The following is a 57,671-nucleotide window of genomic DNA, read 5'->3' on the forward strand; positions in this document are numbered from 1 at the left end:
TTGGTATTCATTTTTCGTCTTTCGACGTTAAGAATCCGTATCTTCGAGTGCCCACACAGATTGTCTGATAAATTGTTAAAGAGCAGTGTCGCTTCGCTTTTTCTCAGCGGCGCGGGGTGTGCATAATACGCTTTCCCGCTACAGAGTCAAGCATTTTTTTGCTTTTCTCTGCCGGAATTCTCAGGAGAATCCCGCTGACCCGGCGGCGTGTTTGCCGTTGTTCCGTGTCAGTGGTGGCGCATTATAGGGAGTTATTCTGAGCTGACAAGAGGAAATTTAAAATAATTTTCCGAATGCGCGTTTTTTATTCTTTATGCTTATTTCGACGCCGATCTGTTGGTTAATTGAGCTATTTCTCGGGCAAAATTCGCGACCTGCTCCCAATCGGTATAAACAACCTCTTTGCGCGTATCAGTTTCTCCGCCTGACATCTTCATAATCAGCTTGATCATAAAGCGGTCGTACCAACGATAGCGTGGATAACGCAGCGCCCCGGCAATAACGGCACAGCGATCGGGGCGCCATTGTGAACTCATCAGAAACTTTCGTGCGTAGCTGTTGGTCTGCACAGTCCGCTTCTCCGGCTTGCGTGCCACCAGGTTGACGGAGTAAAAGGCGCTCGGCATTGAGTTCAGCCGGGTGGCGTGCTTTTTGACAAATGCCTGGAACGCAGAATGGTAATGACCGTAGCGAATAGAAGCGCCAATCACCACGCGATCGTAGTTTTCCCATTGTGGTTCTTCAATGCGGTGCACATTAGCGACATCCGCCTGGATCCCCAGTTCTTTCAGTTCCGAAGCCAGGTAGGAGGCAATCTCGCGCGTTTGTCCGTCCCTTGTTGAGAAAAGAATTAATGTTTTCACGTATTACTCCATCATTCACGCCAGAAAGTCGGGGTAAAGAGCACCAGCAATGTAAAGACCTCAAGACGACCAAACAGCATGTTGGCAATCAGGATCCATTTAGCCACCGGGTTCATGCTGGTAAAGTTATCAGCAACCACGCCAAGCCCAGGCCCCAGGTTATTCAATGTCGCAACAACCGAGGCAAAGGCAGAAAAGTCATCCACGCCCGTGGCGATTATCGCCAGCATACTGACAATAAACACTAATGCATAGGCGGAGAAAAATCCCCAAACGGCTTCGAGGATACGTTCCGGCAGTGCACGGTTCCCCAGCTTAATGCTGTAGACGGCGTTCGGATGCACCAGTCGTTTCAGCTCACGGTTCCCCTGCTTAAACAGCAGCAGGATGCGGATCACTTTCAGGCCACCGCCCGTTGACCCGGCGCAACCGCCGATAAAAGCTGAACATAAAAGCAACACCGGCAAAAAGAGCGGCCAGCGGGCAATGCTGTCAGTCGTAAACCCGGCGGTTGTCGCCATCGACACCACCTGGAAAAACGCCTGGTTAATTGTCATCAGCGCTGAACTGTAGACATTATGAAACCACAGCACGAGGGTACAAATAACCACCAGCGTAAACTGTACGCCGATAAACATGCGAAATTCCGGATCGCGCCAATAAACCTTCAGACTACGCCCACTTAACAGCGAAAAGTGCAGACCGTAGTTACAGCCGGAGATCAGCAGGAAGATAGCAATGATGGTGTTAATGGTCGGGCTATCGAAATAGCCAACGCTGGCATCATGAGTCGAGAAGCCGCCAATAGCGATTGTCGCAAAGCTATGACCGATGGCATCAAAGGCATCCATTCCAGCAAACCACAGCGCCAGTGCACAGGCGACGGTCAGCAAGACATAAATCAACCACAGGGTTTTCGCCGTTTCCGCAATTCGCGGACGCATTTTGTTATCTTTCAGTGGGCCGGGCATTTCCGCGCGATAGAGCTGCATCCCACCCACGCCGAGGATAGGCAGTATCGCAACCGCCAACACGATGATCCCCATCCCGCCAAACCATTGCAGCATCTGGCGATAAAAGAGGATGGCATGAGGGAGTGAATCCAGCCCCACCAGCGTAGTGGCCCCCGTGGTGGTCAGGCCGGAGAAAGATTCAAAAAACGCATCGGTAATCGTGAGGTTCGGGCTTTCCGAAAAGATAAAAGGGAGCGCACCGACGCTACCCAGCACGGTCCAGAACAGCACCACTATCAGAAACCCCTCACGGGATTTCAGTTCGCCCTTCTCTTTACGGTTCGGCCACCACAGCATAGAGCCAATGGCGAGGGCGACAAAAAAGGTCTGGGTAAAAGCGCGGCCCGCTCCATCCCGGTAGATAAGTGCTACCAGTCCAGGAATAATCATCGTCCCTGAAAATAAGATGACCAGTAGTCCAACGATTCGGGTAATGGCGCGAAAATGCATCTCTGCCGCTTCCTTAGTTCTGCAAAACGAAGTGGGGATTATTCTTCAATCGCTAACAATTGCAATGAACCACGGCTAAAATCCGCCAGCTTTGCGGAAAATTCAGCCACTTTCGCCGCCGGAAGCGCCACCCGCAGCAAAACGAATGCCTGATAATCACTGTTGATAATTTTGCCGTCACACTGCCCCAGCAACGCTTCAATGCCGGTTAACTGACTATATTCACATTGCAAAGTATATTCGGTTAATGGCGTCTTGCGTTGGGTCGTTAGCTGGCGCAGCGCCTGATTCACGCCGCCGCCATACGCTTTCACTAACCCACCAGTGCCAAGCAATATGCCGCCGTAGTAGCGCACCACCACAGCGGTAATTTCCCCGACGCCGCTGCCCATTAGCTGGGCGAGCATCGGTTTACCTGCCGTTCCCGCCGGCTCCCCGTCGTCAGAGAAACCCAGCTGTTGAGAATCGTCCGGCGCACCCGCCACCCACGCCACGCAATGGTGGCGGGCATCGGGGTGTTCTGCCCGCACCGATTCAACAAACGCTTTCGCCGCCTCAACGCCATCGGTATGCGCCAACATCGTTATGAAGCGGCTCTTTTTGATCTCTTCAACGACCGTGACCGGTGCCGCAGGAATTAACCAGCTTTCCATCACGCCAGTTTCAGATCCCGGGTCATGTTTTCCACGCTGTTTTCGTGGATCACCACGTTGTCTTCGATACGAATGCCGCCGAACGGTTTCAGTGCTTCAATTTTCTGCCAGTTGAAGTGTTTGCTGAATTGCCCTTCACGCCACGGTGCCAGCAGCGATTCGATGAAGTAGATACCCGGCTCAATGGTTAACACCATGCCCGGCTGGAGAATACGGGTGCAGCGCAGGTACGGATATTTTGCCGGTGCCGCGAGGTGCGTACCGCTATCATCCTGCATAAAACCGGCTACGTCATGCACCTGCAGGCCCAGCGGATGGCCGATACCGTGCGGCATAAACGGTCCGGTGAGATCGTTTTCGACCATCGCTTCTTCACTCATATCGGTGATGATTTGATGTTTACGCAGCAGTTTGGCGATGCGCTGATGGAACTGGATGTGGTAATCCACATAGCTGACGCCCGCTTTCATGGTGGCGATCAGCGCCAGTTGTTCATCATTTACGTCTTTCACCAGCTGTGCGTAGTCGTTGTCACTTTTTGCCGACCAGGTACGGGTCAGGTCAGCCGCATAGCCGTTATATTCGGCCCCGGCATCCAGCAGGAAGCTGCGCATCTCTTCCGGTGCCTGATGATCCAGTTTGGTGTAATGCAGCACCGAAGCGTGTTCGTTAAGCGCCACAATGTTGCTATAAGGTACGTCGGTATCACGATGACCGGTCGCGGTCAGATAGGCAATGTTGATATCGAACTCGCTCATGCCAGAACGGAACGCTTCTTCTGCCGCGCGATGACCGTTAACCGCCATTTTCTGCGCTTCACGCATACAGGCCAGTTCGTACTCGGTTTTGAAGGAGCGGTAGTAATGCAGGTAGTCGATAACCCCTTTCGGGTTGATGTTGCTGGCCTCAATACCCAGTTGCAGCGCACGTTCCGGCACCGGACCGATATAACCGATATTGCCGCGCGCAGCAGGCAGCAGGCTACCAATGCCATCGGCTTTCGGCAGCGCGATCACTTCCACATCTTCAGTCCAGAAGGAGGTCGGCAGCGGTTCGACGTTGTGCCAGTAATCAACCGGCAGATAGAACCACAGTTTCGGCTTGTTCACGCCATCCACAAGCAACCAGCAGTTTGGCACCTGAGTTACCGGCACCCACGCTTTGAATTGTGGGTTCACTTTAAACGGGTAGGGATGATCGTCGAGAAAAACATTGAACAGCTCGCCGGAGTGAATAAGTAACGCATCCAGCTTGAAGCGCGCCAGCGCATCGCGAGTCCGTTCTTGTAAGGTAGCTATATGATTTTTATAGAGCGAGGCCAGTGATTCCATTTTTTACCCTTCTGTTTTTTTGACCTTAAGTCTCCGCATCTTAGCACATCGTTCATCCAGAGCGTGATTTCTGCCGAGCGTGATCAGATCGGCATTTCTTTAATCTTTTGTTTGCATATTTTTAACACAAAATACACACTTCGATGCATCTGGTACGACCAGATCACCTTGCGGATTCAGGAGACTGACATGCTTTACAAAGGCGACACCCTGTACCTTGACTGGCTGGAAGATGGCATTGCCGAACTGGTATTTGATGCCCCAGGTTCAGTTAATAAACTCGACACTGCGACCGTCGCCAGCCTCGGCGAGGCCATCGGCGTGCTGGAACAGCAATCAGATCTAAAAGGGCTGCTGCTGCGTTCGAACAAAGCAGCCTTTATCGTCGGTGCTGATATCACTGAATTTTTGTCCCTGTTCCTCGTTCCTGAAGAACAGTTAAGCCAGTGGCTGCATTTTGCCAATAGCGTGTTTAATCGCCTGGAAGATCTGCCGGTGCCGACCATTGCTGCCGTCAACGGCTATGCGCTGGGCGGTGGCTGCGAATGCGTGCTGGCGACCGATTATCGTCTGGCGACGCCGGATCTGCGCATCGGTCTGCCGGAAACCAAACTGGGCATCATGCCGGGCTTTGGCGGTTCTGTACGTATGCCACGTATGCTGGGCGCTGACAGTGCGCTGGAAATCATTGCCGCCGGTAAAGATGTCGGCGCGGATCAGGCGCTGAAAATCGGTCTGGTGGATGGCGTAGTCAAAGCAGAAAAACTGATTGAAGGGGCGATGGCGATTTTACGCCAGGCCATTAACGGCGACCTCGACTGGAAAGCGAAACGTCAGCCGAAGCTGGAACCGCTAAAACTGAGCAAGATTGAAGCCACCATGAGCTTCACCATCGCTAAAGGGATGGTCGCACAAACAGCAGGGAAACATTATCCGGCCCCCATCACCGCAGTAAAAACCATTGAAGCTGCGGCCCGTTTTGGTCGTGAAGAAGCATTAAATCTGGAAAACAAAAGTTTTGTCCCGCTGGCGCATACCAACGAAGCCCGCGCACTGGTCGGCATTTTCCTTAACGATCAATATGTAAAAGGCAAAGCGAAGAAACTCACCAAAGACGTTGAAACCCCGAAACAGGCCGCTGTGCTGGGCGCAGGCATTATGGGCGGCGGCATCGCTTACCAGTCTGCGTGGAAAGGCGTGCCGGTTGTCATGAAAGATATTAACGACAAGTCGTTAGCCCTCGGCATGACTGAAGCCGCGAAACTGCTGAACAAGCAGCTTGAGCGCGGCAAGATCGATGGTCTGAAACTGGCTGGCGTGATCTCCACGATCCACCCAACGCTCGACTACGCCGGGTTTGACCGCGTGGATATTGTGGTAGAAGCGGTTGTCGAAAACCCGAAAGTGAAAAAAGCCGTACTGGCAGAAACCGAGCAGAAAGTACGCCCGGATACCGTGCTGGCGTCTAACACTTCAACCATTCCTATCAGCGAACTGGCCAACGCGCTGGAACGCCCGGAAAACTTCTGCGGGATGCACTTCTTTAACCCGGTCCACCGAATGCCGTTGGTGGAAATTATTCGCGGCGAGAAAAGCTCCGACGAAACCATCGCGAAAGTCGTCGCCTGGGCGAGCAAGATGGGCAAAACGCCGATTGTGGTTAACGACTGCCCCGGCTTCTTTGTTAACCGCGTGCTGTTCCCGTATTTCGCCGGTTTCAGCCAGTTGCTGCGCGACGGCGCGGATTTCCGCAAGATCGACAAAGTGATGGAAAAACAGTTTGGCTGGCCGATGGGTCCGGCATACCTGCTGGATGTCGTGGGGATTGATACCGCGCATCATGCCCAGGCTGTCATGGCAGCAGGCTTCCCGCAGCGGATGCAGAAAGATTATCGCGATGCCATCGACGCGCTGTTTGATGCCAACCGCTTTGGTCAGAAGAACGGCCTCGGTTTCTGGCGTTATAAAGAAGACAGCAAAGGTAAGCCGAAGAAAGAAGAAGACGCTGTCGTTGACGATCTGTTGGCAGAAGTCAGCCAGCCGAAGCGCGATTTCAGCGAGGAAGAGATTATCGCCCGCATGATGATCCCGATGGTCAACGAAGTGGTGCGCTGTCTGGAAGAGGGCATTATCGCCACTCCGGCTGAAGCGGATATGGCGCTGGTCTACGGCCTGGGCTTCCCTCCGTTCCACGGCGGCGCGTTCCGCTGGCTGGACACCCTCGGTAGCGCAAAATACCTCGATATGGCACAGCAATATCAGCACCTCGGCCCGCTGTATGAAGTGCCGGAAGGTCTGCGTAATAAAGCGCGTCATAACGAACCGTACTATCCCCCGGTTGAGCCAGCCCGTCCGGTTGGCGACCTGAAAACGGCTTAAGGAGTCACAATGGAACAGGTTGTCATTGTCGATGCAATTCGCACCCCGATGGGCCGTTCGAAGGGCGGTGCTTTTCGTAATGTGCGTGCGGAAGATCTCTCCGCTCATTTAATGCGTAGCCTGCTGGCGCGTAACCCGGCGCTGGAAGCGGCAGCCCTCGACGATATTTACTGGGGCTGTGTGCAGCAGACACTGGAGCAAGGTTTTAACATCGCCCGTAACGCGGCGCTGCTGGCAGAAGTGCCGCACTCTGTCCCGGCGGTTACCGTCAATCGCTTGTGTGGTTCATCCATGCAGGCACTGCATGACGCAGCACGAATGATCATGACTGGCGATGCACAGGCATGTCTGGTTGGCGGCGTGGAGCATATGGGCCATGTGCCGATGAGTCACGGCGTCGATTTTCACCCCGGCCTGAGCCGCAATGTCGCCAAAGCAGCGGGCATGATGGGCTTAACGGCAGAAATGCTGGCGCGTATGCACGGTATCAGCCGTGAAATGCAGGATGCCTTTGCCGCGCGGTCACACGCCCGCGCCTGGGCCGCCACGCAGTCGGGCGCATTTAAAAATGAAATCATCCCAACCGGTGGTCACGATGCCGACGGCGTCCTGAAGCAGTTTAATTACGACGAAGTGATTCGCCCGGAAACCACCGTGGAAGCCCTCGCCACGCTGCGTCCGGCGTTTGATCCAGTAAACGGTACGGTAACGGCGGGCACATCTTCTGCACTTTCCGATGGTGCCGCGGCCATGCTGGTGATGAGTGAAAGCCGCGCCCATGAATTAGGTCTTAAGCCGCGCGCCCGCGTACGTTCGATGGCGGTCGTTGGTTGTGATCCGTCGATTATGGGTTACGGCCCGGTTCCGGCCTCGAAGCTGGCGCTGAAAAAAGCGGGACTTTCTGCCAGCGATATCGGCGTGTTTGAAATGAACGAAGCCTTTGCCGCGCAGATCCTGCCGTGCATTAAAGATCTCGGGTTAATGGAGCAGATTGACGAGAAGATCAACCTCAACGGTGGCGCGATCGCGCTGGGTCATCCGCTGGGTTGTTCCGGTGCGCGTATCAGTACCACGCTGCTGAATCTGATGGAGCGCAAAGACGTCCAGTTTGGTCTGGCGACGATGTGTATCGGTCTGGGTCAGGGTATTGCAACGGTGTTTGAGCGGGTTTAAACACTTGCCGGATGCGGTGTAAACGCCTTATCCGGCCTACGGTCCAGGACTATTGTAGGCACGATAAGACACGCCAGCGTCGCATCGGGCATTGTTTGCCGGATGCGGCGTAAACGCCTTATCCGGCCTACGGTTCAGGACTATTTGTAGGCACGATAAGACGCGTCAGCGTCGCATCAGGCATTGTTTGCCGGATGCGGCGTAAACGCCTTATCCGGCCTACGGTTCAGGACTATTTGTAGGCACGATAAGACACGTCAGCGTCGCATCAGGCATTGTTTGCCGGATGCAACATAGATCCAAATGCCACTGTATAAAGTTTTAGTTGCCGTTCTTCCCGCCTGTCAGGGGCGGGTTTTTTATGGCTTAGATAAACGCAAACGCATCGCCAAACAGGCGATCTTCCCGCGCATTACGCTCATTGCAGAACAGGTCACGGGCGATTTTCGCCATCTCAAAGCGGCCAGCGATATAGATATCATGCTCCGCCAGCGTACCGTGATCCTGCAATACCGCCGTTAACACGGTGCCAGTACGTCCACGCCAGCCCGCTTCTGGTTGTTCAACCACCGGCACCACACGCAAACCAGGATGCTTCAGAGAAAGCGCCTCAAGCTCGGACAGATCATAAAGGTGTTGCTCTTCACGCCCGCCCCAGTAAATGGTGATATCGCGATTGGGATTACGTGCCAGCGCTGTCAGCAAAATCGAGCGCGCATAAGAGAATCCCGTGCCGCCCGCAATCAGAATCATCGGACGTTCTTCATCATCGCGCAGCCACGCTTCACCGTGGGGAATATCCACCACGATTTGATGATCTTTAAGGATGCGATCCATAACGGCTTTCGCGTAAAGGTTGATTTCAGAAGCGCCAATGTGCAACTCAATGAAACCTTGTTCATTCGGCGTCGAAGCCATTGAAAACGGGCGTTTGTCGCGCTCGTCCATCACCACCATCAAATACTGACCAGCACGAAAAGAAAAGGCCGCGTCTGGCACGATGCGGACACGATATACGGTATCCGTGATAGCTTCTACCGAGGTCACTTTACAGCTTAAGGTTGTCATGCGCTTTCTCTGTCGGATCGATAAATAGGGCAAAACAAACGCGCATCAGGCGCTTTTACCGTTGTTAAAAATAGCCAGTTCATCCCAGATAGCGTCAATATGCGCGACAACATCTGGATCTTTTTTGATGGGACGCCCCCATTCACGCTGGGTTTCCCCTGGCCATTTATTCGTGGCATCCAGCCCCATTTTTGAACCCAGCCCGGAGACGGGCGAGGCAAAATCCAGATAATCAATGGGCGTATTTTCTACCAGAACAGTATCCCGCGCCGGGTCCATACGGGTGGTAATCGCCCAAATCACATCGTTCCAGTCGCGTGCGTTGACATCATCATCGCAGACGATCACGAACTTAGTGTACATAAACTGGCGTAAGAATGACCAGACCCCCATCATGACGCGCTTCGCATGTCCGGCGTACTGTTTTTTGATTGTCACTACCGCCAGGCGATAAGAACAGCCTTCCGGCGGCAGGTAAAAATCGACAATTTCCGGGAACTGTTTTTGCAGAATCGGCACGAACACTTCGTTCAACGCCACGCCCAGTACCGCAGGTTCATCTGGCGGACGCCCGGTATAGGTGGAATGGTAAATCGCATCTTCACGCTGGGTAATATGCGTCACGGTAAATACCGGGAAACTATCGACTTCGTTATAGTAACCGGTGTGGTCGCCATACGGCCCTTCCGGCGCCGTTTCGCCTTGTTCGATATACCCTTCAAGCACAATCTCCGCACTGGCGGGCACTTCAAGGTCATTGGAGATACACTTCACCACTTCGGTCTTGGTGCCGCGCAGCAATCCGGCAAAGGCGTATTCCGACAATGTATCCGGGACTGGCGTCACTGCACCGAGAATCGTGGCGGGATCGGCCCCCAGCGCCACAGAAACCGGGAAACGTTCGCCCGGATGCGCCACACACCACTCCTGATAATCCAGCGCGCCGCCGCGATGCGACAGCCAGCGCATAATCAGTTTGTTTTTACCAATCAGCTGCTGGCGATAAATGCCCAGATTCTGCCGCTCTTTATGCGGGCCGCGCGTCACGGTCAGCCCCCAGGTAATTAGCGGCGCGGCGTCTTCCGGCCAGCAGGTCATAATGGGAATGCGGTTAAGATCGACGTCATCACCAGAGACGATTTTTTGTTGGCAAGGCGCACCACGCAATCGCTTTGTCGGCATGTTTAACACCTGCTTAAACTGCGGCAGTTTATCAAACAGGTCGCGGAAACCTTTTGGCGGCTCCGGCTCTTTCAGAAACGCCAATAATTTACCGACTTCACGCAGCGCCGAAACATCTTCCTGGCCCATGCCCATCGCCACGCGCTTTGGCGTACCAAACAGGTTGCACAGCACCGGCATCGAATAACCTTTGGGGTTTTCAAACAACAACGCAGGTCCACCGGCACGCAGAGTGCGGTCAGCAATTTCAGTGATTTCCAGATGCGGATCCACCGGGAGCGTGATACGTTTTAGCTCACCCTGCTGTTCAAGCAGCGTCAGGAAGTCGCGTAAATCGTTATATTTCATGGCGTCCATTGTAGCCTCTTAATCTTCGCCCATTATACGGCGTTCATCTTCGCGATGCTGTAAATTTGTTAAATTAGCGTGAACTCTGACGGCATAACGCAAACCGGGGAATATAATTAACTTAGCGTAAAGCTTTTGCTATCCTTGCGCCCCGATTAAACGGATAAGAGTCATTATGCAATCCTGGTATTTACTGTACTGCAAGCGCGGGCAACTTCAACGTGCCCAAGAACACCTCGAAAGACAGGCGGTGAATTGCCTGGCGCCGATGATCACCCTGGAAAAAATCGTGCGAGGCAAACGTACCGCAGTCAGTGAACCATTGTTCCCCAACTACCTGTTTGTGGAATTTGACCCGGAAGTGATTCATACCACAACCATCAGTGCTACCCGCGGCGTCAGTCACTTTGTGCGCTTTGGCGCATCGCCGGCGATAGTCCCATCTGCGGTTATTCATCAACTGTCGGTGTATAAACCGGAAGACATTGTTGATCCGGCGACGCCCTATCCTGGTGATAAGGTGATTATCACCGAAGGCGCTTTCGAAGGTTTTCAGGCTATTTTCACCGAACCCGACGGCGAGGCTCGCTCTATGCTATTGCTTAATCTTATCAATAAAGAGATTAAGCACAGTGTGAAGAACACCGAGTTCCGCAAACTCTAGAACGCAATCCCAAACAGTGTTTTGACATTGGCATCCGTGGTGGCAGCCAGCCATGCGGCATCTTCCCCACGCCAGTGTGCAATACGTTGCAAAATATGGGGCAGATAGGCTGGCTCATTACGCCGTGACGATGGCTTCGGCGTGAGATCGCGCGGAAGCAAATACGGTGCGTCTGTTTCAAGCAGCAATTGCTCCGCCGGAATAAATGGCAACAGTTCTCGCAGCTCCAGCCCGCGTCGTTCATCGCAAACCCAACCGGTAATGCCGATATAAATTCCACGCGCCACGCACGCCTGCATCTCTTCGCGTGTGCCGGTAAAACAGTGCAACACCGCGCCAGGCAGTTTATCCAGCCACGGCTCCAGCAACGTCATAAACCGCTCGTGGGCATCACGGCAGTGCATAAATACCGGCATGTTTAACTTTGCGGCAATACGTAACTGGGCAACAAAAGCGCGTTCCTGCTCTTCCGGCGTCGAAAAGTTGCGGTTAAAGTCGAGACCACATTCACCAATCGCCACCACTTCTGGCTGCGCGGCCAGCTCAATAATCGCTTCTTCAGTCGCAGCTTGCCACTGGCTGCTGTCGTGAGGATGTACGCCCGCCGTTGACCAACAGGACGAATACTGACGCGCCAGCTTTTGCGCCTGCTGGCTTTCACGCAGGTTAGTGCCGGTGATGAGTAACCCATTAACTCCCGCGTCAAAAGCGCGCGCTACAACATCATCACGGTCTTTCGCAAATTGCGAACTGGTCAAATTAACGCCGATATCAAACATCCTGCACTCCATATGACAACCGCCCTGACGGGCGGTTGAATTTATTCTTCAGTTTTTTCGCTTTCTGCTTCAGCGTCGTTTTCCTCTTCCCGATTTCGCCCTTTACCAACGTAAAAGCGTGAGAAGAAGACACCGATTTCAAACAGACAGTACATCGGGATCGCCAACAGCGTTTGCGAGAAGACATCCGGCGGCGTCAGAAGCATCCCGACGACGAATGCGCCAACCAGCACATACGGACGTTTTTTGCGTAAGTCTTCTGGCGAGGTAATCCCCATCCAGCACAGCAGCACAATCGCCACAGGCACTTCAAAGGAGATACCAAACGCCATAAACAGCGCCATCACGAAGCTCAAATAGCTGGCAATGTCGGTGGATACCTGCACCCCTTCAGGCGCGGTATTGGCAAGGAAACCAAACGCTAGCGGGAAGACCACGAAATAAGCGAACGCCATGCCGATATAAAACAGCAGAGAGCTGGAAACCAGCAGCGGCACCACCAGGCGACGTTCGTGCTTATAGAGTGCAGGAGCGATAAATGCCCACACCTGATAGAGAATCACCGGCGCTGACAGAATCAGCGACACCATAAAGGTCAGCTTGATTGGCGTAAAGAACGGCGAGGCCACATCGGTGGCGATCATCGTTGAACCTTGCGGCAACTGCTTGATCAATGGCGCGGATACCAGGTGATAGATGTCATTGGCGAAATAGACCAGACACAGGAATATCACGATCACCGCGATAATGCAGTTCAGCAGACGCTTACGCAGCTCAATCAGATGCGTGATAAGCGGTTGAGTATCTTCTACAGACATGTTTACGGTTTATCACTCGACGAAGGGGAATGTGCAGCGGTTTTCGGTTCAGCGTCCGCAGCAGGTTTTACCACCGGCTCTGGCGTGGTTTCTGGCTTCTGTTCCGGCGAACTGGCCTGCGTTTGTGCAGCGGCAGGCGTGACGCCTTCATGCGCAGCCTCATTGTCTTTCACCACCGGGTTATGAATGGTGTGCGCTTCATCGCTCGCCTTTTCAGGGTCATTCGCAACGTAGGAACGCTTCATCGACTCCGCGGCCTGGCGCAGTTCATCCATTGACGCTTTCAGTTCAGGCGTCAGGTTGGTGAGACTCGCCTTTTCAACCTTTTTCAGGCTGTCCTGAAACTCCTGGAGTTTTAACTCCTGGGTCAGTTCGTTTTGCACCGTTGTTGCCAGTGAACGCAACGCACGAATCCAGCCCGCTACCGTTTTTACCGCCACAGGCAGTCGTTGCGGCCCCAGAACGACGAGGCCGATGATGAACACCAATAGCAGTTCGCTAAAACCGATATCAAACACGGATTACACCTGCTCTTTATCGTGGCGCTTTGCGTCTTCTGTTTTAGCCTGTTCCTGATTCGCATCCGCCTGCTTATCGGCGATAGTTTTCGCAGTAAAATCAGCATCCTGACTGGTTTTATCCTGCTTTGGTTCATCATCGCTCATTGCTTTTTTAAAGCCTTTGATCGACGCACCAAGATCGGAACCGATGGAGCCGAGCTTTTTGGTGCCAAAAAGCAGTACAACGATGACGGCAATAATCAATAACTGCCAAATACTGATACCACCCATACATGTTCCTCTGTGGTAGATGATGATTAAACAAGGCCGCATTATACGTTACACGGCCCGCCTTGAGCGATGAAAAAATCAGCGTGTTTTGCACCAACCGACAAACCAGGCGATCAGACCGGTCGCCATTAACCAGCCGGGCATCAGCCCCCATTCCGGTCGGCTGACCAACAAGAATGTGCCGCTTAATACTAACGTCGCACCAATCCCCAATAAATAACGAGATTGTCCCTGACGCACATGATTCGACTGTAACTCGCGCGCAATCTTATCAACACTATGCTGTAAATACTTGCCCTGGCGCAAACTGTCATAAACCAATTCAGGCAGTTCTGGCATTTTTTCGATCCAGAACGGCGCTTTTTCCTTAAATGCTCTCACCAGCGCGGGAATACCGACCTGATCTTTAATCCACGATTCAAGGAAAGGTTTTGCAGTTTTCCATAAATCGAGCTGCGGATAAAGCTGCCGTCCTACCCCTTCGATATAGAGCAAGGTTTTCTGAAGTAACACCAGTTGCGGCTGCACTTCCATATTGAAGCGACGCGCCGTATTAAACAGATTTAACAGCACATGTCCAAACGAAATTTCGGCCAGCGGTTTCTCAAAGATAGGTTCGCAAACGGTACGAATGGCAAATTCGAACTCTTCAACGTTGGTATCTGGCGGTACCCAGCCTGAATCGACATGCAGCTCTGCCACTTTGCGATAGTCGCGGTTAAAGAAGGCGATAAAGTTTTCCGCCAGATAACGTTTATCTTCCTTGTTTAGCGAGCCGACTATCCCGCAATCAATGCCGATATATTTCGGGTTTTCCGGGTGTTCATAGCTTACGAAGATGTTGCCTGGATGCATATCGGCATGGAAAAAGCTGTCACGGAAAACCTGGGTGAAGAACACCTGCACACCGCGTTCCGCCAACAATTTCATGTTAGTGCCGTTTTTCTCCAGCGCCGCAACATCAGAAACGGGAATGCCGTAAATGCGCTCCATCACCATCATCCCTTCGCTGCAATAGTCAGGGTAAACTTCCGGGATGTAGAGCATCGGGCTGTCTTCAAAATTGCGTCGTAACTGAATGGCGTTGGCAGATTCCCGCAGCAAATTCAGTTCATCAATCAAGGTCTTTTCGTACTCACGCACCACTTCAGTTGGGCGCAGACGGCGGCCATCCGGCAGCAAACGCGGCACCCAACGAGCCAGACGGTAGATAAGTTTCAGGTCCGCTTTAATCACCGGCAAAATGTCCGGACGGATGACTTTAATTACCACATCTTTGCCATTCGATTTCAATCGCGCGGTATGAACCTGGGCGATAGAGGCCGACGCGAGCGGCTCGATTTCAAAATCGTCAAACCACGCCTCCACCGGCAAGCCGCCCATTGCAGCTTCAATCTGCTGCTTTGCCAGTCTGCCATCAAACGGTGCGACTTTGTCCTGCAATAACGCCAGCTGATCGGCAATATGCGGTGGGAAAAGGTCGCGACGGGTAGACAACATCTGCCCGAACTTGATCCATACTGGCCCCAGCTCTTGCAGCGCCAGTCGCAGTCGCTCACCTAACGGTTTTTCTTTATGTCGGTTCGGCATCCAGAAGAGCGTGTATCGCCATAGCCGCAGCGGCAGGGTGATACGCATGTTGGGGATCAGTTCATCAAGTCCGTAGCTTAGAAAGGTGCGAATGATGAAATATAGGCGCCGTACTTCACCTGGCGTCATTTAGCCTCCAGTTTTTCCAGCCGTTTGGTCAGGGCATCAACAGCACGCTCGACGGCAGCCGTCTCTTCCGCAAACCAGGCCACTTCAAGCGGACCTGGCGCCATACGCCACTCTTCGGTGATAGCTTCCGCCACGTAACGTTGCTGGCGTTTAATACCATGATGCAGGAATTTCGCACCGCCGCGCAGGGCTTTGCTGATTCCTTCAGCGGCGATATCACCGGTATAAGGGGCCAGCAGTTCCGCAGGGTCGAACTCTGCCAGATCTGCCAGCGCAACGAAATTCTGTACCACCTGAATATCGCCCTGCACTTCCAGCTCACCGCTACGAATTAGTGCGGCAAGCTGCTGGCGGTCACGAAGTTTCGGCAACACGCTGGCGTAGGCGATAACGGTGCAATCAGCATCGCCAGACCATTCGCCCAGCACATCGACCTGGCGTTCACTAAACACCAGAATTAGCGACGTCGAAAAGCCTTTTACCTCCACGCGCAATACTTTACCCAGCAGACGCGAGCGGGCTATTTTCAGCGCGGGTGAGCGATACAGGAAAGTGTTGAGCAGACTTTCAATTCCTGCCGTCACTAAAGGTTTAAAAGGCATAGTCGTACTCCTGTCAGAACTTATAACCACGATGCAGCGCCACAACGCCAGCCGTCAGGTTGTAATAATCGACACTTTCGAATCCGGCATCCTGCATCATGGCTTTCAGCGTATCCTGATCGGGATGCATACGGATGGATTCGGCCAGATAGCGGTAGCTGTCGGCATCGTTCGCCACCAGCGAACCAATACGTGGCAGCACATGGAAGGAGTAAGCGTCATAGGCTTTGCTTAACGGTTCGATAATCGGCTTCGAGAACTCAAGCACCAGCAGGCGGCCGCCCGGTTTCAGCACGCGATACATCGAACGCAGTGCTTTATCTTTGTCGGTAACGTTACGCAGACCAAACGAAATGGTGATGCAATCAAAGGTGTTATCCGGGAACGGCAGCGCCTCTGCGTTCGCCTGAACATACTCAACGTTGCCAATCACACCGATATTACGCAACTTCTCGCGGCCCATTTTGAGCATGGATTCATTGATATCGGCGAGGACCACTTTGCCAGTCTCACCGACCAGGCGGGAGAATTTTGCCGTCAGGTCGCCGGTGCCGCCAGCCAGATCCAGCACGGTCTGCCCACGGCGTACGCCGCTGCAATCGATCGTGAATCGCTTCCACAAACGATGAATACCAAATGACATCAAATCATTCATGACATCATATTTCGATGCCACGGAATGGAAAACGTGGGCGACCATATCCGCTTTTTGTTCTTTCGCGACGGTCTGAAAACCAAAGTGCGTCGTTTCTTGTGACTTATCCACCATCTCAATGCCTGCTCATCAAAAAATTGTTCCAGAAGTGTAACAGATTGGGCGTCGATGCCCTAGATTTCTACCCGGCTTAACTACCCCTAATGGGCTAGCGCGACTGCTGATTATATTCATCATCGCGTTGATAAGCTTCATCATTCGGCTGCCCCGGAACCGACCGCAGTCGATACTCTTCATCCTGGCTCACCGCCTGTTCAGCCAAGTCCGGATTAATCTCGCGTTTAATTTCTACCCCTAAACCGCGAAACGCTTCTGCCTGCGCCAGCACATTTCCGCGACCTGAAGAGAGTTTTTTCATCGCCTGGCGATAGTTATCCTGCGCTTTGTCCAGACTTTGACCAATCGCGGACATATCATCAATAAACAGACGCATCTTGTCGTACAGCTTGCTGGCACGATCGGCGATTTGCTGGGCGTTACGGCTTTGATGCTCATAACGCCACAGGTTGGCGATAGTACGCAACGCCACCAGCAGCGTGGTGGGGCTAACCAGCATGATGTTGTTCTTTAACGCTTCGGTGATCAGCTCCGGCTGGCGATCAAGCGCCAGTAAAAACGCTGGCTCAACGGGAATAAACATCAGCACGTAATCCAGCGTTCGTAGCCCCGGCAGCTGTTGATAGTCTTTGCGCCCAAGCAAGCGGATGTGATTACGTACCGAAGCAATATGCTCCTGCAATGCGCTTTCACGTGTGTAGTCGTCTTCCGCGTTGAAGTAGCGTTCATAGGCGACCAGCGTCATTTTTGCATCGATCACCACATCTTTCCCCTGCGGTAGCCGCACGATGACATCCGGCTGCATCCGCGAGCGAGCGTCATTTTCAATGCTTACCTGGGTTTCGTATTCATATCCTTCACGCAGTCCGGAAGCCTCCAGCACCCGCGTCAATACCACTTCACCCCAGTTCCCCTGGGTTTTGTTATCGCCTTTCAGCGCGCGCGTCAGGTTGATCGCTTCCTGGGCCATTTGCGCGTTGAGTTGCTGTAGATTACGAATTTCGTGGGTCAGGGTATGGCGTTCTTGTGCTTCTTTACCAAAGCTGTCCTGTACCTGTCGGCGAAAACCATCCAGTTGTTCACGCAGCGGCGATAGCAGGTTGTTCAGACTCTGGCGATTTTGTTCATCTACACGGCGATTACTGTGCTCAAAAATACGGTTGGCGAGGTTTTCAAACTGCTCGCTCAAACGCTGCTCGCTGTTAATCATCTGGCGAATTTTATCGTCAGCATGTTGCTGTGCAGCTTCCATCCGCGTGGTTACTTCACGCAGATCTGCCTCCAGCGAGGTGTTAATACTTTGCAGACTACGCACTTCGTTATTGAGCAATTCACACTCTGCACGCCAGTGCTCACTTTGGGTAATTTGTTGTTTTGCCGCACTTAACTCCGCGACCATCTCTTCACGTTCAGCTAATTGCTCGGCTTTTTGCTGCGCATGTTGATAACTGGCAAACAGCCAACCGATGGCCACACTGACCAGCGCAATAATGGCATAAACAATGATTGAGAAATCCACAAAGCCTCCTGACGCAACAACTTACCCGCACAAAATAGAATTGTGCTGTACAAACGTCCAGTTTGAAAGGTATTTCCTGCGAGGCGCTACGCAAAACGATCGTTTATTTTGCTTATTTTATCCCACAATATGAGACTAAGTTTATATTGTGGGATGCATCACCTTTTCCCCACTTTATTCTGTGAAACACTCGGCAATATCCTCAGGAGACACCTATGGCAGAAACCTCTTCAACCACCGCTGGCGCACAAACGTTATTACGCGGACTGGCTGTTATTAATGCTGTTTATAACGGTTGCCATGACCTGAAAAGTATCGGCGAGTTCACCGGCACGACGCGGAGTACAACCCATCGTTTAGTCTCTGTTTTGGTGGAGCAACGCTATCTGCGCCATGTCCCAACTCAGGGCTACCAACTGGGCGCCAAACTGATCGAACTCGGTGCCAGAGCGCTGGAAAGCACTTCATTGTATGAAGTTGCACAGCCCGTTTTGCAGCGTCTGGCCCGTTACACCCTGGACACCGTGCATCTGGGTATCGTTGAAAGCAACGAAGTGCTGTATCTGGAGAAAATCAACGGTCAGCGCGGGCTGGAGATGCGCTCACGTCCTGGGCATCGCATGCCTCTGGCGATTACGGGAATCGGTAAGGCGTTGATCCTCAACCGAACAGAAGAAGAGTGGCGCACACTATTTTTGACTTGTGGTGATGAAACAAAACTGGGCGCATTTATACAAAACATGCGCCGTTATGCCGCCAGTGGTTTTGCTTTTGATCTGGAAGAGAACGAGCCCACTATCCGTTGCATTGCAGCGCCGATTTACAACGCCCGGAATGAAATTGTGGCGGCCATTTCTGTCGCCAGTACCACCACGTATATGTCGCTGGCGCGCCTGGAAGAACTGGCACCTTACGTCAAATCCTGTGCAGAAGAGATCTCCGCTGAACTGGGCTGGGGTAAGCATGTCCGCAAAGATAATTAAACCATGATTAAAGGAAACGGCTAATGTCGGGAAATACCTCATTTATTGCCCTGGACTGGGGAACGTCATCGCTTCGGGCATGGCGTTTTGGTGACTCACCAGATCCACAAGAAAAACGTGAATTCCCCTGGGGGATCATGAAATTACCCTCCCAGGCAGCAACACGTGAGGACGCTTTCCACGATACATTTTTGCGTGTCTGTGGCGACTGGCTGGCACAAACCTCATGCCCGGTTCTGGCTTGCGGCATGCTCGGCAGTGCGCAAGGGTGGCAACCAGCAGCTTATTTACCTTGCCCGGTCACTCTCGATGGACTGGCGAAGCAACTGACGCCGGTTATCCACCAGCAGCAGACAATGCTGCACATCATTCCCGGCGTGATTAAAGAAGGTGAAATGCCCGAAGTGATGCGTGGCGAAGAGACACAAATCTTCGGTGCCATCGCAATGGAACCTGCCCTGCAAGACGCAATCCGTAAGGGTGTGCCGGTGCTGATTGGCTTACCTGGCACTCATGCGAAATGGGCGGTGGTTGAAAACAACACCATTACCGATTTCCGAACCTTTATGACGGGCGAGTTATTTGATGTTTTATCCCGCCATTCTATTCTTGGCGCCACCATGCGTTCGGGAGATGAACCTCACTGGGATGCCTTCGCCCAAGGACTGACAGCGGCACTGGAGCATCATCAGATCGGATTATTATCGACGCTGTTTTCGACCCGTTCGCGCTTACTGACCGATAATCTTACGCCGTCCTCACAGGGCGATTATCTTTCCGGATTACTGATAGGCCATGAATTATGTGGTCTGGCATCCAGCTTGCTGCGTGATTTACCTGCCACAACGCCGATCGCCTTAATCGGTAGCGCCACCCTGAACAGCCGCTATTCACGGGCGTTCAGCTACGTTTTTCCCGACAGACAGCTTCACGCCATTCCTAATGCCACTGAACAGGGATTATGGCGAATCGCCCACGCTGCCGGGTTACTCTCCACCAACGCCAGGGAATGTACTCATGCCATTTAATACTCTTTTGCAAAAAACCGGGTTAGTCGCCATTTTACGCGGCGTGAAACCGGATGAGATTGTCGCCATCGGTGAAAAGCTGTACGCCGCCGGATTCCGCCTGATTGAGATTCCCATGAACTCGCCGGAGCCGTTGCAAAGTATCAGTCTACTGCGCGACGCCCTGCCTAAGGACTGCCTGGTCGGAGCCGGAACTGTGCTTTCAGTAGAGCAGGTGGTCGCGGTTAAAGAGGCTGGAGGCCAGATTATCGTGATGCCGCATTGCGATACTGCGGTGATCCGTCGCGCCCGTGCGCTGGGTATGTATTGCGCGCCTGGCGTCGCTACGCCCACCGAAGCCTTTGCTGCCATTGAACATGGCGCCAATGCCATCAAGCTGTTTCCGGCCGAACAAATTACACCAGAAGTCACCAAAGCCTGGCGTGCGGTTATTCCGCAATCCGTTCCGATGTTACCGGTTGGCGGTATCACACCGGAAACAATGGCGCGTTATCTGAGCCACGGCGCAAACGGCTTTGGCCTCGGTTCTGCGCTATATCGCCCCGGCATGACGCCAGAGCAGGTCTATGAAAATGCAGTGCTGTTTATGAACGCATGGAACAATTTAAATAGCAACTAACTGATAAATAAGGATATAAAAGCAATGATAAAACATCTTACCTTACCGAAAAAAATGGCTGCGATGGTACTTCTTGCAGGTGCTGCCCTCAGCACTGCGCCTGTACAGGCGGCTTCCTACCCAACCAAACAGATCGAGTTAGTCGTACCCTACGCGGCAGGAGGCGGTACGGACCTGGTTGCCCGAGCCTTTGCTGATGCCGCCAAAAACCATTTACCCGTCAGCATCGGGGTTATCAATAAACCTGGCGGTGGCGGCGCAATCGGCCTGAGTGAAATCGCCGCTGCCCGCCCTAACGGTTACAAAATCGGTTTAGGCACGGTTGAACTGACCACCCTTCCCAGCCTCGGAATGGTGCGTTTTAAAACCAGCGACTTCAAACCCATCGCCCGTCTGAATGCGGATCCGGCGGCTATCACCGTCCGTGCTGATGCGCCGTGGAATAGCTATGACGAATTTATGACTTACGCCAAAGCGAATCCCGGAAAAGTACGCATTGGTAACTCAGGCACCGGGGCTATCTGGCATCTGGCGGCGGCTGCACTGGAAGACAAAACGGGCGCGAAGTTTTCTCATGTCCCCTATGACGGCGCAGCCCCTGCCATTACAGGCCTGTTAGGCGGGCACATTGAAGCGGTTTCCGTAAGCCCTGGTGAAGTTATCAACCATGTGAAAGGCGGCAAGCTGAAGACACTGGTGGTGATGGCGGATGAGCGAATGAAAACCATGCCTGACGTCCCGACGTTAAAAGAGAAAGGCGTTGATCTCTCCATTGGCACCTGGCGCGGTCTGATTGTGTCGCAAAAAACGCCGCAGGATGTGGTGGATGTTCTGGCGAAGGCAGCAAAAGAGACGGCTGAAGAGCCTGCATTCCAGGATGCACTGCAAAAGTTGAATCTCAACTATGCATGGCTTGATGGCGCCAGCTTCCAGACCCAAATCAGCGAGCAGGAAAAGTACTTTGACGAGTTGCTGACTCGCCTGGGCCTGAAAAAATAAACCTGAGGTACGGTCGATGAACACAAAACAGTCTGTTGCTCAGCTCGCCGTACCGCACCGCAAGCGCCTTTCATCCACTGTGGTGGTGGCGCTGTTACTTTGTGTGGTTGCTGGCGCGGTGATGATTAATGCCGCTGATTTTCCAGCAACTGCCATTGAAACGGATCCCGGTGCAAGTGCCTTCCCTACCTTCTATGCCTGCGCCCTGATTGTGCTCGCTGTCTTGCTGGTGATACGCGATCTTTTGCTGGCAAAAGCAGAATCTTGCGCCAACGCACAGGAAAAACCGGCATTCAGGAAAACGGCAACGGGAATTGCGGCAACCGCGTTTTATATTGTGGCAATGAGCTACTGCGGTTATCTCATTACTACTCCTGTTTTCCTCATCGTCATTATGACGTTGATGGGCTACAGGCGATGGGTACTCACACCGGGTATTGCGCTGCTGTTAACGGCAATCCTCTGGTTGCTGTTCGTCGAAGCGTTACAGGTGCCATTGCCTGTCGGCACATTTTTCGAATAACAGGGGCCAGCAATGTTTGAAAGTGAACTTTTAACTCAGGGTTTTTCGACATTACTCAGTAATCCTCAGGCGCTGCTGTTTGCTACTTTTGGGGTGATGCTGGGTATTGTGATTGGCGCTCTGCCTGGTCTGACAGCGACCATGGGGGTGGCGATTTTACTGCCTTTCACCTACGGCATGGAGCCTGTCTCTGGCTTGTTGATGATTTGCGGTGTCTTTTTTGGTGGCGTCTATGGCGGTTCTATCACCGCAATTTTGCTCAAAATTCCCGGAACGCCTGCCGCCGCTGCAACCGCCATTGACGGTTATGAGCTAACGAAACAGGGAAAAGCCGGGCTGGCATTGAGCACCGCCACGTTTTCTTCCTTTAGTGGCGGAACAATCAGCATTATTGTGCTGATGTTTCTCTCTCCGGTACTTGCCAGTTGGGCGTTGAAATTTAGTGCCTCAGAGTCCTTCGCACTGGCAACTTTTGGGTTAAGTATTATTGCCAGTATTTCCGGTGAATCTTTGATTAAAGGGCTGATTGCCGGGGTTGGCGGATTGCTGATCGCAACGATAGGCCTTGATCCAATGGGCGGTTTTCCACGGTTTACAGGTGGATTTGTGGAGCTGATGAATGTGCCATTTATCCCGGTGATGATTGGTTTATTTGCTGCTTCAGAAGCATTCCGCTCTATGGAGCAAAATCAGCAAATTCGTCAGGGTGCGAAGGTAGCTATCGGCAGTCTGTTACTGCCCTGGCAAACACTACGCCGTATCGCATTAACTATTTTGCGCTCATCAGGATTAGGGGTTTTTATCGGCATGATCCCCGGTGCAGGAGCGGATATTGCAGCTTTTGTTGCCTATAACGAAACTCGTCGTTTCAGTAAGACACCAGAAAACTTTGGTAAGGGTGAAATTAAAGCTGTGGCCTCCTGTGAGGCAGGCGCGAATGGCTGCACCGGTGGCGCATTGTTACCTATGCTGACACTGGGGATCCCTGGCGATGCGGTAACCGCCATCATGCTGGGCGCGTTAACGTTACAGGGAATGCAACCAGGCCCGCTGATGTTTACCGACCACGGTGATATGGTTTATACGCTGTTTGTCGGCATGATCTTCTGTTACTTCATGCTACTAGTTCTTGGACTGCTCTCTTTGAAAGTCATCGGTAATGTGGTGAAAATTCCCGGCAATATTCTCACACCGATGATCCTCGCACTTTGTGTGGTCGGGACTTATGCGTTGAACAATAGCCTTTTTGATGTTGGCATTATGCTGATTGCAGGCGTGGTGGGCTATTTCATGCAGAAAGGAGGATATCCGGCATCACCCGTAGTGCTGGCATTGATTATGGGGCCAATGGCGGAAAGTAATTTTCGCCGTGCGCTGTCGCTTTCTGGTGGGTCACTCGACTTTCTGTATACCCGACCGATCACTCTGGCATTGCTGATACTGGCTGCCTTTACGCTGCTGACGCCAATAATCCGCAAAATTATGCGCTTACGGCGTCAGTAATTGATATCGCTCCCCGACGTTGGGGAGTATGAGACTGATGACAAACGCTAAATTGCCTGATGCGCTGCGCTTATCAGGCCTACCACAGAAATGCAATATATTGAATTTGCATGCTTTTGTAGGCCGGATAAGGCGTTCACGCCGCATCCGGCATGAACAAAGCACACGTTAACAACAATCGGAATGCTCCCCTAAGCCAGGGAGCATTTTTTTATTTCAGCAGACGACGCGCCGCTTCCACCACGATTTTCACCGCATGGCTTTCAGTTTGTTTCATCGTCTCAGCATTCGGGATCTCTTGCTGGGTGCGGTTAACGATAACGCCCGCCACCATACCCGCACGCAGGCCCTGGCTTGCGCACATGGTTAGCAACGTTGCAGATTCCATTTCATAGTTCATCACGCCCATCGCCTGCCACTCTTCCATAGAACCTTTAAAGTGACGGACTACGCGACCAGAGTAAGTATCGTAACGCTCCTGGCCCGGGTAGAAGGTGTCAGAAGAAGCAGTCACACCAATGTGGGTGGTCGCGCCAATGGATTTCGCGGCTTCTACCAGTGCAGTAGTACATTCGAAATCAGCGACAGCCGGGAACTCCAGCGGAGCGAAGTGCAGGCTCGCGCCATCCAGACGAACAGACGCCGTGGTAACCAATACATCACCAACATTAATATGCGGCTGAATAGCACCCGTCGTACCGATACGCAGGAAGGTGCGAATGCCCAGCTGTGCCAGCTCTTCAACTGCAATAGAAGTAGACGGACCGCCGATACCGGTAGAGCAGACAATAACAGGTTTACCATCCAGCTCTGCGCGCCAGGTGGTGAATTCGCGGTGAGATGCCAGCTTAACCGGCTTATCCATCAGCGCGGCGATCTTTTCCACACGATCCGGGTCGCCAGGGACGATGGCAAGCGTAGCCCCTTGTAAATCGTTTTTAGTGAGGCCGAGATGAAAAACATCAGACTTGGACATATACAACTCCTCTGTGAATCGGTTTAGTCAGAAGAAGCAAAAAGACACTTTACCGAAGGATTTAACATTTTTTCGTGACACCCATCACCATGACGCAAATGTGTTGCATGCATTTACCCGATAAAAGTGATTTAAATCACATAAATAACTCTTTACCATGTGTTGTTGCATAAAAGATGAGCCGATTCAGGCAATGTGATTTGTTGCATGCTGACTATAGTTAACATTGCGCAAAATTTTTATAAGGGTACGGAGAATACCATGGCAACAACACAACAATCTGGATTTGCACCTGCTGCATCGCCCCTCGCCTCAACCATCGTTCAGACTCCGGAAGATGCGATTGTGGCAGGGTTCGCCTCTATCCCTTCGCAAGGGGATAACATGCCTGCTTACCATGCTCGCCCAAAGCAGAGCGATGGCCCACTGCCAGTGGTCATTGTAGTGCAAGAAATTTTTGGCGTGCATGAACATATCCGCGATATTTGTCGCCGTCTGGCGCTGGAGGGGTATCTGGCTATCGCACCAGAACTCTATTTCCGCGAAGGCGATCCGAATGATTTCGCCGATATCCCAACGCTGCTAAGTGGTCTGGTGGCAAAAGTACCTGACTCACAGGTATTGGCCGATCTCGATCATGTCGCCAGTTGGGCGTCACGCAACGGCGGCGATGTCCATCGTTTAATGATCACCGGATTTTGCTGGGGCGGACGCATCGCCTGGCTGTATGCCGCGCATAATCCACAGTTAAAAGCCGCAGTTGCGTGGTACGGCAAACTGACGGGCGATAAGTCGCTGAATTCGCCGAAACAACCTGTTGATATCGCAACCGATCTTAACGCTCCGGTTCTCGGCTTATATGGCGGCCAGGATAACAGCATTCCGCAGGAGAGCGTGGAAACGATGCGCCAGGCGCTGCGGGCAGCAAACGCGAAAGCAGAGATTATCGTTTACCCGGATGACGGGCATGCGTTCAACGCCGATTATCGTCCGAGCTATCATGCAGAATCTGCAAAAGACGGCTGGCAGCGTATGCTGGAGTGGTTCAGGCAGTATGGTGGCAAGAAGTCGCAGTAATGAGAAAAGACCGGGTGGTATTACCACCCGGTTTGGATTTTACCCCCGACGCAAATTCTGCGCCGCCTGCACCATGTTCGCCAGTGCCGCGCGGGTTTCTGGCCAGCCGCGCGTTTTCAGGCCACAGTCCGGGTTGACCCACAGACGCTCTGCCGGAATGCGTTTTGCCGCTTTCTTCAGCAGGGCTTCAATCCATTCCACACTCGGTACGTTTGGCGAGTGAATGTCATAGACGCCAGGGCCAATTTCATTCGGATAATCAAACTCTTCGAACGACTCCAGCAACTCCATGTCGGAACGCGAGGTTTCAATGGTGATGACGTCTGCATCCAGCGCCGCAATCGAATCCATGATGTCGTTGAACTCGCAGTAACACATGTGAGTGTGGATTTGTGTGTCATCTTTCGCTACAGCGGCATTGATGCGGAAAGCCTCCACGCCCCACTGGAGATAGGCATCCCAGTCGCTGCGACGCAACGGTAAACCTTCGCGCAGTGCCGGTTCATCAATCTGGATGATGCCAATTCCAGCGGCTTCCAGGTCCGCCACTTCATCACGCAGCGCCAGCGCAATTTGTTTGGCGATGGTTTCACGGCTGACATCTTCACGCGGGAACGACCAGCAGAGAATCGTCACCGGGCCAGTCAGCATCCCTTTCACCGGTTTGTCGGTCAGCGATTGTGCATACTTCGCCCACTCTACGGTGATCGGTGCCGGGCGGCTAACGTCACCAATAACAATCGGTGGCTTCACGCAGCGGGAACCGTAGCTCTGTACCCAACCGTTTTGCGTAAAGACAAAACCGTCGAGGTGCTCGCCAAAGTATTCCACCATGTCGTTACGCTCGGCCTCGCCATGTACCAGCACATCCAGTCCCAAACGTTCCTGCTCAACAATGGCCTGCTTGATATGTTCCGCAATACCCGTGCGGTAGTTATTGGCGTCAAGATTGCCCTTTTTGAAATCCAGACGCAGGGTACGAATTTCCGTGGTTTGCGGGAAGGAACCAATCGTGGTGGTCGGCCACGCGGGCAGTTTAAAACGCGCACGCTGGGCTTCAGCACGCACTTCATAGACATTCGCACGCTGACTGTCCTGGGCGGTGATCGCCGCCAGACGCTTTTCTACTGCCGGATTATGTACACGAGTAGAGTGACGACGCGCCTGAATCGGAGCGCTCCACTCTGCCAGAGCTGCCGTGTCACCACTGTTCAGCGCATCGCGCAGCAGTGCCAGTTCATGGCATTTTTGTAGGGCGAAGGCAAACCAGCTTTTCACTTCTGCATCAAGACGCGTTTCCACGCTCAGGTCGATGGGGCTGTGCAGCAGTGAGCAGGAAGAAGCCACCCACAAATCACGTTTGCCGACAATGTCCTTAATTTGCGCATATTTCTCGGTAAGATCGGCGCGCCAGACGTTACGACCATTGATCAGACCCGCAGACAGTAGCCAGTCTGAAGGCAGGCGCTTGTGCAGTTCAGCAACGTCATCTTTACCATGTACAAGGTCCACATGCAGCCCCTGAACAGGCAGCGCAGTAATCGTGTCGAGGTTTGGCGTTACGCCTTCAAAATAGGTAGTCAGCAGCAGTTTCACCTGGCCCTGGAGCGCGTCGTAAGCGGGTTTGTATGCGTCCAGCCACGCCTGCGGTAGTTCCAGTACCAGCGCGGGTTCGTCGATCTGTACCCACTCAATGCCGCGTTTTGCCAGTTCTGCCAGCACTTGTTGATAAACCGGCAGAATGTCGTTCAGCAGGCTCAGGCGGTCAAACTGCTCACCTTTCACTTTCCCCAGCCACAGGTAGGTAATCGGCCCCAGCAGCACAGGTTTCACCTTATGGCCCAGCGCCAGCGCCTCGTCCACTTCCTCCAGCAGTTGCGTCCAGGTCAGTTTGAACTGTTGGCCTTTAACGAACTCCGGCACCATGTAGTGATAGTTGGTGTTAAACCATTTGGTCATTTCCGCCGCTGCCGCAGGCTCGCCAGTCGGCGCACGTCCACGACCAATACGGAACAGGGTGTCGATATCTACCGAACCATCTTTGTTCTGGTGACGCGCTGGAACATTACCCAGCAGCAGGCTGGTGGTCAGAACATGATCGTACCAGGCAAAATCGCCCACCGGCAGCAGGTCGATACCCGCTTGCTTTTGTTGATCCCAGTGACGAGCACGCAGTTCACGCCCTACTGCCAGCAGTTCTTCACGCGTGGAGTTCCCCGCCCAATAACTCTCTTGCGCTTTTTTCAGCTCGCGACGCAGGCCAACGCGAGGGAAACCGAGGGTGTGATTAAGAATTGTCATTATATGCCCCTTATGGAATTTTTAGTATTTAGACGTCCAGATGTTTACACATCCATATTTGCCAGTTACTGTATATTCCTCAAGCGCAAATTATTCATGCCGAAGTGAAGGACTTTCATGATCGAAGTAAAACACCTGAAAACGCTACAAGCGTTGCGGAACTGCGGCTCGCTCGCAGCCGCTGCGGCGACGTTGCATCAGACGCAATCCGCCCTGTCTCACCAGTTTAGCGATCTGGAACAACGTCTTGGCTTCCGGCTATTCGTGCGTAAGAGCCAGCCGCTACGCTTTACACCGCAGGGAGAAATCCTGCTACAACTGGCAAACCAGGTACTGCCGCAAATCAGCCAGGCACTGCAAGCCTGTAATGAACCGCAGCAGACACGCCTGCGCATTGCCATTGAGTGCCATAGCTGTATTCAGTGGCTGACACCCGCGTTAGAAAACTTTCATAAGAACTGGCCGCAGGTCGAGATGGACTTTAAATCGGGCGTGACGTTTGACCCGCAGCCCGCGTTGCAACAGGGCGAGCTGGATCTGGTGATGACGTCCGATATTCTGCCGCGCAGTGGACTGCATTATTCGCCGATGTTCGATTATGAAGTGCGTCTGGTGTTAGCACCTGACCATCCACTGGCGGCGAAAACGCGTATCACGCCAGAAGATCTCGCCAGCGAGACGCTATTAATTTATCCGGTGCAGCGTAGCCGACTGGATGTCTGGCGGCATTTTCTTCAGCCGGCAGGCGTCAGCCCGTCACTGAAAAGCGTCGATAACACCTTATTGCTGATTCAGATGGTTGCCGCGCGGATGGGCATTGCCGCCCTGCCGCATTGGGTAGTAGAGAGTTTTGAGCGCCAGGGTCTGGTGGTAACCAAAACCCTGGGCGAAGGCTTGTGGAGCCGACTGTACGCCGCAGTGCGCGATGGCGAGCAGCGTCAGCCGATTACGGAAGCGTTTATTCGCTCAGCGCGCAATCACGCCTGCGATCATCTGCCGTTTGTGAAGAGCGCGGAGCGACCCACTTACGATGCACCCACAGTGAGGCCAGGATCACCAGCGCGCCTGTAATAAACGTTGGCCAGTGCGGCTGTTGGTGCCAGATAGCCAGGTTTACCAGCAGCCCTGCCGGAACGTGCATATTATTCATAATGCCCAGCGTTCCGGCGTCTACTTGGGTTGCGCCGTAGTTCCACATAAAGTAGCCAATCCCGGAAGCCACCACGCCAAGAAACACCAGAATGCCCCATTGCAGCGAGGTTTGCGGCATTTTCTGCGCATTTCCCAGCAAGAACCATGCAATCACCGCCACCAGGAACGCGCCGAGATAGAACCACGCAAAGGCGTTATGCTGCGGCATCGGACGAGTTTCCATCAGGCGTTTATAGCCCACCATACCGATGGCAAAAGTGATATTGGAGAGTTGCACCAGCAGCAGGCCGGTCCAGAAATGGTCAGTCACCTGATCGTAGCGAATAATCCCGGCACCAATCACCGCCAGTAACGCGCTAAAGGCATATCCCCAGCGCAGACGGCGCTTACTCATGATGTCATAAATCAGCGTGATGTAGAGCGGCGTCAGCACGGTAAATAACAGCAACTCGGAAACCGTCAGGTAGAGATAGGCGCGGAAACTCAGCATATACATCACGCCGAGCTGCATCGCGCCCACCAGCATATACAGGCCGACCGTTTTCAGGCTATTGCCACGGGTACGCAGAAACGGCAGAAAAACGAGTGCCGCCAGGCCAACGCGCACCAGCACCGCAAAATAGCTATCGACGTGCCCCGCAAGGTACTCGCCATAAAAGCTAAAGGAGAAGGCCCACAGAATCGTGGTGATGATAAGTAGCGCCACAATGGAAAACTCTTTGATTAACGAGTATCCATTGTAGCGAAGTATCAGGTTGACAACTGACCAAATAAAGAACGATTACGATAAATAGAGCTTACGCAGATAATGCGGCACTGCGTCTTCGGCGTTAGTACCAATCACTTCCAGCTCTGGATGCAGGTCTTTCAGCCGTTGGTGTGCGCTGCCCATAATGCAGCCCTTACCCGCCATCGACAGCATTTCGGCATCGTTCATCCCGTCACCAAACGCAATACAATCCTTCAGGCTGTAGCCCAGTTTCTTCGCCACCGCTTCCAGCGCATGGCCTTTTGAAACGCCGCCAGCCATGACTTCCAGGCAGGTTAAGGTAGAGAAACTGACATTGACGCGATCGCCCCAGCGAGCGTTAATCGCTTGCTCCAGTGGCAGAAGTTTTTCATGGGAATCACTGGTGAAGAACACTTTGCTGACACCTTCTGGTTCCAGCAACCCCGGCTCATATAGCGCATATTTGAATACCGCTTCTTTAAAAAAGCGCATCTCTTCCGGGCGGTGGCGATTCATAAACCATTCGTCGTCGCGATAAACGTTAGTAATGATGTCCGGATTGTCGTTGACTACGCCAAACAGGTCACTGGCAATGTCACGATCCAGGTTATGAGCAAAAATCAGGTTGCCATCCAGATCGTGAACGCGCGCGCCATTGGAGGTAATCATGTAAGACTTAATCTCCAGATTATCGCGAATTTGCCCCACATCAACGTGGTGGCGACCAGTCGCAAACACAAAGTTGATGCCGCGCGCGGTGAGCAGCTTCAGAGTTTCTTTGGCGTAAGGGGATAACGTATGGTCGGGAGAAAGTAACGTGCCATCTAAATCAGACGCAACAACCTGGTACATAAGAAATTTAAACCTCTGTAGAGCGGTTTCCGCTGGGTGAGTTATGCCTGTTGAAAAAATCAACGATGGCGTGGAGCGCGACTGAGCGCATTGCGTCCTTTTCAAAAAGGATCTCGTGGTACGCACCTTTAATTACCAACGGTCGACCTCCTTCTACAGGGTGGCTCGCGGCGGCGCGAAGTTCACAAAAACGGTCGTGCATGCGGTTATCCACCACGCGCTCTTCTTCAGCCTGCAAAAGCAGCGTTGGCGTGGCGTCATCACCTGCTCCGGCTAACACCTGTTCTCCGGCCAGAATACTTTCACGTACCCAATGGTATGTCGGCCCGCCGACACGAATTGTTGGGTCATCAGCATAGAAGCGTAGATTGCGCCGATATCGCTGCCTGCTGTGGGTAAGCACGTTGATGGCAAACGGCAAGGCGCGCCAGCGCCCGGTGCCTATCGCATAGCCATCGCGAAAACGTGGGTGCGCTTCGGCCCAGTTTAGGATCTGCCGCGCCATAAATGACGGCATGCGAATCACAATGCCGAACATTGGCGCGGTCAGTGCAATGGCATCGCACACGCCAGGATGGCGTTGCAGGAACAGAGTGGAGATTGCGCCGCCCATCGAGTGGGCCAGTATATAGCGTTTACGCCACGGACCTGGCTGGACCTCTTGTTGCCAGAACGCCGCCAGATCATCAACATAATCATCAAAACGATTAACATGGCCGAGATGTGGATCGGCTAACAGACGACCAGAACGCCCTTGCCCGCGATGGTCGATGATTAATACGTCAAACCCCAGGTGAAACAGGTCGTAGGCCAGTTCCGCATATTTTACGTAGCTCTCAATGCGCCCCGGACAGATGACGACCACCCGGTCATGGTGCTGCGCGCGAAAACGGACAAAGCGCACCGGAATGTCATCCACACCAGCAAACTCTGCTTCATCACGCTGACGCCAGAAATCAGTCAGCGGTCCCATGGTAAAAGCAGCAAACGCTTTTTCTCTTGTTTCCCAGTCTTTTTGCTGCTGAAACATCGGGTAATCTGCCTCTTAAACCACGTAAAATCGTTTTTTTAAGCGTGCCTGACACAACGCTGCAACAGTAGCGTATTGTGGCACAAAAATAGACACACCGGGAGTTCATCATGACTTTAGAATGGTGGTTTGCCTACCTGCTGACATCGATCATTTTAAGCTTGTCGCCAGGCTCTGGCGCAATCAATACCATGACCACTTCCCTTAACCACGGTTATCGTGGCGCAGTGGCGTCTATTGCTGGTTTACAAACCGGGCTGGCGATTCATATTGTGCTGGTTGGCGTGGGATTGGGGACGCTATTTTCCCGCTCAGTGATTGCGTTTGAAGTGTTGAAGTGGGCAGGCGCGGCTTACCTGATTTGGCTGGGGATCCAGCAGTGGCGCGCCGCTGGTGCAATTGACCTTAAATCGCTGACCCCGACCCAATCACGGCGTCATCTGTACCAACGGGCCGTGTTTGTGAATCTCACCAATCCTAAAAGTATTGTGTTTCTGGCAGCGCTATTTCCGCAATTCATCATGCCGCAGCAGCCGCAAGTTATGCAGTATATCGTGCTCGGCGTCACCACCATTGTGGTCGATATTATTGTGATGATCGGTTACGCCACGCTCGCCCAACGAATCGCTTTATGGATAAAAGGGCCGAAACAAATGAAGGCATTGAATAAGATTTTCGGCTCGCTTTTTATGCTGGTGGGAGCGCTGTTGGCATCGGCGAGGCATGCGTGAAAAATAATGTCGGATGCGGCGTAAACGCCTTATCCGACTTACTCTGATGACGCGTCTGGCATCAACGCGAAATAATCAAATGAATGCCAAATCCAGCAAATAACGCCCCGGCAAAACCATCAATCCACTTCGCCAGACGTTGATAACCACGGCGCATTTGCGGCAGGGCAAACAGGCTGGCAACGACGGTAAACCATGCCAGCGTTTCGACAATAATCAGCGCGAAAATACCCCAGCGTTCGGTGGTGCCGACGTTATCGCCGACAAACAGCGAGAACACCGAGCCAAAGTAGATAATCGCTTTCGGATTGGCGAGATTGGTCAGTAAACCTTTCAGGAAACTGCGCCCACTTTTCGCCAGTTCTACCTGTGGCGCAGGTGCAGAAACAACCTCTTTTTTCAGTGCGCTACGCAGCATCTGATAACCCATCCAGCAGAGATACAGGCCACCACCTACCATAATCAGCGTATGCAGCCAGGCCATTTTTTCGATAATCAGATGCAGGCCAAGCAGCGCAATCCCAGCCCAAACCATTACGCCGCAGGTAATGCCCAGCACACCCATCATCGCTTCTTTACGGGAACGACTGACAGCGGTCTGAGAGACAAAAAAGAAATCGGGACCGGGGCTCATAAGCGCCACGATGTGCACCATGGCAACGGTGAGGAATAACATCAACATACAATTGACTCGCGGGGGAAACGTTTACGGAATGTTCATCCTGGCACTTTTTTATGCCGCTGACTACTCTTCGTCGTCGCCGTCAACATGCGCGCGGATAAGCGTCATAAACGGTTTACCAAAGCGTTCCAACTTGCGCATCCCAACGCCGTTAACACTCAACATTTCGCTGGCAGTGATTGGCATCTGTTCCGCCATCTCAATCAAGGTTGCGTCGTTAAACACCACGTACGGCGGGACATTGCTTTCATCGGCAATCGATTTACGCAGTTTGCGTAATTTAGCGAACAGTTTACGGTCATAGTTGCCGCCGAACGATTTCTGCATCGCTTTCGGTTTGAGCGCCACAATACGCGGCACGGCAAGCTGCAAAGAGGATTCGCCGCGCAGCACCGGGCGCGCGGCTTCTGTCAGCTGTAACGCGGAGTGCTGGGCAATATTTTGCGTCACCAGGCCGAGGTGAATCAGCTGGCGGATCACGCTCACCCAGTGCTCATGACTTTTATCACGGCCCATGCCATAGACTTTCAGTTTGTCATGACCATAGTCGCGGATACGCTGGTTATTAGCACCACGAATCACTTCCACCACATAACCCATCCCAAACCGCTGATTTACGCGACCGATAGTGGAAAGGGCAATCTGCGCATCGGTTGAACCATCGTACTGTTTCGGCGGATCGAGGCAGATATCGCAGTTACCACATGGTTCCTGACGACCTTCGCCAAAATAGTTCAGCAACACCAGACGGCGGCAAGTTTGCGCTTCGGCAAATGCGCCCATCGCATTGAGTTTATGGCGCTCGATATCCTGCAATTGCCCTTGCGGCTTCTCTTCCAGACAACGGCGCAGCCACGCCATATCAGCCGGATCGTAAAACAGCATCGCTTCCGCGGGCAGGCCATCACGCCCGGCGCGACCGGTTTCCTGATAATAGGATTCGATATTGCGCGGGATATCAAAATGCACCACGAAGCGGACGTTCGGCTTGTTGATGCCCATGCCGAACGCCACCGTCGCCACCACAATTTGCAGGTCATCGCGCTGAAATTTTTCCTGCACATCGGCGCGGACATTATTTTCCAGCCCGGCATGATACGCCGCCGCGCTAATTCCTTTACTTTGCAGACGCGCGGCTGTGTCTTCTACTTTCGCCCGACTGTTGCAGTAGATAATGCCCGACTTTCCCCGCTGTTCCTGCACGTAACGCATCAACTGATCGAGAGGTTTGAACTTCTCCATCAGCATGTAGCGAATATTCGGACGGTCAAAACTGCTGATTTGAATTAGCGGATCGTTCAGCCCCAGCAGGCGCACAATATCCTGGCGCGTGGTATCGTCGGCGGTGGCGGTTAGCGCCATAAACGGCAGCGTCGGAAAACGCTGACGCAGCTGACCGAGCGCGGCATATTCCGGGCGGAAATCGTGGCCCCATTGGGAGATACAGTGCGCTTCATCAACGGCTAATAACACCGGATTCCAGTGCGCCAGATGCTCAAGAAAGTTATCCAGCATCAGGCGTTCTGGGGCAATATAGAGCAGACGAATTTGCCCGGTGCGACAGCCTGTCATCACTTCAAGTTGCTGCTCGCGGGTTTGCGTCGAGTTAAGGCACGCCGCCGCCACGCCGTTGGCTTGCAGTTGATCCACCTGATCTTTCATCAACGAAATCAGCGGTGAAACAACCACGGTAAGGCCGTTTAGCAATAAGGCAGGTATTTGATAGCAAAGGGATTTTCCGCCACCAGTGGGCATGACGACCAGGCAATCGCGACCGGAAAGTACGGTGTCGATAATCTCTTCCTGGCCGGGGCGAAACTGTTGGTAGCCAAAGGTTTCTTGTAAAACCTGTTTAGCCCCGGACTCCAGATTCAACACTTCCGCCTGCGCCACATTCACCCCGATTGCCTGAAATAAAAACAGGCGCTATTTTCAGCGCCTGCGCGAGAAACTGCAATGCTTTTAGTCTCTGAGAGGGTAATCCTGGATGCTGGATTCCAGATTTGCCTTTCAATCAACTCACATCAGAACAGGTCGTTTAGCATAACTCCTACACCGACACGGGTCTGGTTGAAGTTATAGTCGATGAGCGATTCGCCATAGCCGCTGTAAACCTGAGTATAAAGGCGCACATGTTTGGTGATCGGGTAGCTTAAGCCTAACTCCGCACCACCATAACCGGTGTTCCAGTTGTACTGCCCTTTCGCGCTCAGCACAGCATCACCGAGGTGATAACCAATTTTAAGCTGGTAGTAACCCATATATTTGGTGATGTCCGGGTTATCGTCCGTATTACCGACGACATACCACGGCTTCACTTCCACCAGCCAGTTACCATTTTCTGCCATCAGGCGGGTGTAGATACGGTTCCAACTACGGGAAGTTGGGTCTGAACGTCCGTTAGAGTCGTGATTATAACCCATCTCTACATCGCGCAGCGTCCAGCCTGCAAAGCTGTAATCGGTGGCGAACCCGAGGAACAATTGCGGTTCATAGTTGGTTTCACGAAACGGTGATGACTCATCGCTATTAGAAAGCTGCCACCAGGATTTCTGGGTGTAGGAAGCGCCCAGTACAGAGTTTGGCCCCAAAATCCCCCGCCACAGCGGAAACGCCAGGCTCAACTGGAACTTTACTTCATCCTTACGCGCGTTTTCTGCCCAGTCGTAACTGGCAATCGCTTCTTTATTGAGATCGCTTGTTTGGGTATAGATGATGTAGTTGGTGTCGTAAGGATAAAGGGTGAAAGGATTGTCATGCTCCTGCAACATATTGGCGATAATGCTGCCACGTACTGCTGGCGCGTCATGCACATCTTTCACCGTTGCCTCTTGCGCATTTGCCACTATCGGCAGCATACACATCGGCAACAAGCAGCCCAGTAGAGTCCGCATCGATCGTGTTCTCCGTAACGAATTATTGATTAGATGAATATTTTTTCTGCGGGCTATTTTACATACTTAACTCAATTGCCGTTAGTTATCCCTTCCTAAAGTAGAAACCAACAACAAAGAAGCATAAAATCAACATTTCATTAACCGATGAAGTGTAAGGATGATATGTCTGCCGTACTGACCGCCGAACAAGCCCTGAAATTAGTGGGTGAAATGTTTGTTTATCACATGCCATTTAACCGCGCATTGGGGATGGAGCTGGAGCGTTACGAAAAAGAATTTGCACAGCTGGCCTTTAAAAATCAGCCGATGATGGTTGGTAACTGGGCGCAAAGCATTTTGCACGGTGGGGTCATTGCGTCGGCGCTGGACGTCGCCGCGGGTCTGGTGTGTGTAGGTAGCACCTTAACCCGCCACGAAACCATCAGTGAGGATGAACTGCGCCAGCGGCTATCGCGGATGGGGACAATTGATCTTCGCGTCGATTATCTACGTCCTGGCAGAGGCGAGCGTTTTACAGCTACCAGTAGCCTGCTGCGTGCGGGTAATAAAGTCGCCGTCGCCCGCGTTGAACTGCATAATGAAGAACAGCTTTATATTGCCAGTGCTACCGCCACCTATATGGTAGGTTGAATACATAAAAGCAGGTAAACTGCTGAGACTTATGACAAACGCAAAATTGCCTGATGCGCTACGCTTATCAGGCCTACCAGAGAAATGCAATATATTGAATTTGCATAGTTTTGTAGGCTGAATATGGCGTTAACGCCGCATCCAGCATGAACAAAGCACACTTTGTCAGCAAACTGAGCAGGTCAAGTGCTATCAACAACAAAAAATGAGTTTTCCAATGGATGCAAAACAAACGCGGCAGGGCGTATTACTCGCTCTTGCCGCTTATTTTATTTGGGGTATCGCCCCAGCGTACTTCAAGCTGATTTACTACGTGCCCGCCGATGAGATCCTGACGCATCGCGTGATCTGGTCGTTTTTCTTTATGGTGGTGCTGATGAGCATCTGCCGCCAGTGGTCCTATTTAAAAACGCTGATTCAGACGCCACAGAAAATTTTTATGCTGGCAGTATCTGCCGTGCTGATTGGCGGCAACTGGCTACTGTTTATCTGGGCAGTGAACAATCACCATATGCTGGAAGCGAGCCTTGGTTACTTTATTAACCCGCTGGTGAACATTGTGCTGGGGATGATTTTCCTCGGCGAGCGATTCCGCCGGATGCAATGGCTGGCGGTGATTCTGGCGATATGTGGCGTGTTGGTCCAGCTGTGGACTTTTGGTTCGCTACCTATTATCGCGCTGGGGCTGGCGTTTAGTTTTGCCTTCTACGGCCTGGTACGCAAGAAAATTGCCGTTGAAGCGCAAACCGGCATGTTAATCGAAACCATGTGGTTGCTGCCCGTGGCGGCGATTTACCTGTTTGCTATTGCCGACAGCTCAACCAGCCATATGGGGCAAAATCCTATGTCGCTGAATTTACTGCTGATCGCCGCCGGTATTGTCACTACCGTACCGCTGTTGTGTTTTACCGCCGCAGCCACGCGCCTGCGTCTCTCAACGTTAGGCTTTTTCCAGTACATTGGCCCGACGCTGATGTTCCTGCTGGCTGTGACGTTTTATGGTGAAAAACCGGGTGCCGATAAGATGGTGACTTTCGCCTTTATTTGGGTGGCGCTGGCAATTTTTGTGATGGATGCGATTTATACGCAGCGTAGAACGTCCAAATAAAAAATAAATATATTCTGAAAAAATATGCCTGCTCTTGCATGAGAGTGGGCATATTGCCATGCTGACAGGAGACTCACACAAGGATGTAAAATTTATGTTACGTATATTTATCCCAACATCTGACGGTAAGATTTCCAGACGCCGATATATATTTTCATTTATTTTAATAAATTTCATTTTTGCCTTTCTTATTATCTTTTTTAACGATGGGGAAGCAGGTTTTCTTGTTATAGTCTCTACCATCGCACTCCATTATCTCGTCATCAACATGAATTGCCAACGACTCCGTGATAGTGGTTTCATATATATAAAAACTTATGTTTTTGGTACATTGGCAGTATATATTATCTCTATCATCACAATGATAGCCGAAGATTTTGCCTGTTCAGGCAATGGTTCGATGATTTTTTTAATTTGCTACTTTTCCACTTTCAGTATGCTAATGCTTGCACCTACTGATTCATCAAAACAATAGTACGGAGTATTTATGAGTAAGGAATATATGAACGATGGTTCATTAAGTGAAAAATGGAAATATCGATTTAATTTTTATGATCAACATGGTTTTCCTGGATTCTGGGGGGCAACACCAGAATATAAAGCAGCATTTAAAGCATTAAAAGTAAGACAACGCTTAACTATTCAAATGAATTTCATTGCTTTCTTCTGTTCCTGGATATATTTATTTGTCCTGGGATTATGGAAAAAAGCAATTATAGTTCTATTACTTGGTATTCTATCTCTATTTGTTGGTGCACTAATTGGCGTTAACATTCTGGGAATTGCCGTAGCAGCCTATGTTGCTGTTAACACGAACAAATGGTTCTATGAGAAAGAAGTAAAAGGGTTAAATACCTGGAGTCTTTGAATAAGAGATGGCTTAGCCAGGCTAAGCCACCGCCTTCTTTTTACAACCAGTTCTTGCGCTTAAAGTACAGATACGGTGCCAGGCCCGCGAGGATCATAAAGATAATCGCTGCCGGGTAGCCGAAGCTCCACTTCAACTCTGGCATAAACTCAAAGTTCATCCCGTAGCTGGAAGCGACCAGCGTTGGCGGCAGGAACACGACGGATACCACCGAGAAGATTTTGATGATGCGGTTCTGCTCGATGTTGATAAAGCCCATCGCTGCCTGCATCAAGAAGTTCACCTTCTGGAACAAGGATTCGTTATGCGGCAGCAGGGACTCGATATCTCGCAGGATTTCACGCGCCTGCTCCAGTTGCCCACCCGGTAAGCGTGCTTTACGTACCAGGAAGTTGAGCGCGCGCTGGGTATCCATCAGACACAGGCGAACTTTCCAGCCGATATCTTCCAGTTCTGCCAATGTGGAGAGTGCCTCGTCGTACTCATCGCCCTGACGCCCTTCCATAATCACCCGGCTCAGTTGCTCCAGATCGCTGTAGATGTTTTCAATTTCATCCGCTAACTGTTCGATTTTGGTTTCGAACAGATCCAGCAGCAGCTCGTAAGCGTTACCGTCTACCATCGACTGGCTGCGGGCGCGCATACGATACAGACGGAATGCAGGCAGCTCGCGTTCACGCAGTGTAAACAGACGACCATCGCGGATGGTAAATGCTACAGTAGAGTTACCGGCGTGATCTTCCGCATCTTCAAAGAAGAAGAAGGAGTGAATATGCAGGCCGTCATCGTCTTCAAAGAAACGCGCCGATGCTTCGATGTCTTCCAGTTCCGGGCGAGTTGCCAGGCTCTGGCCAAGTTCAGATTGTACGCGCAGTCGCTCGTCGTCATCCGGTTCGACAAGATCAATCCATACTGCATTTACAAGGGGTTGTGACTCTTCGACTTCCAGCCGGGTCAGTCGGTTATTTTCCAGTTGAAATGCGCTCAGCATGACCGGGACTCCCAATGCTTAAAATATCGGACAGTTCGGTGGGCACACAGAAACAAATTGGGTTTCAGACCATTAAACAGCCTGACTCAGCGCGACGGGAAAATTGAGGTCGCTGACAACCGCTAAGGCTATCAGCAAAAGGGGATAGCCTTAGGAGTTGATCCTGGATGACAGGATAATGAGCCAGTATCTACTGGGTGTGTCCAAGGCGAATGTCCTCTTAGAGTGATCGTGCGCGCATGTTACGCCAGCAAAATTTTGCCGTCAACACGCAACAGAACACCACAGAACAATAGTTGAACTTCGCGCTTTTTGGTACTCGTCAAGGTCATTAACAGGATAAAAAAATCCCACATCCAGGACCTATAATGGCGCATCGGCTACTCATTGGTAAAGGAATGATCACCTTGAATCTCAAACGGATTTTTCTCGCTCTCACCTTGCTCCCCTTATTTGCTGTTGCTGCTGATGACTGCGCGCTCTCTGACCCAACGCTGACTGTGCAGGCGTATACCGTTAATCCTCAAACCGAACGGGTGAAAATGTACTGGCAAAAAGCCAATGGCGAAGCGTGGGGAACGTTACATGCGCTGCTGGCTGATGTTAATAATCAGGATCAGGTTCAGATGGTGATGAACGGCGGCATCTATGATGAAAGCTATGCGCCGCTCGGTTTGTACATCGAAAACGGTCAGCAGAAAGTGGCGTTAAATCTCGCCTCGGGGGAAGGTAATTTCTTTATCCGTCCTGGCGGCGTTTTTTATGTTGCGGGAAATAAAGTCGGCATCGTTCGTTTGGATGCCTTTAAAGCCAGTAAAGAGATTCAGTTTGCGGTGCAGTCAGGGCCAATGCTGATGGAAAATGGCGTAATTAATCCGCGTATTCATCCCAACGTCGCCTCACGCAAAATCCGTAACGGTGTGGGGATTAATAAACAAGGGAACGCTGTGTTTTTGTTGAGCCAGCAGGCGACAAATTTTTATGATTTTGCCTGTTATGCCAAAGCGAAACTGGACGTCGAGCAGCTGCTTTATCTTGATGGCACGATTTCACATATGTATGTGAAAGGCGGGGCAATCCCGTGGCAACGCTATCCTTTTGTTACCATGATTTCCGTCGAGCGGAAAAGTTAAGCATTGTACACTCGAGGAGGCCAAACAAACTGGGGCTGGCTACACAGCTGGAAAATCATCAGATAAATGAAGGGAAACAAAAATGAAAAAAACGCTCGCAACGTTATTTTTATTAACGTGTCTGGGATCATCGTCCGCTTATGCGGATAACGCTTTGATTTTACAAACGGATTTTAGCCTGAGAGATGGGGCCGTCTCGGCGATGAAAGGCGTCGCTTTCGGCGTTGACCATAATCTTAAAATCTTTGATTTAACACACGAAATTCCACCGTATAACATCTGGGAAGGTGCTTATCGCCTGTATCAGACTGCCAGTTACTGGCCGCAAGGTTCGGTGTTTGTCAGTGTGGTCGATCCGGGCGTAGGCACTGACCGTAAATCGGTGGTGCTGAAAACCAAAAACGGTCAGTACTTCGTTTCACCAGATAACGGTACGCTCACTTTGGTGGCGGAATCGCTGGGTATTGAGAGCGTCCGGCAAATCGATGAAAAAACCAACCGCCTGAAAGGTTCCGAAAAGTCATATACCTTCCATGGTCGCGATGTATATGCCTACACCGGTGCGCGTCTGGCTTCCGGAGCGATTTCCTTTGAGCAGGTGGGGCCTGAGCTTCCGGCAAAAGTTGTCGAACTGCCTTATCAAAAAGCGAAAGCGACAAAAGGTGAAGTGAAGGGCAATATCCCGATTCTCGATATTCAGTACGGTAACGTCTGGAGCAATATCAGCGACGAGTTGCTGAATCAGGCAGGAATCAAACTCAACGACACGTTGTGTGTGACCATTTCCGAAGGTTCCCAGCAAAAATACACAGGGAAAATGCCGTATGTCGCCAGCTTCGGCGATGTGCCGGAAGGTCAGCCGATGGTGTATCTGAACAGCTTGTTGAATGTTTCCGTGGCGCTGAATATGGATAATTTTGCGCAGAAACACCAGGTTGCATCTGGTGCTGACTGGAATATTGATGTGAAGAAGTGTGATAAGTAAGGTGCTGATGCCGGATGCGGCGTAAACGCCTTATCTGGCCTACCGGGCGCCATTTCTGTAGGCCGGATAAGGTGCGCAGCACCGCATCCGGCAACGTGATCGTAAATTACACCGTCTCCAGCCGGGCGTAAGCCGCCACCAGCCATTTGATTCCCTGGCCCTGGAATGCCACCTGCAAACGGCTATGCTCGCCGCTGCCTTCCATATTGACGATAGTGCCTTCACCAAACTTAGCGTGGCGCACGCGCTGGCCGAGTTTGTAGCCGCTGTCGTTCTCGACCATCGGCGTCCCCATCCGCTGATGGCTAACCGGGCGGCTTACCGTGGCGCGCAGGCGCACCTCTTCCACACACTCTTCAGGCAGCTCGCCGATAAAGCGCGACGGGCGATGGTAAACCTCTTTGCCATACAGACGGCGAGTTTCCGCGTAGGTCAGCGTCAGTTTCTGCATCGCGCGGGTTACGCCAACGTAGGCCAGACGGCGTTCTTCTTCCAGACGCCCACCTTCATCCAGCGACATTTGGCTTGGGAACATGCCCTCTTCCATACCGACAATAAACACCTGCGGGAACTCCAGACCTTTCGCCGAGTGTAGCGTCATCAACTGCACCGCGTCCTGCCAGGTATCCGCCTGCCCCTCGCCCGCTTCCAGCGCCGCATGGGAGAGGAACGCCTGCAGCGGCATTAAATCTTCGTCTTCTTCGTTGTAGCTGAACTGGCGCGTTGCCGTCACCAGTTCCTCTAAGTTTTCGATACGCGTCTGGCCTTTTTCGCCCTTCTCCTGCTCGTACATGGTGCGCAGGCCGGAGTCTTTAATTACCCGGTCAGTCTGTACATGCAGCGGCATATCGGCAGTTTCCTGCGCTAAGGCGTCGATCAGTTCCATAAACCGCTGTAAGGCGCTGGCAGCACGTCCGGCGAGGGCTTTTTCCTGCAACAGTTCACGACATGCCTGCCAGAGAGTTAACTGGCGATCGCGCGATGTCTGACGTACCACGTCCAGCGTCCGGTCACCAATACCCCGCGTTGGCGTATTCACCACGCGCTCAAAGGCCGCGTCGTCGTTACGGTTGGCAATCAGGCGCAGATACGAGAGCGCATCTTTGATTTCCTGGCGTTCGAAGAAGCGCATCCCACCGTAAATACGGTACGGCATACTCGCCTGCAATAACGCCTCTTCCAGCACGCGCGACTGGGCGTTGCTGCGGTAGAGAATGGCGCACTCGGCAAGCGCCCCGCCGTTGTCCTGCCAGGTCTTGATGCGGTTAACCACAAAACGCGCTTCGTCGAGTTCGTTAAAAGCGCAATAGAGGGAAATCGGCTCACCGTCCGCGCCATCGGTCCACAATTTTTTACCCAAACGCCCGTTGTTGTTTTCAATCAGGGCGTTAGCGGCGCTCAGAATATTGCTGGTAGAGCGGTAGTTCTGCTCCAGACGGATAGTTTCAGCACCGGGGAAATCATTGAGGAAACGCTGAATATTCTCGACCTGCGCCCCGCGCCAGCCGTAGATTGACTGGTCGTCATCACCGACGATCATCACCTTGCCAGTGTCGCCCGCCAGCAGGCGGATCCACGCGTACTGAATGTTGTTGGTATCCTGGAATTCGTCCACCAGGATGTTGGTAAAACGTTCGCGGTAGTGTTGCAGAATATGCGGCTTGTTAAGCCACAACTCGTGAGCACGCAGCAGCAGCTCGGCGAAGTCCACCAGGCCCGCGCGGTCACACGCTTCCTGATACGCCTGATACACCTTCTGCCAGGTCTGCTCCACCGGGTTACCGTAGCTTTGAATATGATGCGGACGCAGGCCTTCATCTTTCTGGCTGTTGATGTACCACATTGCCTGGCGCGGCGGCCACTGCTTCTCGTCGAGGTTCATCGCCTTGATCAAACGCTTAAGCAGGCGCAGCTGGTCTTCACTGTCGAGGATCTGGAAATCCTGCGGCAGGTTGGCGTCCATGTGGTGCGCACGCAGCAGGCGGTGCGCCAGCCCGTGGAAGGTGCCGACCCACATGCCGCCCTGGCTGGTGCCCATCAGTTGCCCGATACGATGACGCATTTCCGCCGCCGCTTTGTTGGTAAACGTCACCGCCATAATCGAGTATGGCGAGCAGTTTTCCACGCTCATCAGCCAGGCGATACGATGCACCAGTACGCGCGTCTTACCACTGCCCGCGCCCGCCAGCACCAGAAGGTTGCTGCGTGGCGCGGCCACCGCTTCGCGCTGTTTGTCATTAAGGCTATCGAGCAGGTAAGAAACGTCCATTGGCACCGCCGCGTAAAAATAGGTTGGGCGGAGAAGCGCAACGCCCTCCGCCAAAAAGCTGGGTATATATACAGATTTGCTGATTATATCAGCGAGGTCAGAGATGCCAACCGGGAAATTTCCAGATGCGGGAGTAAACGGCTGTCCCAGGTTTGCATCAGACAGCCATTTTCCGGTCTGATCCAACAGGCCTGCATTCCGCTGCGAATTGCCCCGCCCACGTCAGTGGTGAGATCGTCCCCAACATGTAAGATCTCGCCGATCGGCACGTTGAGTTTTTCCGCCGCCAGAAAGTACATATCGCTGAACGGTTTCGAGCGCCCGTGCGGGCCAGCGCGCAGCACAAACTCAAAATAATCCCCCAAACCAAACAGCTCCGGCTGGGCGTTACCGTTGGTGATCGCCACCAGCGGCCATTTCTTCGCCAGCTGTTTTAAGGTGTCGTGCGTTTGCTGCGGAACATCGATCCGGCTGCGCCATTTGGCAAAGTTGATCATTGCTGCGTGTGCGCCTGCACTGGCTTCTTCGGCACTCAGCCCGGCGTCGAGCATCGCTTGTTCAATCGAACGAAAACGCCAGCGCGTCACGTCGTGATAAATCTCGGGTTCCGCTTCCCGTACCGCCTGGCGCAGGCGTTGCAGATCTTCATTCTGGAAGCTGCGCAGCGCCGGATGATAATTTTGCACAAAGATAAGTGCTTCTTGCTCAGTACGTTGGATCACCGGACGGTTATCGTAAAGGGTATCATCCAGGTCAAAGGTGAGCGCCGAGATGCGCCCCAAAGGCCGGTAAAAACGCATTATTTCCCCCGTTTGGCGCGTGGATGCGCCGCATCGTACACCGAGGCAAGGTGTTGAAAATCAAGATGAGTATAGATTTGCGTGGTGGAGAGGTTGGCATGACCCAGCAGCTCCTGCACACCACGAAGATCGCCGCTCGACTCCAGCATATGCGTAGCGAACGAGTGACGTAATTTATGCGGGTGAACGTGATTATTCAGCCCTTGTTTTATGCCCCATTCGGCAAAGCGTTTCTGCACATTACGCGCGGAGATACGCTTGCCCAGTTTCGACAGGAAAAGCGCGTCGTCTTCGCTGCCAAACAGATCGCGCAAATCAAGCCAGTGCTCAATCCACGCCACAGCGTTGCGACCAATTGGCAGGCGGCGCTCTTTACTGCCTTTCCCCATCACCCACACTTCGCCGGACTCCAGGTCGAGGTGTTTGATATCCAGCCCCACCAGCTCGGAAAGACGCAGACCCGCGCCGTACATCACTTCCAGCATTGCCCGATCGCGCACGGCGAGGGGATCGTTGATATCAATATCCAGCAGCCGATTCATATCATCGACGTCGATATTTTTTGGCAGATGACGCGGCGCTTTCGGTGCCGAAACACCTTTTGCCGGGTTGGCTTTGAGTTCGTTCTGGCTGACCAGCCAGTCAAAAAAGCTACGTAGCGCAGAGAGGCGTAATGCGAGGCTTGCCGCGCCCAGCCCTTTACGGCGACTGCGTACAGCAAAATTGCGCACCATCGTCACATCGCATTGCTGCCAGCTTTGCAGGCCGTTTTCGCTGGCAAAATTGATGATCGCCTCAAGCTGGCGCTGGTAGTTAAGCAGGGTTATCGGGCTAAGCTGACGCTCCACGCTCAGATAACGTAGATAGCGTTCTACATCGGTATGTAAATCGGTCATACGCGTTCAATCCAACGCTCCAGAAGCTCCGGCATCATCAGCGTAATTTCATCAAGTAACTGCGTTCCCTGCCCTTGTTGATAGTGATTAGCATCGCGGCTGGTGAACAGCACTACGCCTAAATCAGCATCGCTTCCCAGCATCGACATCGCCACCGATCCCACCGCTTTCGCTTCCGGTAGCACCACCAGCAGCTCCGGCCCGTTAAGCGGCCCCAGATAGTGCTGCTCCTGCCCCAGACGCTGAATACGCAGTGGTTCGAAAGCCTGACGGTTTAATGCCAGATGAGTATGGTTCGACGGCGCACCTAAGCGCCAACGATCCGGAAACAGACGCACACTCGCGCCCGCCAGACCGAGATCGCGCGCCCAGCGGTGAAAACGCATCAGCATATCGTCGAGACTGCTGGCGGCGGTGAGACTGCGCTGCAGGTAGAGTAAGCGATAAAACAGGCCTTCGTTGGCGATAGCCTGTTCCATCAACAGCGACATGTTCTCTTCCAGAACATGAATATGGTGACGCGCGCGAGCCATATGCCACTCGACCAACGAAACGGTACCGCGTACCGGATGTGGCACACGTATCGCTTCTACTGCGCGCGCATTGCGGATAAAAAACTCAGGATTTTTAATCAGATAATCGACAACCGCCCGGTCATCAAGCTCCGTGAGTGTTTCCTGTAGTTCTTCCCCTGGTTGCTTCATAGATGAATAAATCCGTCGTAAACATGTACTGCCGGACCCGTCATATATAACGGATGACCCGGACCTTTCCAGGCGATATCAAGACGACCACCAGGGAGTTCCACACGTACTTCTTCGGCCAGCAAACCTTGTTGAATCCCTACCGCAACCGCCGCACACGCGCCGCTGCCGCAGGCCTGGGTTTCTCCTGCCCCACGCTCATAAACGCGTAAACGAATATGCTCGCGCTTAACCACTTGCATAAAACCGATATTGGCGCGCTCCGGAAAACGTTCGTGGCTTTCCAGAACAGGCCCCAGTGTTTCTACCGCCGCAGTATCGACATCATCGACCTGAATCACGCAGTGCGGATTTCCCATCGACACCACACCGCATAAGATTGTCTGCTCGGCGGCGCGCATAATATAGGTTTTTTCCGCTTTGTTAGCGCGAAACGGCACAGCGGAAGGTTCGAAGTTGGGCTCGCCCATATTTACGCGGACCAGATCATCATCGGTGACGGTCAGAACCATCCGCCCGTTGGCGGTGCTGACGCGGATATCGCGCTTATTGGTCAGCCCTTTCAGACGCACAAAACGGGCAAAACAGCGCGCGCCGTTGCCGCACTGCGCCACTTCACTGCCATCAGCATTAAAAATGCGATAGTGAAAATCCAGTTCAGGATCATACGGCGGCTCAACCACCAGCAACTGATCAAACCCTACTCCCAGGTGCCGATCCGCCAGGCGACGAATCAGTTCCGGTGAAAAAAAGACATTCTGCGTTACCGCGTCGACGACCATAAAATCGTTGCCAAGGCCATGCATTTTCGAGAACTGCATCATTTACTCCAATCACGCGGGTACAGAAACTGACTTTTAGTAATTCACCTGGGATGGACCATCGCCAGTGGCGCGGTCGTTTTTATCCGGCACCGTGGATTGCGTTTGCGTCTCTACCGGTTTGGTCGGCGGCGGCGCGTTTTTATCTGCAGGCGGGAAATAGAGCGGACCTTTCAGACCGCAGCCCGTCAGGCTGAAGAGAGTAAGTAATACAGTGAGTGCCTTAAACACGTTTTTCATTATGGATTGCCTGTAAAGTTCATCGCTTTCTGCTTTCTATCATCGCAGGAGAAGGCGTAAAAGCAAGCGTTTAGCGACTCTTTATGAAGTCTGAAAAGTGAGGAAATGCTGCGAGTATAACGCTTACTCGTAGGGATTTATGTTTTGCTGGTGGTTTCGTGATCGGCACCTCGCGCCAGGATGGCTTTATGCACTATCGCAATGTGGTTTGTTTATTGTCTTTTTTAGTTCCGTCAGCGTGGGGATGCTCGCTCGGTGAACCTGATCATAATGTTTACCAGAAACAGGGAAAGGCGTGGTGTACCTGCGCCCTAATGAAGAGACAAATCTTTCGCTATACAGAGACATTATTATTCCGGTGACGGATGAATCATGCCGGAACGCAGCAGCAGAGGTGCAACCTTTGAAGCCCTGACCCCATGCCGCTATACTGCCGCCATCACTTGAAAACAGGATACAACAATGAACGACAGTGAATTTCATCGCCTGGCTGACCAACTGTGGCTAACCATTGAAGAGCATCTGGACGACTGGGATGGCGACAGCGATATTGACTGCGAAATCAACGGCGGCGTACTGACCATTACCTTTGAGAACGGCAGCAAAATCATTATCAACCGCCAGGAACCGCTGCACCAGGTGTGGCTGGCAACCAAACAGGGCGGCTACCATTTTGATCTGAAAGGCGATGAGTGGATTTGCGATCGCAGCGGCGAAACCTTCTGGGATTTGCTGGAACAGGCGGCAACGCAGCAGGCGGGTGAAACAGTCAGTTTCCGCTAAGATTGCATGCCGGATAAGCCTCGCTTTCCGGCACGCACATCACGAAAAATACTGCTGTAATAGCGGCGTATCGTGATCCTGGTTGGCAGGCGGCATGTTGCCAATAGATTTGGTGCGGAACGGAATCACCTGTTCGCGACCATCAACCTTCACAATCTGATAGAACTGCGGCAGGTTGAAGTTGATGAAGCTTGAGCCGTAGGTAAAACGGTCATGCGATGACGAGTAGAAGCGACTGACGTCACGCACCAGCTCCTCTTTGCTGCCTTCGCAGTGGTGATACACCTCAACCCGGTTGCTTTCGTCGAGAATGTAGATATTAAAGCCATTCTCGTCTTGCGTTTCTTCGAAGAAAAACTGGATGATCCCTTCGCTGGCAAAGCCGTCCACCACCGCCGGTAATTTGACGTGATTGGTTTCAACCTGCACTGACAGGCCGTGCAGTTTGTTATGCGAAATAGCGCCATAAAACTCGATGGCGTTCTCCAGTTTCTGTACCGATACATTCAGGCGTTCGAAGAACAAGCCCCAGGTTTGACCAGAAACGCGCAGCGCCTTGAAGCGCCCGGTTTCCTGGCGGGTGCTGGAAAGACGCAGTTCAATACACTCAGAAACCAGTTGCTGCACGCGAGTACGGATTAAACCGCGCAGATGCTGGCTATAACAGAAGACTTCCACGCTATCCGGCGGCGCGGCGTCCTGATGCATTTTGCCGAGAATAGTTTTCAGGGCTTCGATCATCGACTGCTCGCCGTTGAAGTGCAGCGTACGCACTTCGTTCCACGAGTTGCGGTACAGCAGGTCCACACTACCTACCAGGCAATTTTGATTCTCGCCAAAGCTGAAGACATCCAGCTTACGGAAATCAAAATGCACCACCTGATTGCGGAAGGCTGCCGTCGGGTCATATTCCAGGTTAACGATAATCGCCAGATGGCGGATCTCACACGGGCTGTAGAGCGCCTTCGGTGTCGGTGCAGGTAAGCGCAGCGGGAAATGGTGCGACACGTCGGCGACCATCTCCTGCAACTTCGGCAAGTCGACAACGCCGTTGCCTTTAATGTACAAACGGGTGCGCGAGGTCAGCAAGCCGTTAAACCATGCCCACGCCACCAGTTTATTCAGGTAACGGTTATATTCCAGCGGCTGATGGCTGATGATCGACTCAATATTTGGCGCGCGGTTATACAGATACCAACCTGAACGGTTAGCACGGCCCGGCGGTACATAAATAAAGGTCAGATTCGGTTCCGAGAGATCAGGTGAAATCTGCGGGTTTACCAGCGTCACTTTACCCGGTAATGCTTCAAACGCCGCGTACAGTTTACGCGTCAGCACGCCGATATCCTGCGGGCTGGCGGAGACGCTAAGGTTATTGCGGCGCGCAAAGCGGATCAGATTACGGTAGCTCTGCATCATTGCGTCGAGCAGCTCGTTGTGCGCCTCACGTACCTGATCAATCTTCCAGTTGGCGCGGTTATCGAGCATTGCCAGACGAGCATCGTCCCATTCCCACTCTTTCACCAACTGGCTTAACACTTCACGACGCCAGCCTACGCAGGCGCGTTCACGGCTGAGTTTTTCGCACACTTTTAAATAGAAGCAGCGGCGTACTAAATCCAGACGGGTGAAATCTTCAATCGCCGTCAGGTACTCAGTAACACGCTCCAGCATCATGCAGTACGGATCGAGGCCAAACGACACAATCTCGCCGTCGTGCAAACGCTGTTTGATATCTTTCGCCAGCAGGCGTGGATTCGGATATTCCCAGGAATAGGCTTCCAGCAGCAGTGTCTTCAGCACCGCTTTGTACGGGGAATCGATACTTTTGTAGAGTTGCCAAAGGCTGGCACCAAAGTACTCTTCAGCGGAAAGCGAGCTTAAGCCGCCGAGATCCAGCCATTCATTTGGCGTCAGCACGCCCTGCGCGTAGAGCGTCATTACGTAGTCATCGTAATGCTCTTCTTCGTCGCAAGGCACCATATTCCACAGAATACGCTTACCAGCGAGACGCACGGCAGTACGGTAAAATTCATCAAGTAGCAGTATATGCTGGGTGGAGCCGCAATCTTCGCCCCCCAGACTGCCACTCTCGTTGTGGCGGAAACGGTTTTCATCAATCAGGAAGAAGCTAACTTCCACCCCCAGCGAGGCGGCCCAGCTTTCCAGCAGGCTACATTTACGTTGTAGTAATTGGCGCTCTTCGCTATCGAGCCAGGATTGATGACAGACCCAGATATCCAGGTCAGAGGAACAACTTTGCCCTACGGACGAAGTACTGCCCATCGTGTATACACCAGTAATCGGAAGCTCGCCTTTCGGCGGGTCCTGTACTGACATTCCACGATACAGTTCAAGTTCGTTCAGGTAGTGGCGTTGGGTTTCATCAGGCGTGTAAAGGCAAATGCCTTTGGGAACGTTACCATCAAGGTAACCCGGCATTAGCGGATGGTGATAGTGCAACAATGTCGGCAGCAGACTGTAAACCTGTTGGAATGCAGGCCCCATGGCAGCAAGCGCGCGATCCACGCGCAATTGATTTATGGCATCCAGTCTCTGTTTCAGAGTCTCAATATAGAGGTACAAGACGTATCGCCTGATTTGCTACCCGTCATGTCTGTGATTCCGGCAACATCAACGGAAACACGCGGCATTCGGGATATTTCGTATGTCAAAGGTAACTGTTACCACTTTCCGCGCCTGGTTTTTTTAGTTTCACGACGAAAAAATGGTCTAAAACGTGATCAATTTAACACCTTGCTGATTGACCGTAAAGAAAGATGCGCTACATACAAGTGTAGCACCGTTTATTCTCTGTAAATTCCTTATTACGACGGCTTGAAACGCCTGTCAGGATTCCATTTACGTTTTGCATTAACGTCAACGTTTCACCACAACACTGACATCGCTCCAGCAAGGATGTTAGGATGGACCACGGATGATAATGACGGTAACAAGCATGTTAGACAATGTTTTAAGAATTGCCACACGCCAAAGCCCACTTGCACTCTGGCAGGCACACTATGTCAAAGACAAGTTGATGGCGAGCCATCCGGGATTAGTCGTTGAACTAGTACCGATGGTGACGCGCGGCGATGTAATTCTTGATACGCCGCTGGCGAAAGTAGGCGGAAAAGGCTTATTTGTTAAAGAGCTGGAAGTCGCGCTTCTGGAAAACCGCGCCGATATCGCCGTACATTCGATGAAAGATGTGCCGGTTGAATTCCCGCAAAGTCTGGGGCTGGTCACCATTTGCGAACGCGAGGATCCGCGTGATGCCTTTGTGTCCAATAATTATGACAATCTGGATGCGTTACCGGCTGGCAGTATCGTCGGGACTTCCAGCTTACGTCGCCAGTGCCAACTGGCGGAACGCCGCCCGGACCTGATTATCCGCTCTCTGCGTGGGAACGTTGGAACACGCCTTAGCAAGCTGGATAACGGCGAATACGATGCCATTATTCTTGCCGTGGCTGGATTAAAACGTTTAGGGCTGGAGTCCCGCATTCGCGCTGCGCTGCCCCCTGAAATTTCTCTTCCGGCAGTCGGACAAGGTGCAGTAGGTATTGAATGCCGCCTTAATGATACGCGTACCCGCGAGCTTCTTGCCGCGCTTAATCACCATGAAACCGCGCTACGCGTCACCGCTGAACGTGCGATGAATACCCGTCTGGAAGGGGGTTGTCAGGTGCCGATTGGCAGCTATGCCGAACTTGTCGACGGCAAAATCTGGTTGCGTGCGCTGGTCGGTGCGCCGGACGGTTCGCAGATTATTCGTGGTGAACGCCGCGGTGCGCCGCAGGATGCCGAGCAAATGGGGATTTCACTGGCGGAAGAGCTACTGAATAACGGCGCTCGGGAGATTCTCGCTGAAGTCTACAACGGAGACGCGCCAGCATGAGTATCCTGGTCACCCGCCCATCTCCAGCTGGAGAAGAGTTAGTGAGCCGTCTGCGCACACTGGGGCAGGTGGCCTGGCATTTTCCGCTGATAGAGTTTTCCCCGGGTCGGCAATTGCCACAACTTGCCGACCAGCTATCAGCACTTGGTGAAGGCGATCTGTTGTTTGCCCTTTCGCAACACGCCGTTGCTTTTGCCCAATCACAACTGCATCAACAAGCTCTTAAATGGCCATTACTTGCTGATTATTTCGCCATCGGCCGCACCACTGCGCTGGCGCTGCATACCGTGAGCGGGCACCAGGTTCGTTATCCGCAGGATCGGGAAATCAGTGAAGTCTTGCTACAATTACCGGAATTACAAAGTATTGCGGGCAAACGTGCGCTGATATTACGTGGCAACGGCGGTCGTGAGCTGATTGGAGAAACTCTGACGGCACGCGGTGCTGAAGTCACTTTTTGTGAATGTTATCAACGGTGCGCCATTCATTATGACGGTGCAGAAGAGGCGATGCGTTGGCAATCCCGCGAGGTGACGACCGTCGTTGTTACCAGCGGTGAAATGTTGCATCAACTCTGGTCATTGATCCCACAATGGTATCGTGAGCACTGGTTACTACGCTGTCGGCTTTTGGTCGTCAGTGAGCGTTTGGCGAAACTCGCCCAGGAACTGGGCTGGAATGACATTAAGGTCGCCGATAACGCTGACAACGATGCGCTATTACGGGCATTACAATAACTCTCATAACAGGAAGCCATAATGACGGAACAAGAAAAAACCTCCGCCGTGGTTGAAGATACCAGGGAGGCCGTGGACACCACGCCACAACCTGTCGTTGCAGAAAAGAAGAGTAAGAACAGTACCGCTCTGATTCTCAGTGCGGTGGCTATCGCCATTGCTCTGGCAGCAGGCGTCGGTTTGTATGGCTGGGGTAAACAACAGGCCGTCAGTCAGACTGCCACCAGCGATGCCCTGGCGAGCCAACTCACGGCACTGCAAAAAGCCCAGGAAAGCCAAAAAGCGGAGCTGGAAGGCATTATTAAGCAACAGGCTGTACAGTTAGAGCAGGCGAATCGACAGCAAGAAACGCTGGCAAAACAGCTGGATGAAGTCCAACAAAAGGTCGCTACCATCTCTGGTAGCGATGCCAAAACCTGGCTTCTGGCACAGGCGGACTTTCTGGTAAAACTTGCCGGACGTAAACTCTGGAGCGATCAGGACGTTACCACCGCAGCAGCGTTACTGAAAAGCGCTGATGCCAGCCTGGCAGATATGAATGACCCCAGCCTTATTGCTGTTCGTCGGGCAATTACCGATGATATCGCCAGCCTTTCTGCGGTATCGCAGGTGGATTATGACGGTATTATCCTCAAGTTGAATCAGCTCTCTAATCAAGTGGATAACCTGCGTCTGGCCGACAATGATAGCGACGGTTCGCCAATGGATTCCGATGGTGAAGAGCTTTCCAGCTCCATCAGCGAATGGCGCATCAATCTGCAAAAAAGCTGGCAGAATTTTATGGACAACTTCATTACGATTCGCCGTCGTGATGATACTGCCGTACCGCTGTTAGCGCCGAATCAGGATATCTATCTGCGCGAAAATATTCGTTCCCGTCTGCTGGTCGCCGCGCAAGCTGTGCCGCGTCATCAGGAAGAGACGTACCGCCAGGCGCTGGAGAACGTCTCCACCTGGGTTCGTGCTTATTACGATACTGAAGATGCCACCACCAAAGCGTTTCTCGACGAGGTGGACCAGTTAAGCCAGCAAAATATCTCGATGGATCTCCCGGAAACACTGCAAAGCCAGGCGATGCTGGAAAAACTGATGCAGACTCGCGTGCGTAACCTGCTGGCGCAACCGGCAGCAGGGGCAACGGAAGCTAAACCTGCACCTGCACCTGCACCTGCACCTGCACCTGCACCTGCACCGCAAGCTGATGCCCCGGCAGCCGCGCCGCAAGGAGAATAACCATGCTAAAAGTGTTATTGCTCTTTGTGTTGCTGATTGCGGGGATCGTGGTCGGCCCGATGATTGCCGGTCATCAGGGTTACGTACTGATCCAGACCGACAACTACAATATCGAAACCAGCGTGACTGGCCTGGCGATCATTTTGATTCTGGCGATGGTCGTGCTGTTTGCCATTGAGTGGCTACTGCGGCGGATCTTCCGCACCGGCGCGCACACCCGGGGTTGGTTTATCGGACGTAAGCGTCGCCGCGCACGTAAGCAGACAGAACAAGCGCTGCTAAAACTGGCGGAAGGCGATTATCAGCAAGTTGAAAAGCTGATGTCAAAAAATGCCGATCACGCTGAACAGCCGGTGGTGAACTACCTGCTGGCTGCCGAAGCCGCACAGCAACGAGGGGATGAAGCGCGCGCCAATCAGCATCTGGAACGCGCAGCGGAACTGGCGGGTAACGACACCATTCCGGTGGAAATCGCCCGCGTTCGCCTGCAACTGGCACGTAATGAAAACCATGCGGCACGCCACGGCGTGGATAAGTTACTCGAAGTCACACCACGCCATCCGGAAGTGCTGCGTCTGGCGGAACAGGCTTATATCCGTACCGGCGCGTGGAGCTCATTACTGGACATCATCCCGTCAATGGCGAAAGCCCACGTTGGTGACGAAGAACATCGCGCAATGCTCGAACAACAGGCATGGATTGGCCTGATGAATCAGGCACGGGCCGATGACGGCAGCGAAGGTCTGCGTAACTGGTGGAAAAACCAAAGCCGGAAAACGCGTCATCAAGTGGCGTTGCAGGTGGCAATGGCGGAACATCTTATTGAGTGTGACGATCATGATACTGCCCAGCAAATTATCATCGACGGCCTGAAACGCCAGTATGACGATCGCCTACTGCTGCCGATCCCACGACTGAAAACCAACAATCCGGAACAGCTTGAAAAAGTGCTACGCCAGCAAATCAAAAACGTCGGCGATCGCCCGCTGTTGTGGAGCACATTGGGCCAGTCACTGATGAAGCACGGCGAATGGCAGGAAGCATCCCTCGCCTTCCGCGCGGCACTGAAACAACGCCCGGACGCCTACGATTACGCATGGCTTGCCGACGCGCTGGACAGACTGCACAAACCGGAAGAAGCCGCATCGATGCGCCGCGACGGCTTGATGTTGACGTTGCAGAACAACCCGCCGCAATAGTTCTTTCTAACCCGGAGGCAAGCACCTCCGGGGCCTTTCTGATACATAAAAAAACGCCTGCTCTTATTACGGAGCAGGCGTTAAAACAGGTCTGTATGACAACAAGTGGGTGCTTCACTCAACGTTGTGTCCATGGTGTCTGATGAGGCATAAGCGACATCTGTCAGTGGACGATAAGCACCGTAAACGGCTCTGCGTCATTCCTAAGTTTATGAGGCACTAAGGCGAACATAAGAGATGGAATGAGCATCTACCCAATTATTATGCCACACAGGCCCGGGAAATAACATCCTTTAATACTTGTTATGAGACAATTCTGCAATCCAGGTTTCTTTCGTTCGCAATAATTACCTGAGAAAATATCATCCAGAACCTTACTCTCTTTAATTATAAATACTGTGAATTGTTAAAAATATTCAATAACCAATATATATTAATTACACTTCTAATCAAAAACAGCATCAATAATCAACACCATACAATAAACCTGCCTTACATATGCCCCGCACCAAGGGTAGGATTGAAAACGCTCTCCTGATCTTTCGATTCATCCTCATGGCAAATAAATAATATATTTTCATCATAATTATTTATAACCCCATTTTATCAGGGAGAGGGACCTCAATTATCAATGCTTAATTATGTCATCCATTTAATGACATGAAACCGGAGCGTTTTGCATGGAAATTTCGTTTTCACCCAAACTACTGGTGGTCGCAGTCGCCACCGCTATTCCTTTGCTGGCCAGTGCTGCAGATACCCCGTCAACCGCTACCGCGCGCGAAGGCTACGCCGGGTATGATCACCCTAACCAGTACCTGGTTAAACCTGCACGATAATATGATGCCTGTGATGCAGCATCCGGCACAGGATAAAGAAACTCAGCAGAAGCTGGCGGAATTAGAGAAAAAGACCGGTAAGAAGCCGAACGTGGTTGTTTTCTTACTGGATGACGTGGGCTGGATGGATGTCGGCTTTAATGGCGGTGGCGTGGCGGTAGGTAACCCAACGCCAGATATTGACGCCGTTGCCAGCCAGGGGCTGATTTTAACCTCTGCATATTCTCAACCAAGTTCTTCCCCTACCCGCGCCACCATTCTCACCGGACAATACTCCATCCACCACGGCATTCTGATGCCGCCGATGTACGGGCAACCGGGCGGTCTGCAAGGGTTAACCACCCTGCCGCAATTGCTGCACGACCAAGGTTACGTCACCCAGGCTATCGGGAAATGGCATATGGGGGAAAACAAAGAGTCGCAGCCGCAGAACGTTGGCTTTGATGATTTCCGTGGCTTTAACTCGGTGTCTGATATGTACACCGAATGGCGCGACGTTCACGTCAATCCGGAAGTGGCCCTGAGTCCGGACCGTTCTGAATACATCAAGCAATTACCGTTCAGCAAAGATGATGTTCATGCAGTGCGCGGCGGCGAACAACAGGCCATTGCCGACATTACGCCGAAATATATGGAAGATCTGGATCAACGCTGGATGGAATATGGCGTTAAGTTCCTCGACAAGATGGCGAAGAGCGATAAGCCTTTCTTCCTCTATTACGGCACTCGCGGCTGTCACTTCGATAACTACCCGAACGCTAAATATGCAGGTAGCTCTCCGGCACGCACCTCGTATGGCGACTGCATGGTGGAGATGAACGATGTGTTCGCTAATCTGTATAAAGCACTGGAGAAAAACGGTCAGCTTGATAACACGCTGATTGTCTTTACCTCCGATAACGGACCAGAAGCCGAAGTACCGCCGCACGGACGCACACCGTTCCGTGGTGCGAAAGGATCTACCTGGGAAGGCGGCGTTCGCGTTCCGACTTTCGTGTACTGGAAAGGCATGATCCAACCACGTAAATCTGACGGTATTGTTGATCTGGCAGATCTCTTCCCAACAGCCCTGGATCTGGCGGGGCATCCTGGGGCGAAAGTGGCGAATTTAGTACCGAAAACCACCTTTATCGATGGTGTAGACCAGACATCTTTCTTCCTGGGAACAAACGGCCAGTCTAACCGTAAGGCCGAGCACTACTTCCTCAACGGCAAACTCTCTGCTGTACGTATGGATGAGTTCAAATACCATGTGCTGATTCAGCAGCCATACGCTTATACCCAGAGCGGGTATCAGGGTGGGTTCACCGGCACAGTAATGTAAACG

Annotated in this window: 54 protein-coding genes and 2 pseudogenes (1 of these 56 running past the window's edge); 25 read left to right on the forward strand and 31 right to left on the reverse strand. The window is 52.4% G+C overall.

Going from position 1 to position 57,671, the window contains the following annotated elements:
• Positions 1-317: 317 nt before the first annotated feature.
• The 4 genes from hemG to pepQ are packed head-to-tail and all read right to left on the reverse strand — an operon-like array spanning position 318 to position 4,310.
• A complete protein-coding gene (gene hemG / locus D9736_RS15005; protein WP_130209490.1) occupies positions 318-863 on the reverse strand; it encodes a menaquinone-dependent protoporphyrinogen IX dehydrogenase in 546 nt (181 codons plus the stop codon).
• Positions 864-874: 11 nt separating this feature from the next.
• Complete coding sequence (gene trkH, locus D9736_RS15010) at positions 875-2,326, reverse strand: Trk system potassium transporter TrkH (RefSeq protein ID WP_000545680.1); 1,452 nt, start codon at positions 2,324-2,326, stop codon at positions 875-877.
• A 38-nt stretch (positions 2,327-2,364) separates the two neighbouring features.
• A complete protein-coding gene (locus D9736_RS15015; RefSeq protein WP_001296979.1) occupies positions 2,365-2,979 on the reverse strand; it encodes an IMPACT family protein in 615 nt (204 codons plus the stop codon).
• Positions 2,979-4,310 carry a Xaa-Pro dipeptidase gene (pepQ, locus tag D9736_RS15020; protein ID WP_130219470.1) on the reverse strand — a complete coding sequence of 444 codons (1,332 nt, stop codon included), beginning with the start codon at positions 4,308-4,310 and terminating at the stop codon, positions 2,979-2,981. The genes D9736_RS15015 and pepQ overlap by 1 nt, the downstream gene beginning before the upstream one ends.
• Before the next feature lie 189 nt (positions 4,311-4,499).
• On the opposite strand from pepQ, the gene fadB reads away from it, so the two are divergent.
• Entirely contained in the window at positions 4,500-6,689 is a 2,190-nt protein-coding gene (fadB, locus tag D9736_RS15025; RefSeq protein ID WP_130258625.1) for a fatty acid oxidation complex subunit alpha FadB, read from the forward strand.
• Between the two features lie 9 nt (positions 6,690-6,698).
• Positions 6,699-7,862, forward strand: a complete 1,164-nt coding sequence (gene fadA / locus D9736_RS15030; RefSeq protein ID WP_000438735.1) for an acetyl-CoA C-acyltransferase FadA — start codon at positions 6,699-6,701, stop codon at positions 7,860-7,862.
• Positions 7,863-8,228: 366 nt separating this feature from the next.
• Here the strand turns inward: fadA and fre are convergent, their stop codons facing one another.
• Together fre and ubiD are read right to left on the reverse strand one after the other, a co-directional pair.
• Entirely contained in the window at positions 8,229-8,930 is a 702-nt protein-coding gene (gene fre, locus D9736_RS15035; protein ID WP_130209480.1) for an NAD(P)H-flavin reductase, read from the reverse strand.
• A 45-nt stretch (positions 8,931-8,975) separates the two neighbouring features.
• A complete protein-coding gene (gene ubiD / locus D9736_RS15040) occupies positions 8,976-10,469 on the reverse strand; it encodes a 4-hydroxy-3-polyprenylbenzoate decarboxylase (protein WP_000339811.1) in 1,494 nt (497 codons plus the stop codon).
• 166 nt (positions 10,470-10,635) lie between these two features.
• Here ubiD and rfaH point away from each other — a divergent pair, with 166 nt between their 5' ends.
• On the forward strand, positions 10,636-11,124 hold the full coding sequence (gene rfaH, locus D9736_RS15045; RefSeq protein WP_130209478.1) for a transcription/translation regulatory transformer protein RfaH: 489 nt from the start codon (positions 10,636-10,638) through the stop codon (positions 11,122-11,124).
• On the opposite strand, the gene tatD is transcribed toward rfaH, so the two are convergent.
• From tatD to rmuC, 8 genes are all read right to left on the reverse strand, one after another.
• The gene (tatD, locus tag D9736_RS15050; RefSeq protein ID WP_130258626.1) at positions 11,121-11,903 is read right to left on the reverse strand and encodes a 3'-5' ssDNA/RNA exonuclease TatD; all 783 of its coding nucleotides are present in this window, start codon (positions 11,901-11,903) and stop codon (positions 11,121-11,123) included. The two genes, rfaH and tatD, sit on opposite strands and share 4 nt — an antisense overlap.
• A gap of 41 nt (positions 11,904-11,944) precedes the next feature.
• Positions 11,945-12,721 carry a Sec-independent protein translocase subunit TatC gene (tatC, locus tag D9736_RS15055; RefSeq protein ID WP_000109937.1) on the reverse strand — a complete coding sequence of 259 codons (777 nt, stop codon included), beginning with the start codon at positions 12,719-12,721 and terminating at the stop codon, positions 11,945-11,947.
• Between the two features lie 2 nt (positions 12,722-12,723).
• Positions 12,724-13,239, reverse strand: coding sequence for a Sec-independent protein translocase protein TatB (tatB, locus tag D9736_RS15060; RefSeq protein WP_130209474.1), 516 nt, complete (start codon positions 13,237-13,239; stop codon positions 12,724-12,726).
• A 3-nt stretch (positions 13,240-13,242) separates the two neighbouring features.
• Positions 13,243-13,512: a Sec-independent protein translocase subunit TatA gene (gene tatA / locus D9736_RS15065; protein WP_130209472.1), complete on the reverse strand. Its 270-nt coding sequence runs from the start codon at positions 13,510-13,512 to the stop codon at positions 13,243-13,245.
• 78 nt (positions 13,513-13,590) lie between these two features.
• The gene (ubiB, locus tag D9736_RS15070; protein ID WP_130258627.1) at positions 13,591-15,231 is read right to left on the reverse strand and encodes a ubiquinone biosynthesis regulatory protein kinase UbiB; all 1,641 of its coding nucleotides are present in this window, start codon (positions 15,229-15,231) and stop codon (positions 13,591-13,593) included.
• Positions 15,228-15,833, reverse strand: a complete 606-nt coding sequence (gene ubiJ, locus D9736_RS15075) for a ubiquinone biosynthesis protein UbiJ (RefSeq protein ID WP_130258628.1) — start codon at positions 15,831-15,833, stop codon at positions 15,228-15,230. Before ubiJ ends, ubiB begins: the two co-directional genes overlap by 4 nt.
• Before the next feature lie 13 nt (positions 15,834-15,846).
• Positions 15,847-16,602 carry a bifunctional demethylmenaquinone methyltransferase/2-methoxy-6-polyprenyl-1,4-benzoquinol methylase UbiE gene (gene ubiE / locus D9736_RS15080; RefSeq protein ID WP_000227958.1) on the reverse strand — a complete coding sequence of 252 codons (756 nt, stop codon included), beginning with the start codon at positions 16,600-16,602 and terminating at the stop codon, positions 15,847-15,849.
• A 94-nt stretch (positions 16,603-16,696) separates the two neighbouring features.
• Positions 16,697-18,124, reverse strand: coding sequence for a DNA recombination protein RmuC (gene rmuC, locus D9736_RS15085; RefSeq protein WP_130219483.1), 1,428 nt, complete (start codon positions 18,122-18,124; stop codon positions 16,697-16,699).
• Positions 18,125-18,339: 215 nt separating this feature from the next.
• Here rmuC and D9736_RS15090 point away from each other — a divergent pair, with 215 nt between their 5' ends.
• From D9736_RS15090 to D9736_RS15115, 6 genes are read left to right on the forward strand one after another with little or no spacing between them, the layout of a single operon-like run.
• Complete coding sequence (locus D9736_RS15090; protein WP_130219485.1) at positions 18,340-19,107, forward strand: IclR family transcriptional regulator; 768 nt, start codon at positions 18,340-18,342, stop codon at positions 19,105-19,107.
• 23 nt (positions 19,108-19,130) lie between these two features.
• Positions 19,131-20,135, forward strand: a complete 1,005-nt coding sequence (locus D9736_RS15095) for a 2-dehydro-3-deoxygalactonokinase (RefSeq protein WP_130258629.1) — start codon at positions 19,131-19,133, stop codon at positions 20,133-20,135.
• Entirely contained in the window at positions 20,125-20,754 is a 630-nt protein-coding gene (locus tag D9736_RS15100) for a 2-dehydro-3-deoxy-6-phosphogalactonate aldolase (RefSeq protein ID WP_130223355.1), read from the forward strand. Before D9736_RS15095 ends, D9736_RS15100 begins: the two co-directional genes overlap by 11 nt.
• Before the next feature lie 24 nt (positions 20,755-20,778).
• A complete protein-coding gene (locus tag D9736_RS15105) occupies positions 20,779-21,753 on the forward strand; it encodes a tripartite tricarboxylate transporter substrate binding protein (RefSeq protein ID WP_130258630.1) in 975 nt (324 codons plus the stop codon).
• Positions 21,754-21,769: 16 nt separating this feature from the next.
• Positions 21,770-22,276 carry a tripartite tricarboxylate transporter TctB family protein gene (locus D9736_RS15110; protein ID WP_130258631.1) on the forward strand — a complete coding sequence of 169 codons (507 nt, stop codon included), beginning with the start codon at positions 21,770-21,772 and terminating at the stop codon, positions 22,274-22,276.
• Positions 22,277-22,288: 12 nt separating this feature from the next.
• Positions 22,289-23,779 carry a tripartite tricarboxylate transporter permease gene (locus D9736_RS15115; RefSeq protein WP_130258632.1) on the forward strand — a complete coding sequence of 497 codons (1,491 nt, stop codon included), beginning with the start codon at positions 22,289-22,291 and terminating at the stop codon, positions 23,777-23,779.
• A gap of 211 nt (positions 23,780-23,990) precedes the next feature.
• Here the strand turns inward: D9736_RS15115 and udp are convergent, their stop codons facing one another.
• Positions 23,991-24,755 carry a uridine phosphorylase gene (gene udp, locus D9736_RS15120; protein WP_130209452.1) on the reverse strand — a complete coding sequence of 255 codons (765 nt, stop codon included), beginning with the start codon at positions 24,753-24,755 and terminating at the stop codon, positions 23,991-23,993.
• A 261-nt stretch (positions 24,756-25,016) separates the two neighbouring features.
• Here udp and D9736_RS15125 point away from each other — a divergent pair, with 261 nt between their 5' ends.
• Entirely contained in the window at positions 25,017-25,832 is an 816-nt protein-coding gene (locus tag D9736_RS15125; RefSeq protein ID WP_130258633.1) for a dienelactone hydrolase family protein, read from the forward strand.
• A 39-nt stretch (positions 25,833-25,871) separates the two neighbouring features.
• Here the strand turns inward: D9736_RS15125 and metE are convergent, their stop codons facing one another.
• The gene (metE, locus tag D9736_RS15130; RefSeq protein ID WP_001540223.1) at positions 25,872-28,133 is read right to left on the reverse strand and encodes a 5-methyltetrahydropteroyltriglutamate--homocysteine S-methyltransferase; all 2,262 of its coding nucleotides are present in this window, start codon (positions 28,131-28,133) and stop codon (positions 25,872-25,874) included.
• 117 nt (positions 28,134-28,250) lie between these two features.
• Between metE and metR the strand changes: the two genes are divergently transcribed.
• Positions 28,251-29,204 (forward strand): HTH-type transcriptional regulator MetR, encoded by a 954-nt coding sequence (gene metR, locus D9736_RS15135; protein WP_000573618.1) that lies wholly within the window; start codon positions 28,251-28,253, stop codon positions 29,202-29,204.
• Here the strand turns inward: metR and bioP are convergent.
• From bioP to pldB, 3 genes are all read right to left on the reverse strand, one after another.
• Positions 29,092-29,991 carry a biotin transporter gene (gene bioP / locus D9736_RS15140; RefSeq protein ID WP_001196233.1) on the reverse strand — a complete coding sequence of 300 codons (900 nt, stop codon included), beginning with the start codon at positions 29,989-29,991 and terminating at the stop codon, positions 29,092-29,094. The genes metR and bioP overlap by 113 nt on opposite strands.
• A gap of 75 nt (positions 29,992-30,066) precedes the next feature.
• Complete coding sequence (gene yigL / locus D9736_RS15145) at positions 30,067-30,867, reverse strand: sugar/pyridoxal phosphate phosphatase YigL (RefSeq protein ID WP_130258634.1); 801 nt, start codon at positions 30,865-30,867, stop codon at positions 30,067-30,069.
• Positions 30,868-30,874: 7 nt separating this feature from the next.
• Positions 30,875-31,897 (reverse strand): lysophospholipase L2, encoded by a 1,023-nt coding sequence (gene pldB, locus D9736_RS15150; RefSeq protein WP_130258635.1) that lies wholly within the window; start codon positions 31,895-31,897, stop codon positions 30,875-30,877.
• A 110-nt stretch (positions 31,898-32,007) separates the two neighbouring features.
• Between pldB and rhtB the strand changes: the two genes are divergently transcribed.
• Positions 32,008-32,628, forward strand: a complete 621-nt coding sequence (gene rhtB / locus D9736_RS15155) for a homoserine/homoserine lactone efflux protein (RefSeq protein ID WP_130219502.1) — start codon at positions 32,008-32,010, stop codon at positions 32,626-32,628.
• A 61-nt stretch (positions 32,629-32,689) separates the two neighbouring features.
• Here rhtB and rhtC read toward each other — a convergent pair whose 3' ends face one another.
• From rhtC to pldA, 3 genes are all read right to left on the reverse strand, one after another.
• Positions 32,690-33,310 (reverse strand): threonine export protein RhtC, encoded by a 621-nt coding sequence (gene rhtC, locus D9736_RS15160; RefSeq protein WP_000928845.1) that lies wholly within the window; start codon positions 33,308-33,310, stop codon positions 32,690-32,692.
• A gap of 63 nt (positions 33,311-33,373) precedes the next feature.
• A complete protein-coding gene (recQ, locus tag D9736_RS15165; protein WP_044867267.1) occupies positions 33,374-35,203 on the reverse strand; it encodes an ATP-dependent DNA helicase RecQ in 1,830 nt (609 codons plus the stop codon).
• 131 nt (positions 35,204-35,334) lie between these two features.
• On the reverse strand, positions 35,335-36,204 hold the full coding sequence (gene pldA, locus D9736_RS15170) for a phospholipase A (RefSeq protein WP_130223375.1): 870 nt from the start codon (positions 36,202-36,204) through the stop codon (positions 35,335-35,337).
• Positions 36,205-36,369: 165 nt separating this feature from the next.
• Here pldA and yigI point away from each other — a divergent pair, with 165 nt between their 5' ends.
• The 4 genes from yigI to D9736_RS15190 all read left to right on the forward strand — a co-directional run bounded on the left by yigI (position 36,370) and on the right by D9736_RS15190 (position 38,813).
• The gene (gene yigI, locus D9736_RS15175; RefSeq protein ID WP_001277142.1) at positions 36,370-36,837 is read left to right on the forward strand and encodes an acyl-CoA thioesterase YigI; all 468 of its coding nucleotides are present in this window, start codon (positions 36,370-36,372) and stop codon (positions 36,835-36,837) included.
• A gap of 217 nt (positions 36,838-37,054) precedes the next feature.
• Positions 37,055-37,945 (forward strand): EamA family transporter RarD, encoded by an 891-nt coding sequence (gene rarD / locus D9736_RS15180; protein ID WP_000339104.1) that lies wholly within the window; start codon positions 37,055-37,057, stop codon positions 37,943-37,945.
• A 94-nt stretch (positions 37,946-38,039) separates the two neighbouring features.
• Complete coding sequence (gene yigG / locus D9736_RS15185) at positions 38,040-38,420, forward strand: protein YigG (RefSeq protein ID WP_276320473.1); 381 nt, start codon at positions 38,040-38,042, stop codon at positions 38,418-38,420.
• Between the two features lie 12 nt (positions 38,421-38,432).
• Entirely contained in the window at positions 38,433-38,813 is a 381-nt protein-coding gene (locus D9736_RS15190; protein ID WP_000032581.1) for a DUF2628 domain-containing protein, read from the forward strand.
• Positions 38,814-38,853: 40 nt separating this feature from the next.
• Here the strand turns inward: D9736_RS15190 and corA are convergent, their stop codons facing one another.
• On the reverse strand, positions 38,854-39,804 hold the full coding sequence (gene corA / locus D9736_RS15195; RefSeq protein WP_130209436.1) for a magnesium/cobalt transporter CorA: 951 nt from the start codon (positions 39,802-39,804) through the stop codon (positions 38,854-38,856).
• A gap of 150 nt (positions 39,805-39,954) precedes the next feature.
• Entirely contained in the window at positions 39,955-40,011 is a 57-nt protein-coding gene (gene ysgD / locus D9736_RS23600) for a YsgD/CorL family protein (RefSeq protein WP_212723238.1), read from the reverse strand.
• 161 nt (positions 40,012-40,172) lie between these two features.
• Between ysgD and D9736_RS15200 the strand changes: the two genes are divergently transcribed.
• Positions 40,173-40,937, forward strand: coding sequence for a phosphodiester glycosidase family protein (locus tag D9736_RS15200; RefSeq protein ID WP_130209434.1), 765 nt, complete (start codon positions 40,173-40,175; stop codon positions 40,935-40,937).
• 82 nt (positions 40,938-41,019) lie between these two features.
• The gene (locus D9736_RS15205) at positions 41,020-41,922 is read left to right on the forward strand and encodes an S-adenosyl-l-methionine hydroxide adenosyltransferase family protein (protein WP_130258637.1); all 903 of its coding nucleotides are present in this window, start codon (positions 41,020-41,022) and stop codon (positions 41,920-41,922) included.
• Positions 41,923-42,028: 106 nt separating this feature from the next.
• Here D9736_RS15205 and uvrD read toward each other — a convergent pair whose 3' ends face one another.
• The 6 genes from uvrD to D9736_RS15235 all read right to left on the reverse strand — a co-directional run bounded on the left by uvrD (position 42,029) and on the right by D9736_RS15235 (position 47,652).
• Positions 42,029-44,191 (reverse strand): DNA helicase II, encoded by a 2,163-nt coding sequence (gene uvrD, locus D9736_RS15210; protein ID WP_000383407.1) that lies wholly within the window; start codon positions 44,189-44,191, stop codon positions 42,029-42,031.
• A gap of 83 nt (positions 44,192-44,274) precedes the next feature.
• Positions 44,275-44,991, reverse strand: coding sequence for a 5-amino-6-(5-phospho-D-ribitylamino)uracil phosphatase YigB (yigB, locus tag D9736_RS15215; protein ID WP_130258638.1), 717 nt, complete (start codon positions 44,989-44,991; stop codon positions 44,275-44,277).
• Positions 44,991-45,887 (reverse strand): tyrosine recombinase XerC, encoded by an 897-nt coding sequence (gene xerC / locus D9736_RS15220; protein WP_000130691.1) that lies wholly within the window; start codon positions 45,885-45,887, stop codon positions 44,991-44,993. The genes yigB and xerC overlap by 1 nt, the downstream gene beginning before the upstream one ends.
• The gene (locus D9736_RS15225; protein ID WP_130258639.1) at positions 45,884-46,591 is read right to left on the reverse strand and encodes a DUF484 domain-containing protein; all 708 of its coding nucleotides are present in this window, start codon (positions 46,589-46,591) and stop codon (positions 45,884-45,886) included. Before D9736_RS15225 ends, xerC begins: the two co-directional genes overlap by 4 nt.
• The gene (gene dapF, locus D9736_RS15230; RefSeq protein WP_001160654.1) at positions 46,588-47,412 is read right to left on the reverse strand and encodes a diaminopimelate epimerase; all 825 of its coding nucleotides are present in this window, start codon (positions 47,410-47,412) and stop codon (positions 46,588-46,590) included. Before dapF ends, D9736_RS15225 begins: the two co-directional genes overlap by 4 nt.
• Positions 47,413-47,448: 36 nt before the next feature.
• Positions 47,449-47,652 carry a lipoprotein gene (locus D9736_RS15235; protein WP_000799889.1) on the reverse strand — a complete coding sequence of 68 codons (204 nt, stop codon included), beginning with the start codon at positions 47,650-47,652 and terminating at the stop codon, positions 47,449-47,451.
• Between the two features lie 158 nt (positions 47,653-47,810).
• Between D9736_RS15235 and D9736_RS23470 the strand changes: the two are divergent.
• Positions 47,811-47,989, forward strand: a pseudogene (locus tag D9736_RS23470) (DKNYY family protein); the annotation flags it as partial.
• 125 nt (positions 47,990-48,114) lie between these two features.
• The gene (gene cyaY / locus D9736_RS15245) at positions 48,115-48,435 is read left to right on the forward strand and encodes an iron donor protein CyaY (RefSeq protein ID WP_000999936.1); all 321 of its coding nucleotides are present in this window, start codon (positions 48,115-48,117) and stop codon (positions 48,433-48,435) included.
• Positions 48,436-48,474: 39 nt separating this feature from the next.
• On the opposite strand, the gene cyaA is transcribed toward cyaY, so the two are convergent.
• Positions 48,475-51,021: a class I adenylate cyclase gene (gene cyaA, locus D9736_RS15250; protein WP_062883491.1), complete on the reverse strand. Its 2,547-nt coding sequence runs from the start codon at positions 51,019-51,021 to the stop codon at positions 48,475-48,477.
• Positions 51,022-51,394: 373 nt separating this feature from the next.
• On the opposite strand from cyaA, the gene hemC reads away from it, so the two are divergent.
• From hemC to aslA, 5 genes and pseudogenes are all read left to right on the forward strand, one after another.
• Positions 51,395-52,336 carry a hydroxymethylbilane synthase gene (gene hemC, locus D9736_RS15255; RefSeq protein WP_130258640.1) on the forward strand — a complete coding sequence of 314 codons (942 nt, stop codon included), beginning with the start codon at positions 51,395-51,397 and terminating at the stop codon, positions 52,334-52,336.
• Entirely contained in the window at positions 52,333-53,073 is a 741-nt protein-coding gene (gene hemD / locus D9736_RS15260; protein WP_130219521.1) for a uroporphyrinogen-III synthase, read from the forward strand. The genes hemC and hemD overlap by 4 nt, the downstream gene beginning before the upstream one ends.
• A 21-nt stretch (positions 53,074-53,094) precedes the next feature.
• Complete coding sequence (hemX, locus tag D9736_RS15265; protein ID WP_130258641.1) at positions 53,095-54,306, forward strand: uroporphyrinogen-III C-methyltransferase; 1,212 nt, start codon at positions 53,095-53,097, stop codon at positions 54,304-54,306.
• A gap of 2 nt (positions 54,307-54,308) precedes the next feature.
• The gene (hemY, locus tag D9736_RS15270) at positions 54,309-55,505 is read left to right on the forward strand and encodes a protoheme IX biogenesis protein HemY (protein WP_130223391.1); all 1,197 of its coding nucleotides are present in this window, start codon (positions 54,309-54,311) and stop codon (positions 55,503-55,505) included.
• 680 nt (positions 55,506-56,185) lie between these two features.
• Positions 56,186-57,671, forward strand: a pseudogene (aslA, locus tag D9736_RS15275) (arylsulfatase AslA) (it continues 159 nt past the right edge of the window).

It is taken from the genome of Escherichia sp. E10V10 (assembly GCF_004211985.1).
In the GTDB taxonomy this organism is placed as follows: domain Bacteria; phylum Pseudomonadota; class Gammaproteobacteria; order Enterobacterales; family Enterobacteriaceae; genus Escherichia.

Excerpts from the sequence above, each read along its gene's own strand:
- hemC (WP_130258640.1), top strand. The coding sequence starts at position 51,395 with ATGTTAGACAATGTTTTAAGAATTGCCACACGCCAAAGCCCACTTGCA.
- D9736_RS15125 (WP_130258633.1), top strand. The coding sequence starts at position 25,017 with ATGGCAACAACACAACAATCTGGATTTGCACCTGCTGCATCGCCCCTC.
- D9736_RS15200 (WP_130209434.1), top strand. The coding sequence starts at position 40,173 with ATGGCGCATCGGCTACTCATTGGTAAAGGAATGATCACCTTGAATCTC.
- rhtB (WP_130219502.1), top strand. The coding sequence starts at position 32,008 with ATGACTTTAGAATGGTGGTTTGCCTACCTGCTGACATCGATCATTTTA.
- yigI (WP_001277142.1), top strand. The coding sequence starts at position 36,370 with ATGTCTGCCGTACTGACCGCCGAACAAGCCCTGAAATTAGTGGGTGAA.
- D9736_RS15090 (WP_130219485.1), top strand. The coding sequence starts at position 18,340 with ATGGCAGAAACCTCTTCAACCACCGCTGGCGCACAAACGTTATTACGC.
- D9736_RS15205 (WP_130258637.1), top strand. The coding sequence starts at position 41,020 with ATGAAAAAAACGCTCGCAACGTTATTTTTATTAACGTGTCTGGGATCA.
- D9736_RS15095 (WP_130258629.1), top strand. The coding sequence starts at position 19,131 with ATGTCGGGAAATACCTCATTTATTGCCCTGGACTGGGGAACGTCATCG.
- fadB (WP_130258625.1), top strand. The coding sequence starts at position 4,500 with ATGCTTTACAAAGGCGACACCCTGTACCTTGACTGGCTGGAAGATGGC.
- fre (WP_130209480.1), bottom strand. The coding sequence starts at position 8,930 with ATGACAACCTTAAGCTGTAAAGTGACCTCGGTAGAAGCTATCACGGAT.
- ubiJ (WP_130258628.1), bottom strand. The coding sequence starts at position 15,833 with ATGCCTTTTAAACCTTTAGTGACGGCAGGAATTGAAAGTCTGCTCAAC.
- D9736_RS15190 (WP_000032581.1), top strand. The coding sequence starts at position 38,433 with ATGAGTAAGGAATATATGAACGATGGTTCATTAAGTGAAAAATGGAAA.
- D9736_RS15100 (WP_130223355.1), top strand. The coding sequence starts at position 20,125 with ATGCCATTTAATACTCTTTTGCAAAAAACCGGGTTAGTCGCCATTTTA.
- ubiE (WP_000227958.1), bottom strand. The coding sequence starts at position 16,602 with ATGGTGGATAAGTCACAAGAAACGACGCACTTTGGTTTTCAGACCGTC.
- rhtC (WP_000928845.1), bottom strand. The coding sequence starts at position 33,310 with ATGTTGATGTTATTCCTCACCGTTGCCATGGTGCACATCGTGGCGCTT.
- rfaH (WP_130209478.1), top strand. The coding sequence starts at position 10,636 with ATGCAATCCTGGTATTTACTGTACTGCAAGCGCGGGCAACTTCAACGT.
- hemY (WP_130223391.1), top strand. The coding sequence starts at position 54,309 with ATGCTAAAAGTGTTATTGCTCTTTGTGTTGCTGATTGCGGGGATCGTG.
- yigB (WP_130258638.1), bottom strand. The coding sequence starts at position 44,991 with ATGCGTTTTTACCGGCCTTTGGGGCGCATCTCGGCGCTCACCTTTGAC.
- trkH (WP_000545680.1), bottom strand. The coding sequence starts at position 2,326 with ATGCATTTTCGCGCCATTACCCGAATCGTTGGACTACTGGTCATCTTA.
- D9736_RS15225 (WP_130258639.1), bottom strand. The coding sequence starts at position 46,591 with ATGAAGCAACCAGGGGAAGAACTACAGGAAACACTCACGGAGCTTGAT.
- hemX (WP_130258641.1), top strand. The coding sequence starts at position 53,095 with ATGACGGAACAAGAAAAAACCTCCGCCGTGGTTGAAGATACCAGGGAG.
- tatC (WP_000109937.1), bottom strand. The coding sequence starts at position 12,721 with ATGTCTGTAGAAGATACTCAACCGCTTATCACGCATCTGATTGAGCTG.
- metE (WP_001540223.1), bottom strand. The coding sequence starts at position 28,133 with ATGACAATTCTTAATCACACCCTCGGTTTCCCTCGCGTTGGCCTGCGT.
- ubiD (WP_000339811.1), bottom strand. The coding sequence starts at position 10,469 with ATGGACGCCATGAAATATAACGATTTACGCGACTTCCTGACGCTGCTT.
- D9736_RS15110 (WP_130258631.1), top strand. The coding sequence starts at position 21,770 with ATGAACACAAAACAGTCTGTTGCTCAGCTCGCCGTACCGCACCGCAAG.
- ubiB (WP_130258627.1), bottom strand. The coding sequence starts at position 15,231 with ATGACGCCAGGTGAAGTACGGCGCCTATATTTCATCATTCGCACCTTT.
- yigL (WP_130258634.1), bottom strand. The coding sequence starts at position 30,867 with ATGTACCAGGTTGTTGCGTCTGATTTAGATGGCACGTTACTTTCTCCC.
- D9736_RS15115 (WP_130258632.1), top strand. The coding sequence starts at position 22,289 with ATGTTTGAAAGTGAACTTTTAACTCAGGGTTTTTCGACATTACTCAGT.
- rarD (WP_000339104.1), top strand. The coding sequence starts at position 37,055 with ATGGATGCAAAACAAACGCGGCAGGGCGTATTACTCGCTCTTGCCGCT.
- hemD (WP_130219521.1), top strand. The coding sequence starts at position 52,333 with ATGAGTATCCTGGTCACCCGCCCATCTCCAGCTGGAGAAGAGTTAGTG.
- pldA (WP_130223375.1), bottom strand. The coding sequence starts at position 36,204 with ATGCGGACTCTACTGGGCTGCTTGTTGCCGATGTGTATGCTGCCGATA.
- pldB (WP_130258635.1), bottom strand. The coding sequence starts at position 31,897 with ATGTTTCAGCAGCAAAAAGACTGGGAAACAAGAGAAAAAGCGTTTGCT.
- pepQ (WP_130219470.1), bottom strand. The coding sequence starts at position 4,310 with ATGGAATCACTGGCCTCGCTCTATAAAAATCATATAGCTACCTTACAA.
- tatD (WP_130258626.1), bottom strand. The coding sequence starts at position 11,903 with ATGTTTGATATCGGCGTTAATTTGACCAGTTCGCAATTTGCGAAAGAC.
- cyaY (WP_000999936.1), top strand. The coding sequence starts at position 48,115 with ATGAACGACAGTGAATTTCATCGCCTGGCTGACCAACTGTGGCTAACC.
- D9736_RS15105 (WP_130258630.1), top strand. The coding sequence starts at position 20,779 with ATGATAAAACATCTTACCTTACCGAAAAAAATGGCTGCGATGGTACTT.
- fadA (WP_000438735.1), top strand. The coding sequence starts at position 6,699 with ATGGAACAGGTTGTCATTGTCGATGCAATTCGCACCCCGATGGGCCGT.
- D9736_RS15015 (WP_001296979.1), bottom strand. The coding sequence starts at position 2,979 with ATGGAAAGCTGGTTAATTCCTGCGGCACCGGTCACGGTCGTTGAAGAG.
- yigG (WP_276320473.1), top strand. The coding sequence starts at position 38,040 with ATGTTACGTATATTTATCCCAACATCTGACGGTAAGATTTCCAGACGC.
- D9736_RS15235 (WP_000799889.1), bottom strand. The coding sequence starts at position 47,652 with ATGAAAAACGTGTTTAAGGCACTCACTGTATTACTTACTCTCTTCAGC.
- uvrD (WP_000383407.1), bottom strand. The coding sequence starts at position 44,191 with ATGGACGTTTCTTACCTGCTCGATAGCCTTAATGACAAACAGCGCGAA.
- tatA (WP_130209472.1), bottom strand. The coding sequence starts at position 13,512 with ATGGGTGGTATCAGTATTTGGCAGTTATTGATTATTGCCGTCATCGTT.
- corA (WP_130209436.1), bottom strand. The coding sequence starts at position 39,804 with ATGCTGAGCGCATTTCAACTGGAAAATAACCGACTGACCCGGCTGGAA.
- dapF (WP_001160654.1), bottom strand. The coding sequence starts at position 47,412 with ATGCAGTTCTCGAAAATGCATGGCCTTGGCAACGATTTTATGGTCGTC.
- metR (WP_000573618.1), top strand. The coding sequence starts at position 28,251 with ATGATCGAAGTAAAACACCTGAAAACGCTACAAGCGTTGCGGAACTGC.
- xerC (WP_000130691.1), bottom strand. The coding sequence starts at position 45,887 with ATGACCGATTTACATACCGATGTAGAACGCTATCTACGTTATCTGAGC.
- udp (WP_130209452.1), bottom strand. The coding sequence starts at position 24,755 with ATGTCCAAGTCTGATGTTTTTCATCTCGGCCTCACTAAAAACGATTTA.